The sequence below is a fragment of the Vagococcus sp. CY52-2 genome (assembly GCF_022655055.1).
GTDB lineage: Bacteria > Bacillota > Bacilli > Lactobacillales > Vagococcaceae > Vagococcus.
In genome coordinates, this window is record NZ_CP093384.1 from 576,714 (window position 1) to 634,384 (window position 57,671).

At 32.4% G+C, this 57,671-nt stretch carries 63 protein-coding genes, 1 other RNA gene and 1 pseudogene (2 of these 65 cut by a window edge); 47 read left to right on the forward strand and 18 right to left on the reverse strand.

Going from position 1 to position 57,671, the window contains the following annotated elements:
* From MN187_RS02915 to MN187_RS02925, 3 genes are all read left to right on the forward strand, one after another.
* Positions 1-582, forward strand: partial view of an NAD(P)-dependent oxidoreductase gene (locus tag MN187_RS02915; RefSeq protein WP_158559385.1) — the 3' portion only. The gene continues 264 nt to the left of window position 1, outside the view; only the last 582 of its 846 coding nucleotides appear in the window; its start codon lies off the left edge, out of view; its stop codon occupies positions 580-582.
* 146 nt (positions 583-728) lie between these two features.
* A complete protein-coding gene (locus tag MN187_RS02920) occupies positions 729-929 on the forward strand; it encodes a helix-turn-helix transcriptional regulator (RefSeq protein WP_117972677.1) in 201 nt (66 codons plus the stop codon).
* A 2-nt stretch (positions 930-931) separates the two neighbouring features.
* Positions 932-1,366 (forward strand): DUF3278 domain-containing protein, encoded by a 435-nt coding sequence (locus tag MN187_RS02925; RefSeq protein WP_117972678.1) that lies wholly within the window; start codon positions 932-934, stop codon positions 1,364-1,366.
* Between the two features lie 127 nt (positions 1,367-1,493).
* Here the strand turns inward: MN187_RS02925 and MN187_RS02930 are convergent, their stop codons facing one another.
* Entirely contained in the window at positions 1,494-2,519 is a 1,026-nt protein-coding gene (locus tag MN187_RS02930) for a lactonase family protein (protein ID WP_490685453.1), read from the reverse strand.
* A 259-nt stretch (positions 2,520-2,778) separates the two neighbouring features.
* On the opposite strand from MN187_RS02930, the gene MN187_RS02935 reads away from it, so the two are divergent.
* A complete protein-coding gene (locus MN187_RS02935) occupies positions 2,779-3,699 on the forward strand; it encodes an RluA family pseudouridine synthase (RefSeq protein ID WP_117972680.1) in 921 nt (306 codons plus the stop codon).
* 186 nt (positions 3,700-3,885) lie between these two features.
* On the opposite strand, the gene MN187_RS02940 is transcribed toward MN187_RS02935, so the two are convergent.
* Positions 3,886-4,203: a YxeA family protein gene (locus tag MN187_RS02940; protein WP_117972681.1), complete on the reverse strand. Its 318-nt coding sequence runs from the start codon at positions 4,201-4,203 to the stop codon at positions 3,886-3,888.
* A gap of 44 nt (positions 4,204-4,247) precedes the next feature.
* Between MN187_RS02940 and MN187_RS02945 the strand changes: the two are divergent.
* The 13 genes and pseudogenes from MN187_RS02945 to upp all read left to right on the forward strand — a co-directional run.
* Positions 4,248-4,442, forward strand: a pseudogene (locus MN187_RS02945) (ABC transporter ATP-binding protein); the annotation flags it as partial.
* Between the two features lie 235 nt (positions 4,443-4,677).
* Positions 4,678-5,487 (forward strand): TrmB family transcriptional regulator, encoded by an 810-nt coding sequence (locus MN187_RS02950; protein WP_117972682.1) that lies wholly within the window; start codon positions 4,678-4,680, stop codon positions 5,485-5,487.
* A gap of 2 nt (positions 5,488-5,489) precedes the next feature.
* Complete coding sequence (locus MN187_RS02955; RefSeq protein ID WP_117972683.1) at positions 5,490-6,368, forward strand: sulfite exporter TauE/SafE family protein; 879 nt, start codon at positions 5,490-5,492, stop codon at positions 6,366-6,368.
* Between the two features lie 13 nt (positions 6,369-6,381).
* Positions 6,382-7,365, forward strand: a complete 984-nt coding sequence (locus MN187_RS02960) for an ornithine cyclodeaminase family protein (RefSeq protein ID WP_117972684.1) — start codon at positions 6,382-6,384, stop codon at positions 7,363-7,365.
* Between the two features lie 224 nt (positions 7,366-7,589).
* Positions 7,590-8,066 (forward strand): TVP38/TMEM64 family protein, encoded by a 477-nt coding sequence (locus MN187_RS02965; RefSeq protein WP_158559387.1) that lies wholly within the window; start codon positions 7,590-7,592, stop codon positions 8,064-8,066.
* Positions 8,067-8,155: 89 nt separating this feature from the next.
* Positions 8,156-9,637: a DEAD/DEAH box helicase gene (locus tag MN187_RS02970; protein ID WP_117972686.1), complete on the forward strand. Its 1,482-nt coding sequence runs from the start codon at positions 8,156-8,158 to the stop codon at positions 9,635-9,637.
* A gap of 69 nt (positions 9,638-9,706) precedes the next feature.
* Complete coding sequence (locus tag MN187_RS02975) at positions 9,707-10,060, forward strand: prepilin peptidase (protein WP_117972687.1); 354 nt, start codon at positions 9,707-9,709, stop codon at positions 10,058-10,060.
* Between the two features lie 113 nt (positions 10,061-10,173).
* Positions 10,174-10,770 carry a thymidine kinase gene (locus MN187_RS02980; protein ID WP_117972688.1) on the forward strand — a complete coding sequence of 199 codons (597 nt, stop codon included), beginning with the start codon at positions 10,174-10,176 and terminating at the stop codon, positions 10,768-10,770.
* Positions 10,763-11,833: a peptide chain release factor 1 gene (prfA, locus tag MN187_RS02985; RefSeq protein WP_117972689.1), complete on the forward strand. Its 1,071-nt coding sequence runs from the start codon at positions 10,763-10,765 to the stop codon at positions 11,831-11,833. The genes MN187_RS02980 and prfA overlap by 8 nt, the downstream gene beginning before the upstream one ends.
* Complete coding sequence (gene prmC, locus MN187_RS02990) at positions 11,826-12,665, forward strand: peptide chain release factor N(5)-glutamine methyltransferase (protein WP_241699357.1); 840 nt, start codon at positions 11,826-11,828, stop codon at positions 12,663-12,665. Before prfA ends, prmC begins: the two co-directional genes overlap by 8 nt.
* A gap of 14 nt (positions 12,666-12,679) precedes the next feature.
* Positions 12,680-13,717 (forward strand): L-threonylcarbamoyladenylate synthase, encoded by a 1,038-nt coding sequence (locus tag MN187_RS02995; protein ID WP_117972691.1) that lies wholly within the window; start codon positions 12,680-12,682, stop codon positions 13,715-13,717.
* 57 nt (positions 13,718-13,774) lie between these two features.
* Complete coding sequence (gene glyA / locus MN187_RS03000; RefSeq protein ID WP_117972692.1) at positions 13,775-15,013, forward strand: serine hydroxymethyltransferase; 1,239 nt, start codon at positions 13,775-13,777, stop codon at positions 15,011-15,013.
* An 81-nt stretch (positions 15,014-15,094) separates the two neighbouring features.
* Positions 15,095-15,724, forward strand: a complete 630-nt coding sequence (gene upp, locus MN187_RS03005) for a uracil phosphoribosyltransferase (RefSeq protein WP_117972693.1) — start codon at positions 15,095-15,097, stop codon at positions 15,722-15,724.
* 553 nt (positions 15,725-16,277) lie between these two features.
* Here the strand turns inward: upp and MN187_RS03010 are convergent.
* Positions 16,278-16,889, reverse strand: a complete 612-nt coding sequence (locus MN187_RS03010; protein ID WP_117972694.1) for an FMN-dependent NADH-azoreductase — start codon at positions 16,887-16,889, stop codon at positions 16,278-16,280.
* Positions 16,890-17,117: 228 nt separating this feature from the next.
* Here MN187_RS03010 and MN187_RS03015 point away from each other — a divergent pair, with 228 nt between their 5' ends.
* The 3 genes from MN187_RS03015 to nth all read left to right on the forward strand — a co-directional run bounded on the left by MN187_RS03015 (position 17,118) and on the right by nth (position 19,798).
* Positions 17,118-18,041: a nitronate monooxygenase gene (locus MN187_RS03015; RefSeq protein WP_117972695.1), complete on the forward strand. Its 924-nt coding sequence runs from the start codon at positions 17,118-17,120 to the stop codon at positions 18,039-18,041.
* Positions 18,042-18,440: 399 nt separating this feature from the next.
* Complete coding sequence (locus tag MN187_RS03020) at positions 18,441-19,145, forward strand: DnaD domain-containing protein (RefSeq protein ID WP_117972696.1); 705 nt, start codon at positions 18,441-18,443, stop codon at positions 19,143-19,145.
* Between the two features lie 8 nt (positions 19,146-19,153).
* Complete coding sequence (gene nth / locus MN187_RS03025) at positions 19,154-19,798, forward strand: endonuclease III (protein ID WP_117972697.1); 645 nt, start codon at positions 19,154-19,156, stop codon at positions 19,796-19,798.
* Positions 19,799-19,845: 47 nt separating this feature from the next.
* Here the strand turns inward: nth and MN187_RS03030 are convergent, their stop codons facing one another.
* Both MN187_RS03030 and recU read right to left on the reverse strand, forming a co-directional pair.
* Positions 19,846-22,092, reverse strand: coding sequence for a PBP1A family penicillin-binding protein (locus MN187_RS03030; RefSeq protein ID WP_117972698.1), 2,247 nt, complete (start codon positions 22,090-22,092; stop codon positions 19,846-19,848).
* Complete coding sequence (gene recU, locus MN187_RS03035; RefSeq protein ID WP_117972699.1) at positions 22,082-22,702, reverse strand: Holliday junction resolvase RecU; 621 nt, start codon at positions 22,700-22,702, stop codon at positions 22,082-22,084. Before recU ends, MN187_RS03030 begins: the two co-directional genes overlap by 11 nt.
* Positions 22,703-22,957: 255 nt before the next feature.
* Here recU and gpsB point away from each other — a divergent pair, with 255 nt between their 5' ends.
* From gpsB to MN187_RS03085, 10 genes are all read left to right on the forward strand, one after another.
* Complete coding sequence (gene gpsB, locus MN187_RS03040) at positions 22,958-23,386, forward strand: cell division regulator GpsB (protein WP_117972700.1); 429 nt, start codon at positions 22,958-22,960, stop codon at positions 23,384-23,386.
* Positions 23,387-23,402: 16 nt separating this feature from the next.
* Positions 23,403-23,776, forward strand: an RNA gene (gene rnpB / locus MN187_RS03045) — RNase P RNA component class B.
* Between the two features lie 75 nt (positions 23,777-23,851).
* Complete coding sequence (locus MN187_RS03050) at positions 23,852-25,009, forward strand: THUMP domain-containing class I SAM-dependent RNA methyltransferase (RefSeq protein WP_117972782.1); 1,158 nt, start codon at positions 23,852-23,854, stop codon at positions 25,007-25,009.
* A gap of 1 nt (position 25,010) precedes the next feature.
* On the forward strand, positions 25,011-26,513 hold the full coding sequence (locus tag MN187_RS03055) for a carboxypeptidase M32 (RefSeq protein ID WP_117972701.1): 1,503 nt from the start codon (positions 25,011-25,013) through the stop codon (positions 26,511-26,513).
* A gap of 103 nt (positions 26,514-26,616) precedes the next feature.
* On the forward strand, positions 26,617-27,960 hold the full coding sequence (locus MN187_RS03060; protein ID WP_117972702.1) for a TrkH family potassium uptake protein: 1,344 nt from the start codon (positions 26,617-26,619) through the stop codon (positions 27,958-27,960).
* 108 nt (positions 27,961-28,068) lie between these two features.
* Positions 28,069-28,959, forward strand: coding sequence for a beta/alpha barrel domain-containing protein (locus tag MN187_RS03065; RefSeq protein WP_117972703.1), 891 nt, complete (start codon positions 28,069-28,071; stop codon positions 28,957-28,959).
* Positions 28,960-29,028: 69 nt separating this feature from the next.
* Positions 29,029-29,709 carry an NAD(P)H-dependent oxidoreductase gene (locus MN187_RS03070; protein ID WP_242094233.1) on the forward strand — a complete coding sequence of 227 codons (681 nt, stop codon included), beginning with the start codon at positions 29,029-29,031 and terminating at the stop codon, positions 29,707-29,709.
* Positions 29,709-29,885 (forward strand): hypothetical protein, encoded by a 177-nt coding sequence (locus tag MN187_RS03075; RefSeq protein ID WP_158559389.1) that lies wholly within the window; start codon positions 29,709-29,711, stop codon positions 29,883-29,885. Before MN187_RS03070 ends, MN187_RS03075 begins: the two co-directional genes overlap by 1 nt.
* Before the next feature lie 60 nt (positions 29,886-29,945).
* Positions 29,946-30,530, forward strand: a complete 585-nt coding sequence (locus MN187_RS03080; RefSeq protein WP_242094235.1) for a hypothetical protein — start codon at positions 29,946-29,948, stop codon at positions 30,528-30,530.
* A gap of 118 nt (positions 30,531-30,648) precedes the next feature.
* On the forward strand, positions 30,649-31,398 hold the full coding sequence (locus MN187_RS03085) for a tyrosine-protein phosphatase (protein ID WP_242094237.1): 750 nt from the start codon (positions 30,649-30,651) through the stop codon (positions 31,396-31,398).
* Positions 31,399-31,408: 10 nt separating this feature from the next.
* Here the strand turns inward: MN187_RS03085 and MN187_RS03090 are convergent, their stop codons facing one another.
* Complete coding sequence (locus tag MN187_RS03090; RefSeq protein WP_117972707.1) at positions 31,409-31,882, reverse strand: methylated-DNA--[protein]-cysteine S-methyltransferase; 474 nt, start codon at positions 31,880-31,882, stop codon at positions 31,409-31,411.
* A gap of 81 nt (positions 31,883-31,963) precedes the next feature.
* On the opposite strand from MN187_RS03090, the gene MN187_RS03095 reads away from it, so the two are divergent.
* Genes MN187_RS03095 through MN187_RS03110 form a run of 4 tightly spaced genes read left to right on the forward strand, consistent with a single transcriptional unit; the run spans position 31,964 to position 35,363 of the window.
* Positions 31,964-33,331: a bifunctional metallophosphatase/5'-nucleotidase gene (locus tag MN187_RS03095; protein ID WP_242094239.1), complete on the forward strand. Its 1,368-nt coding sequence runs from the start codon at positions 31,964-31,966 to the stop codon at positions 33,329-33,331.
* A gap of 18 nt (positions 33,332-33,349) precedes the next feature.
* Positions 33,350-33,952, forward strand: a complete 603-nt coding sequence (locus MN187_RS03100) for a YutD family protein (RefSeq protein WP_241699364.1) — start codon at positions 33,350-33,352, stop codon at positions 33,950-33,952.
* A gap of 10 nt (positions 33,953-33,962) precedes the next feature.
* Positions 33,963-34,727 carry a TIGR01457 family HAD-type hydrolase gene (locus tag MN187_RS03105; protein ID WP_241699365.1) on the forward strand — a complete coding sequence of 255 codons (765 nt, stop codon included), beginning with the start codon at positions 33,963-33,965 and terminating at the stop codon, positions 34,725-34,727.
* Between the two features lie 3 nt (positions 34,728-34,730).
* Positions 34,731-35,363: a TIGR01906 family membrane protein gene (locus tag MN187_RS03110; protein ID WP_242094241.1), complete on the forward strand. Its 633-nt coding sequence runs from the start codon at positions 34,731-34,733 to the stop codon at positions 35,361-35,363.
* Positions 35,364-35,374: 11 nt separating this feature from the next.
* On the opposite strand, the gene MN187_RS03115 is transcribed toward MN187_RS03110, so the two are convergent.
* Both MN187_RS03115 and MN187_RS03120 read right to left on the reverse strand, forming a co-directional pair.
* The gene (locus tag MN187_RS03115) at positions 35,375-35,881 is read right to left on the reverse strand and encodes a phosphatidylglycerophosphatase A family protein (protein WP_242094243.1); all 507 of its coding nucleotides are present in this window, start codon (positions 35,879-35,881) and stop codon (positions 35,375-35,377) included.
* 67 nt (positions 35,882-35,948) lie between these two features.
* Positions 35,949-36,938, reverse strand: a complete 990-nt coding sequence (locus MN187_RS03120; RefSeq protein ID WP_117972712.1) for an NAD(P)/FAD-dependent oxidoreductase — start codon at positions 36,936-36,938, stop codon at positions 35,949-35,951.
* A gap of 150 nt (positions 36,939-37,088) precedes the next feature.
* On the opposite strand from MN187_RS03120, the gene MN187_RS03125 reads away from it, so the two are divergent.
* From MN187_RS03125 to manA, 6 genes are all read left to right on the forward strand, one after another.
* Positions 37,089-37,757, forward strand: a complete 669-nt coding sequence (locus tag MN187_RS03125; protein ID WP_117972713.1) for a TetR/AcrR family transcriptional regulator — start codon at positions 37,089-37,091, stop codon at positions 37,755-37,757.
* A gap of 12 nt (positions 37,758-37,769) precedes the next feature.
* Entirely contained in the window at positions 37,770-39,488 is a 1,719-nt protein-coding gene (locus tag MN187_RS03130; RefSeq protein ID WP_242094245.1) for an ABC transporter ATP-binding protein, read from the forward strand.
* Positions 39,485-41,329 (forward strand): ABC transporter ATP-binding protein, encoded by a 1,845-nt coding sequence (locus MN187_RS03135; protein ID WP_241699369.1) that lies wholly within the window; start codon positions 39,485-39,487, stop codon positions 41,327-41,329. Before MN187_RS03130 ends, MN187_RS03135 begins: the two co-directional genes overlap by 4 nt.
* 128 nt (positions 41,330-41,457) lie before the next feature.
* Entirely contained in the window at positions 41,458-42,342 is an 885-nt protein-coding gene (locus MN187_RS03140; protein ID WP_158559391.1) for a VOC family protein, read from the forward strand.
* 74 nt (positions 42,343-42,416) lie between these two features.
* Positions 42,417-43,439 (forward strand): serine hydrolase domain-containing protein, encoded by a 1,023-nt coding sequence (locus MN187_RS03145; RefSeq protein ID WP_117972717.1) that lies wholly within the window; start codon positions 42,417-42,419, stop codon positions 43,437-43,439.
* A 52-nt stretch (positions 43,440-43,491) separates the two neighbouring features.
* A complete protein-coding gene (gene manA, locus MN187_RS03150; protein ID WP_242094247.1) occupies positions 43,492-44,454 on the forward strand; it encodes a mannose-6-phosphate isomerase, class I in 963 nt (320 codons plus the stop codon).
* Between the two features lie 47 nt (positions 44,455-44,501).
* On the opposite strand, the gene ald is transcribed toward manA, so the two are convergent.
* The 6 genes from ald to MN187_RS03180 all read right to left on the reverse strand — a co-directional run bounded on the left by ald (position 44,502) and on the right by MN187_RS03180 (position 51,410).
* A complete protein-coding gene (ald, locus tag MN187_RS03155) occupies positions 44,502-45,620 on the reverse strand; it encodes an alanine dehydrogenase (RefSeq protein ID WP_117972719.1) in 1,119 nt (372 codons plus the stop codon).
* A 126-nt stretch (positions 45,621-45,746) separates the two neighbouring features.
* A complete protein-coding gene (locus tag MN187_RS03160; protein ID WP_241699371.1) occupies positions 45,747-46,433 on the reverse strand; it encodes a type 1 glutamine amidotransferase in 687 nt (228 codons plus the stop codon).
* 1 nt (position 46,434) lies between these two features.
* Positions 46,435-47,778, reverse strand: coding sequence for a Mur ligase family protein (locus MN187_RS03165; protein ID WP_242094249.1), 1,344 nt, complete (start codon positions 47,776-47,778; stop codon positions 46,435-46,437).
* Between the two features lie 140 nt (positions 47,779-47,918).
* Entirely contained in the window at positions 47,919-49,322 is a 1,404-nt protein-coding gene (locus MN187_RS03170; RefSeq protein WP_371821043.1) for a TrkH family potassium uptake protein, read from the reverse strand.
* Between the two features lie 168 nt (positions 49,323-49,490).
* Positions 49,491-50,930, reverse strand: a complete 1,440-nt coding sequence (cls, locus tag MN187_RS03175; RefSeq protein WP_242094251.1) for a cardiolipin synthase — start codon at positions 50,928-50,930, stop codon at positions 49,491-49,493.
* A 60-nt stretch (positions 50,931-50,990) separates the two neighbouring features.
* Positions 50,991-51,410: a ribonuclease HI family protein gene (locus MN187_RS03180; protein ID WP_158559393.1), complete on the reverse strand. Its 420-nt coding sequence runs from the start codon at positions 51,408-51,410 to the stop codon at positions 50,991-50,993.
* A gap of 84 nt (positions 51,411-51,494) precedes the next feature.
* Between MN187_RS03180 and MN187_RS03185 the strand changes: the two genes are divergently transcribed.
* On the forward strand, positions 51,495-51,920 hold the full coding sequence (locus tag MN187_RS03185; RefSeq protein WP_117972724.1) for an EbsA family protein: 426 nt from the start codon (positions 51,495-51,497) through the stop codon (positions 51,918-51,920).
* 17 nt (positions 51,921-51,937) lie between these two features.
* Here MN187_RS03185 and MN187_RS03190 read toward each other — a convergent pair whose 3' ends face one another.
* Complete coding sequence (locus tag MN187_RS03190; protein WP_242094252.1) at positions 51,938-52,150, reverse strand: cold-shock protein; 213 nt, start codon at positions 52,148-52,150, stop codon at positions 51,938-51,940.
* A 191-nt stretch (positions 52,151-52,341) separates the two neighbouring features.
* Between MN187_RS03190 and lspA the strand changes: the two genes are divergently transcribed.
* Together lspA and perR are read left to right on the forward strand one after the other, a co-directional pair.
* On the forward strand, positions 52,342-52,797 hold the full coding sequence (gene lspA, locus MN187_RS03195; RefSeq protein ID WP_117972726.1) for a signal peptidase II: 456 nt from the start codon (positions 52,342-52,344) through the stop codon (positions 52,795-52,797).
* Positions 52,798-52,863: 66 nt separating this feature from the next.
* A complete protein-coding gene (gene perR / locus MN187_RS03200) occupies positions 52,864-53,310 on the forward strand; it encodes a peroxide-responsive transcriptional repressor PerR (protein WP_117972727.1) in 447 nt (148 codons plus the stop codon).
* A 42-nt stretch (positions 53,311-53,352) separates the two neighbouring features.
* On the opposite strand, the gene MN187_RS03205 is transcribed toward perR, so the two are convergent.
* Positions 53,353-54,546 (reverse strand): toxic anion resistance protein, encoded by a 1,194-nt coding sequence (locus tag MN187_RS03205; RefSeq protein WP_117972728.1) that lies wholly within the window; start codon positions 54,544-54,546, stop codon positions 53,353-53,355.
* Complete coding sequence (locus MN187_RS03210; RefSeq protein WP_117972729.1) at positions 54,546-55,217, reverse strand: 5-bromo-4-chloroindolyl phosphate hydrolysis family protein; 672 nt, start codon at positions 55,215-55,217, stop codon at positions 54,546-54,548. The genes MN187_RS03205 and MN187_RS03210 overlap by 1 nt, the downstream gene beginning before the upstream one ends.
* A 184-nt stretch (positions 55,218-55,401) precedes the next feature.
* Between MN187_RS03210 and MN187_RS03215 the strand changes: the two genes are divergently transcribed.
* The 4 genes from MN187_RS03215 to MN187_RS03230 are packed head-to-tail and all read left to right on the forward strand — an operon-like array spanning position 55,402 to position 57,393.
* Entirely contained in the window at positions 55,402-55,950 is a 549-nt protein-coding gene (locus tag MN187_RS03215) for an NUDIX hydrolase (RefSeq protein ID WP_242094254.1), read from the forward strand.
* Positions 55,951-55,960: 10 nt separating this feature from the next.
* Positions 55,961-56,131 (forward strand): hypothetical protein, encoded by a 171-nt coding sequence (locus tag MN187_RS03220; RefSeq protein ID WP_158559395.1) that lies wholly within the window; start codon positions 55,961-55,963, stop codon positions 56,129-56,131.
* Between the two features lie 12 nt (positions 56,132-56,143).
* Positions 56,144-56,836, forward strand: coding sequence for a 5'-methylthioadenosine/adenosylhomocysteine nucleosidase (locus tag MN187_RS03225; RefSeq protein WP_117972731.1), 693 nt, complete (start codon positions 56,144-56,146; stop codon positions 56,834-56,836).
* Positions 56,837-56,847: 11 nt separating this feature from the next.
* Entirely contained in the window at positions 56,848-57,393 is a 546-nt protein-coding gene (locus MN187_RS03230) for a cysteine hydrolase family protein (protein ID WP_117972732.1), read from the forward strand.
* A 45-nt stretch (positions 57,394-57,438) separates the two neighbouring features.
* On the opposite strand, the gene MN187_RS03235 is transcribed toward MN187_RS03230, so the two are convergent.
* Positions 57,439-57,671, reverse strand: partial view of a YeiH family protein gene (locus MN187_RS03235; RefSeq protein ID WP_242094256.1) — the 3' portion only. Its footprint extends 772 nt past the window's final position; only the last 233 of its 1,005 coding nucleotides appear in the window; its start codon lies off the right edge, out of view — the gene reads right to left on this strand; it ends in the stop codon at positions 57,439-57,441.

Consider the following 57,671-nt stretch of genomic DNA (forward strand, 5'->3'; position numbering starts at 1 on the left):
AAACATGAATGGGGGATAGTAAATACCGGAACTGATTTAGTTGATAAACGGGTGTTAATTTTTGGGACAGGAAGTATCGCACAACAATTAGCAAAAACGTTACAAGTATTTGGTTGTGATGTCTTTGGAATTAATCGAAGTGGAAGACAGGTGGATCATTTTACACAAACGTTTAATTATCAAGAGGGGAAAAGTAAGTTAAATACAATGGATATTGTAATTAACTTACTGCCTGGGACAAAGGAGACGTATCATTATTTTAATGACGATCTATTTTCTAATATGAAAGATGGTGTGGTCTTTATCAATATGGGACGTGGTACTTCAGTTAGTACAAGTGATTTAATTTCTCATATTAAGACAGAAAAAATAGGATTTGTAGCACTGGATGTTTTTGAAGAAGAACCTTTACCTAAAGACAGTGAGTTGTGGAATTTACAAAATGTTTTAATTCCCCCCCACATATCCGGTGCAACGGATAAATATAATGACCGTGCATTTACTATTTTAACGGATAATTTAATTAAATTTATGAATCATGAAGAGTTAAAAAATGTTGTGGATTTAAATTTAGGGTATTAACTTAATTATAAGCAGGTAGCCTCTTATTTTTATAAGGGGCTTTTGATAATGCTTTGTAGGATATGTCATATATTTTTGATAAAAAGTGTTTAGAGAATTATAGTTAATTTAGTCATATATATATGTCATTTTTTAGAGAGGAAATTATGAATCGCATAAAAGAATATCGTAAGCAACAAGGATTATCACAAGCTGAACTGGCAAAACGTGTCGGAGTGGCACGTCAGACGATTAACTTAATTGAAAATACAACGTATAATCCATCATTAGAATTATGTATAAATATAGCCAAAGAACTTCAAACAGACTTGAATACACTATTTTGGAACGTAGAAGGTGAGGAATAAAAATGAAGAATATAGAACAAACATTACTTAAACATTTTGTTGGTTACATTGATGATAGAGATGAATACCAACAAAAAATGATTATTAAAATATTGGCAGATGCTAATATGATGACCTTTATTTTACTAACGGTTTGTATGATGATTAGTTTTATCTGGGATGCTTGGCATCATACAGTGTCATTAGGAACAATCTTTTTATTTTTAATTCAGCAATTGAATTCTTATTATATTTTAGTAAAAACAAAGAAATTTGATGTTCTTAAAACAGAAGTATTTGATGAAGATAGCTATAAAAAAGAATTGGGTAAAATTAAAAAAAGTGCCATTTTATCAGGCATTAACTGGGGGATTTCCATGTTCGCTTGGATGGAATTTTTATTTCCACTTATACTAAATGAGCCCATTGAATTAAAATGGTTTAATGTATGTGTGTGATTTATTGCAAGTATACTATTTGGTGGATCAGTGTATGTAATTGGTAAAGGAAAATTGAAATTAATCAAAGAATAAAAAAGATTAGGTTATCCAATAAACTGAATAACCTAATCTTTTATTTATTTATTTATTTATTTTTTACACACACCACTTCAGGAGCAAAGACATCTTTTTGTAAAAGAGTCAATAAGCCAGTTTCTTTGTTTCTTTCAAACAGAGTTAAGTTATCTGAATTTTGATTTGCTACAACAATAAAGTCTTCATTTTTTGATAGGTTAAAGTCACGAGGGAAATCTCCCTCCACTGAAATCCACTGTAATGTGTTTAGTGTTTTACCATCTTCTGATACTTCATAAACCACAAGTGAATTATGTCCCCTATTAGATGCATATAAGAATTTACCATTTTTTGAAATACGAATAGCAGCCCCACCGTTAAATTCAGTATGAGTTTCAGGTAAAGTTGAAATGGTTTGAAGTGCTTTAAAGCTACCAGTTGCAACATCGTAATCTAAAGCAATCACGTTGCTTGATAATTCACCGAATAAATAAGCGATTGGTTTTGTTGGATGAAATACAAGATGACGAGGTCCAGTGCCAGGAGTAGCTATAAATTTAGCTACTTCGGTTAATTTACCATTATTGTCGACATCATAGGTATAGACTGTGTCATTTCCTAAATCGCAGACTACTAATCGGTTATCAGGTGTTAAATCGGCATAATGGACATGAGGGCCGTCTTGATTTTCATGGGGACCGTTACCAGTATCTTGGATTTTATCAGCAAGTGAGACAGCCCCGTTTTCATCAATAGTATAAGAATATAAAATTCCTTGATGATAGTTTGCTCCGTAGACCACTTGTCGCTTATTATCAACAGCGACATAGCAAGGAGGAGCTCCTTCTACCATGACACGATTGATTAAAGTATACTCTCCATTTTCTTCTGTTTTGTAGCTAGCGACTCCACCTAGATTGCCTTCTTTTGCTACTGAATATAAAATCCCTTTGTTTGATACATCTAGATAAGTTGGGTTGTCTTCGTTTATTAAGTGATTTAAGTGAACAAGCTCTTTCTTTTTTGTATCTAATGAGATTTCATAAATCCCTTGACTGATTCTTCTTGTATATGAGCCTAATAAAAATTTTTCCACGTCACTCATTCCTTTCGCGTTGATGCGTTTATTATAGCATTAGAATAAATTATACGCACTTTTGAGATAAAATATGAAATGAAATATTCTTTTGTTTATTAGATAATACTAGGAATCTATTGTTATGATGATAAAATTAGTGAAATTCCCATACAGAAGAGAGGATGAAAAAAGACGGTCAACCTTGTTTATTGGTTACTGATTGTAGTAAGATGATGAATGAAGGATATTATGTAATAAGGAAAGAGTAAGGTAGATAATGAAAAAAAAGACAAAATCACAACACATAAAACCTAAAAGTTTTCAAAGCACTCGTTTTACTGTCGAACAAGAGGATGAGTTATTACCATTTCTATTGACACACATTAATAAAAGTCGTAATGCGGTAAAATCTATTTTAACTAGAGGGCAAGTTGAGGTAAATAATACTCCGACAACAAAACACAATTATAAATTAACAAGTGGTGATGTTGTTAGTATTCAAAGTAATGAATCTTTAATGAAAGAAAAAGCGTTAATAGGCTTATCAGTTGTTTATGAAGATGATGATATTATTGTGATTGATAAGGAAGCAGGGTTATTATCAGTTGCCACTGATAAAGGAAATGAACCCACAGCACATAATCAACTAATGGGTTATGTGAAAAGAGACCATCCTAAAAATCGAGTGTTCATTGTACATAGATTAGATAAGGATACATCTGGTGTCATGTTATTTGCTAAAAAAGAATCTGTGAAACATGCCTTACAAGATAGTTGGAAAGAGTCTGTTCAAGAAAGATTGTACACGGCATTAGTTGAAGGCAAAGTAAAAAAAGAAAATGACACGATTACTTCTTGGTTAACTGAAAGTAAAACCTTTAAAGTTTATTCAAGTCCGAATGACAATGGCGGGAAAAAAGCGATTACCCATTATAAAGTAACGCGACAAAATAATGATTATAGTTTGTTGGAAGTGTCACTTGAAACTGGACGGAAAAATCAAATTCGAGTTCATATGGAAAGTATTGGTCATCCTATTGTTGGCGATAAAAAATATGGCGCAACGAGTAATCCATTGAAACGGTTAGGATTGCATGCTACGACATTAGTATTTAGTCATCCCACTACTGGAAAAAAAATGGTGTTTAAATCTAAAATACCACGTTCATTTATAAAGAAAACACAAGTAAGTAAATAAATTTTTTGTTTTTCTACTAAGTAAATATTGAGTGGTATCTTAATTGATTAACAGTACATTATGTTAAGAAGAAAATAAATATAATAAAAAAAGAGTAACCATTAAACTTCAATTATAAGGTGTATGGTTATTCTTTTTTTTATTTAATTTTTCTTTTGCTTTAGTTGAAATATTATCTTTTTGAGTTTATTCCCAAGTAAGAACGCCTTTAATATCATTTACTTTTATTTTTAAATAAGCATGTTCTTTTAATGGTTTATCTTTGTAAGCATCAAATTCAAGTTCTTTTTCCGTTCCTTTATCGTCAAAACTAGCAAGATTATAAGCATAGATTGAACCCTGTTTAATCTCTCTATCATCTAGTGCCTCTTTAGTCTTAGAAGGTTCTTTCGTAACTTTTGTATAATAGTATGTACCACCTTGGTACTTGTGGTAAAGAGACATTGGTGTTGCAATACAGGCGATTAAAATAAGTGCTAATATTATTTTTTTGTAGTAGGTCATGATAAATCCCCCTCTCTTCAAACATTAGTATAGATAAAAATGTTATAACATTAATGATTACACATAACATGGAAGATGCTATAAAATATGGAAATCGCTTAGTCATGTTACATGAAGGGAAAATTGTCGTGGATATCAATCAAAAAGAAAGAGAAGGGTTGAAGGTCCAAGACTTAATGGATTTATTTCAAAAAAATAGTGGAAAATCATTGACAGATGATGCACTGATATTATCTTAATGTCTTATTTAAAAAACTCAAATCAAATTGATTTGAGTTTTTTTGTTCGTGAAATTTTTATTTTAATATTTGTGATTAAAGTTCTTTTATAAGCATTTTAATCAAATTTAATCTTGTGAAAACATTATAAAAAGGGTTTATTTAATGTTAAAAACATCACAAATAGATTGTGTAAACGTTATTTTATGATATAGTAGTTACTAAGGTAGCTACTAAAAAAGAGGTTGAAAAAATTATGGAAACAATAATACAAATAATGAAAAAATATCATTTTTCTGAGATGGAGACATTAGTGTACACCACACTGTTGGAACAAGATAAGCTAACAGGTTATGAAATAAGTAAACAATCTGGTGTACCACGCTCAAAAGTGTATAACATTTTAGAAAAGTTATTGAAAAAAAATTTAGTTATTGTGAATAAATCAGAACCAAAGTTGTATCGAGCGATATCTTCAGATGAATTTATTGAACGCTTAGAAAAGGATGTCAAACAGGATTTAGCTGTTTTGGATAAGCAATTAGGCGAGATAAAAGAAGCTGAAGAAGAAGAGTTATTATGGAAAATTGAAGGGTATTCTCATGTTTTGGAAAAAGTTGAGCATTTAATCAAGCACTCTAAAAAAAGTTTGTTGGTTCAAATATGGAAACAAGATATCAGTAACGAGCTATTATTTTTATTACAAGAAGCTGAGAAACGATTAGACGAGTGTGTGGTGATTCTATTTGATACAGAACATCATTATAATCTGCCATTAAATCATTATTATCAACATGGGTTTGAAGAAGAAAAATTAAAAGACTTTGGATCTAGGTGGATTAACATTGTTCGAGATGAAAAAGAAGTGGTGTTTGGTACATTATCAGAAGAAACAAGTCAAACAGACGTCACGTGGACAAAAAATAATGCGATGGTTAGTTTATCAAAAGAATACATTAAACATGATGCTTATACATTGAAAATTATTGAAGAATTGCCTCAAGAATTGCGTAGTAAATATGGTCACGAGTTTGAAAAAGTGCGTTCAATATTTAAGGGGGAATAGTTATGGTCAGAACAGTTTTATTAACATTAATTATATTAGTCAATGGATTTTTCGCTTTTACTTTTGTGAAAGATTTAATGAGTCATAAAGAAGAATTTAAAGAAGAAAAAGCGAATGTAAAATGGTTGCCTTTTACATCATTTATCATGTTTTTCCTATCAACATTTGGTATTTCAGATTTTGCAATAGGAACCGTTCTTTATCCAAAATTAGGTTGGGTAAATATGAAAAAATTACCAGGAACATTAAACACACAATGTGTTATACCTGTAGCAGCAATGGCATTATCATATATTTCAGGGGTAAATGTTGGGATTAAAACATTAGCCATTTGTATTGTGGCACAAGTTATTGGTGCTTATATTGGACCAAAATTTGTTGTAAAATTACCTGAAGATACCATAAAAAAATTCGTTGGTGTTGGGTTAATTATTGCCGCATTCTTAATTTTTGCGGGACAAGTTAATTGGATTCAATCAAATGGGACAGCAACAGAGTTATATGGTGGTAAACTAGTCCTAGCAGCGTTTTTATTATTTGTATATGGGGCATTAAATAATATTGGGATTGGGTCATATGCTTTGACAATGGTTACAGTTTACTTATTAGGAATGGATCCAATTGCCGCTTTCCCAATTATGATGGGAGCGTGTACCTTCTCAGTGCCAATCGGAAGTGTTCAATTCATTAAATTTGGTGAATATAGCCGTAAAATCACATTATTTACGTCAATATTTGGTGTTCTAGGGGTATTGGTAGCAGTCTTTTTAGTGAAATCACTAAATACTTATATGTTGAAATGGGTTGTTATCTTTGTTCTTTTATATAGCTCATATTCAATGTTAGCAGCACAACTTAAAAAAGGATCACAAACAGCTTAAGGGGGAAAAGAGTATGTTATTTTTGAAAAAAGAAGATATTGAAAAATGTTTTGATATGAGAGCGGCAATGGATGCATCACTAGAGGCATTAAAAATTTATTCAGAAGGTCGGGCAAGTATTCCGTTACGAACAAATATTCCAGTACCAAAAGCAGAGGGACAAAGTCTTTATATGCCTGGTTATGTTGAATGTGACAGTGGAAAAGATGCATTAGGTGTTAAAATTGTGTCGGTTTACCCAAAAAATATTGAAAAAAATATCCCAAGTGTTCCAGCGACAATGGTCGTTCTTGATGCGGAAACAGGGATTGTGAATGCGATGCTTGATGGCACTTATTTAACACAATTAAGAACAGGGGCTGTGCAAGGAGCTGCAACAGAACTTTTGGCGAGAAAAGATGCAAAAATAGGGGCACTGATTGGAACAGGTGGACAAGCTGAAAGTCAATTATGGGCGATGTTGACAGCAAGAGACTTAACAGAAGTACGTATCTTTGATATTGATTTTGAAAGAGCCTCTGTATTTGCAAAAGAAATGGCAGAAAAATTTAAGGTTACAATGATTCCAACTCAAACAGCACAAGAATGCGTTGAGGGTGCTGACATCATTACAAGCGTAACAACATCTAAACGTCCGACATTCTCTAGTGAGTGGGTGAAAAAAGGAGCTCATATAAATGGAGTGGGAGCATACACACATGATATGTGCGAAATTCCACGAGAAATCATTAAAGAATCTGACTTAATTATCTTTGATACAATGGACGGTGTGTTACAAGAAGCAGGCGACTTTATGCAACCACTAGAAGATGGCTATCTATCAAAAGATAAATATGCTGGTGAATTAGGAGAGCTTGGTTTAGGTAAATTAACTGGTAGAGAACATGATGAAGACATTACTATTTTCAAAACAGTTGGTTCAGCTGTACTAGATGTATACGTGGCGCAAAAGATGGTTGAACAAGCGAAAGAAAAAAATATTGGTTTAACTGTATAAGAATAAAAAATCAATCACTTATGTGGTTGATTTTTTTATTAGACAAAAATAGTTATAAAACAATCATATTTATTTATTATTTAAATGTTTAAATGAAAAGAATAAATAAGTAGAGGTGATTAAATGAAAAAACTAAGCAAAGCCATATTTATTGTAGGATTAGTAATAGTGATTGTTGCCATTTTTTTGCTTTTAAATATAATTTATTTCAAAATCCGGTCATCTTGAAAAAATTTGTTCATCGATTTGGCTTTTTTGGTCCAGTTATCTTTATTTTAATTCAAATCATTCAACCAATTGTGCCGATTATTCCTGGTGGGGTAAGTGATGTTGCTGGGATTTTATCTTTTGGTCCTGTTCTTGGTGTATTGTATGCTTCAGCTGGATTAGTAATAGGAGAAATCATATTATTCTTACTTGTGCGTAAATATGGTAGAAAATTTGTTTTATCAATCACATCAGATAAAAATATGCCCCGTTTAGAAAGGCTAGTTGATGTCGGAAATAAACACACTATTTGGATGTTAATTATTGTGTTTCTGATGCCATTTGGTCCAGATGATTTAGCGTGTCTAGCTTCTGGGTTTACAAAGATATCTTTAAAAGATTATATTAAAACGATTATATTATTAAAACCAATTTCTGTAGCTATTCATTGTTATTTATTGCTAGATGTTTTTAAAATGGTGAAAATAAACTAATAGTGCTAGTAATTTAGATAAAACATGTTACACTGATAAAGCTAAAATAAAGAAAATAGGCGAGTGGCTTATTTATGAAGGATGTTAACATGGTAAAAAATAAATTTAATCTATTTGGTATTGATGAGTCGATAATTGAGGCATTAGATGTTTTAGGTTATACAACCCCCACAGAAGTTCAGAAAGAAGTGGTACCATTACTTCTTGAAAAAAAAGATATGGTGGTACAATCTCAAACAGGTAGTGGGAAGACAGCCGCTTTTGGTATTCCTGTTTGTGATACAGTAGAGTGGGAAGAACGATACCCTCAAGTGTTAATTCTAACGCCAACTAGAGAATTGGCGACACAAATTCAAGAGGAATTATTTAATATAGGTCGTTATAAGCGATTAAAAGTCGTGAGTTTATTTGGAAAAAGTTCTTTTCAAATGCAGGTTAAACAATTGAAACAACGAACACATATTGTAGTTGCAACACCTGGTCGGTTGTATGACCATATCATGCAAAAAACAATCAACCTAAGTAAAATCAATCAAGTGATTATAGATGAAGCAGATGAAATGTTTGCGATGGGATTTATCGAGCAATTAGATCAAATCATGCCGAGATTACCTAAAAAAAGAAATACGGCGCTATTCTCTGCTACAATGCCAGATGCGGTGAAACGATTATCTAAAAAGTACCTACATAATCCAGTATATGTTGAAATAAAAAAAACGGATGACCAGAAGAAACGTATTTCACAATACTATCAATGGACAGCTGATGATGAAAAAAATGCGCAGTTTAAAGATACATTGATTGTTGAGAATCCTGAGACAAGTATTATTTTTTGTAATACAAAGGTTATGGTTGAAGAGTTAACGAAGCAACTAAAAAATCTAGGTGTTAATTGTGAGATGTTACATGGTGGGATGGAGCAACGAGATCGAACACGTGTGATAAAAGATTATAAACGTGGATACATTCATTGTTTAGTCGCAACAGATGTCGCAGCTAGAGGGATTGACGTATCAGACATTAAGCTAGTTGTGAATTATGATATTCCTGATAAAGTTGAAACCTATACGCATCGAATCGGCCGTACAGCTCGTTTTGAAAAAAGTGGGAAAGCTATATCATTTGTCAATTCGAAAGATAAATCCTCTTTTAAAGCGATTTTGGCTAAACAAGGCGATAGTCTTGAAGAAATGCGTTGTCCCAATCAAGAGTTAGTAAAAGAGATGAAACGTCCATTTTTAGATAGACAATTAGAATCTCCAAAATTACGTAAAGAAAAAGGGTTGTCTTTTAATGAAGACATTATGAAAATTCATATTAATGCAGGGAAAAAGCAAAAAATGCGTGCCGGTGATATTGTTGGAGCCTTATGTCAAATTGATGGTATGACTGCAGATGATATTGGTGTGATCGATTTATTAGATATTTCAACTTTTGTCGACATTTTAAATGGTAAAGGTGATTTGGTATTAAAAACACTTCAAACAAAACCAATTAAAGGACGTTTGAGAAAAGTAAACAAATCAAACGTTACAAAGTATGAGCAAGATTTACAAAAATATCAACGCTAAAAAAGAGTTCTTTTAAGAGAGCTCTTTTCTTTTTTCGAATGTTTATAGAAAGAAGGGTGTGATGATTGAATGGTTTTATCAAGCTTATTGTTTTTCTTAGGGGCATCTTTGGCTTCTTTTTTTGTATTAGTGGGTGAGAGAGTATCTAAACAGGAATCCATTGTCCTACCTAGGTCTCATTGTTCTTATTGCCAACATGAGTTAAGGTGGTCTGAATTAGTTCCAGTGTTTTCTTATTGTTTCTTGAAAGGTCGCTGTTTATATTGCTTTAATCATATTGGTCATGCTAGTACATTGTGGGAATTATTTTCAGGTCTTTTATTTATGTTATTATATAGTTTAGAGGTAAACACATTACAAGGTGTTTTATTCTGTCTAGTTTGGTTTATCTTACTATCAAGGTTGAATCAGACAGATTATTAAAAAAACTCTCTATGAAAAAATCTATTATAAATAGTAAAAAAGTATTTGATTGGATGATTTTTTTCTAAATTTACAGTATACTATCATAGGATAAACTAAGGAGAGTAAAATAAATGGCTCAATTATTTTTTAAATATGGTGCGATGAATAGTGGGAAAACGATTGAAATTTTAAAGGTTGCTCACAACTATGAAGAACAAAATAAACCAGTCGTTTTGATGACCAGTGGATTGGATACAAGAGATGAGATTGGTGTTATATCCAGTCGCATTGGATTACGACGAGAGGCTATTCCGATTTTCCATGAAACCAATGTTTATGATATAGTAAAAAAGATGACTGATAAACCATACTGTATCCTAGTAGATGAGTCTCAATTTTTAGAACAAGCTCATGTGGTTCAATTTGCTAAAATTGTGGATGAATTAGATATTCCAGTAATGGCATTTGGACTTAAAAATGATTTTAAAAATGAGTTGTTTGAGGGCTCTAAGTATTTATTATTATACGCAGATAAAATAGAAGAATTAAAAACAATTTGTTGGTTTTGTCATAAAAAAGCCACAATGAATCTAAGAATGGATAACAATAAACCTGTTTATACAGGTGAACAAATTCAAATAGGTGGCAATGAAGCTTATTACCCAGTTTGTCGTAAGCATTATGTGAATCCGCCGTTGTCAAATCGAAAGGATGAAGAAAATGTTTGATCAATTACAATCAATCGAAGACCGTTATGAAGAATTAGCGGAGTTATTAAGTGACCCAGATGTCGTCAGTGACACGAAACGCTTCATGGAGCTATCTAAAGAAGAAGCAGGAACACGTGAAACAGTAGAAGTTTACCGTCGTTATAAAGAAGTGATAGAAGGAATTTCGGATACAGAAGAATTATTAGGTGAGAAACTTGATGATGAGATGCAAGAAATGGCAAAAGAAGAGTTGTCAGAGTTAAAAACAGAAAAAGAAGAATTAGAAGAACGGATTAAGATTCTTTTATTACCAAAAGACCCTAATGATGATAAAAATATCATTTTAGAAATTCGTGGCGCTGCTGGTGGAGATGAAGCGGCATTATTTGCAGGTGATTTGTTTGAAATGTATCAAAGTTACTCTCAAAATCAAGGTTGGACATTTGAGGTGATGGACGCTAATATCACTGATATTGGTGGTTACAAAGAAGTGACTGTGATGATTACTGGTAATAGTGTTTTTTCTAAGTTAAAATACGAAAGTGGTGCACATCGTGTACAACGTGTCCCATCAACTGAATCACAAGGTCGAGTGCATACATCAACGGCAACAGTTGTTGTGTTACCAGAAGCAGAAGAAGTTGAATTAGATTTAGAAGATAAAGACATTCGTGTGGATATTTATCATGCAAGTGGAGCTGGTGGACAGCACGTTAATAAGACTGCCTCTGCTGTGCGTTTGACACATATCCCAACAGGCATTGTTGTTGCGATGCAGGATGAGCGTTCTCAGTTAAAAAACAGAGAAAAAGCAATGAAGGTATTACGTGCTAGAGTGTATGACCAATTACAACAAGAAAGTCGTAGTGAGTATGATGCAAATCGTAAATCGGCTGTTGGTACAGGGGATCGCTCTGAACGTATTCGCACTTATAATTTTCCACAAAATCGTGTCACTGATCACCGAATTGGCTTAACGATTCAAAAATTAGATCAAATCTTAGCAGGAAAATTAGACGAAATTGTAGATGCTTTAATTATTTATGATCAAACAGCTCAATTGGAGAAATTAAATGGATAAGCCTATTACATATTTTGAAGTCCTGAAATGGGCTTCTTCTTTTTTAGAAGCACATGATAAAGACGCTTCAATTGCTGAATATTTATTACTTGAGTATAATCAATGGACAAAAACAGACTTGTTGTTACATTTTAAAAAAGATGTTCCCCAAGATTTATTGGACAGATTATCAAATGATTTAGAAAAGGTCAGTCAAGATTACCCACCCCAATATTTGATTGGCTCATGTGAATTTTATGGTGAACGCTTTTTAGTGTCAGAAGACACCTTAATTCCAAGACCAGAAACAGAAGAACTGGTAGAATGTTGTTTAACAGAAAATGATTTTCAAAACAAAGTTGTGGTGGATGTTGGAACAGGAACAGGTATTATTGCCATTAGTTTGAAAAAGAACAGACCTAATTGGACGGTTAGGGCGATTGATTTATCACCCGAAGCATTGGAAATAGCACAAAAAAATGCCAAATATTTAGAAACTGACATTGAGTTTTATGAAGGAAATACCCTTGAACCAGTAGCAAATCAGATGTTTGATATTATATTATCTAATCCACCTTATATTAGTGTTGATGAATGGGAAGAAATGGATGAATCAGTAAGAAATTATGAACCAAAATTAGCGTTATTTGCTAACGATAACGGGTTGGCTATTTATGAAAAACTAGCAAAAGAAGCAACGCAATTATTAACAAGTGATGGAAAGATTTATTTAGAGATAGGATATAAACAAGGAAGTAGCGTAGCACAGATATTTCAAGAGTATTTCCCTAATAAAATAGTAGAAATTGTAAAAGATATGTCAGGACATGACCGAATCGTTAAAGTTTACTAAAAGGAAGTGTAAAGATGGGTACAACAGTATATCATCATGATGAAATAAAAGAAGCAGCAAAAATTATTAAGCAAGGGGGACTCATCTCATTTCCAACTGAAACCGTTTATGGATTGGGAGCAGACGCAACCAATACAGAAGCGGTGAAAAAAGTCTATCTAGCTAAGGGACGTCCCAGTGATAACCCTTTGATTGTTCATGTGAATTCAAAAGAGATGGTAGAAGAATATGTTGATACTATTCCTGATAAAGCTTTACAGTTGATGAAGATATTCTGGCCAGGACCATTAACGCTTATTTTTAATTTAGCACAGAACAATAATTTATCAACCAGTGTAACAGCTAATTTAAATACAGCTGCTTTTAGAATGCCTAATAACTTTGTCACACTGGAATTGATTCGTCAGTCAGCTACACCACTAGTTGGTCCAAGTGCTAATACATCAGGTAAACCAAGTCCAACTACTGCCATTCACGTATTGAATGATTTAAGCGGAAAGATTGAAGGGATACTAGATGACGGTGAATGTGAGGTTGGGATAGAATCGACTGTGTTAGATATGAGCAATCCTAACATGCCGACTATTTTAAGACCAGGAGCGATTACAAAAGAAGAGATTGAAGAAGTTATTGGTGAAATAGCGATAGATACACACTTAATTGATGAACACAACGCCCCAAAATCGCCAGGTATGAAATACAAACATTATTCTCCTGACACACCAGTGGTAATGATAGATAGTGAATTAGATAATTGGGAAGAAGCGGTTGAATATTACCAACAATTAAATAAAACAGTTGCTATTTTATCTAATAAAGAAATAGTGAGTCGTTTAGTGGATTATTCGGTATTTGCTCATTATATACTATCAGACAAAAAAGATGTTAAATCTGCTATGCATCATTTGTTTGGTGGATTAAGGGCCCTCGATGCTGAATTATTAGGATATAATGGTGTAATTTTAGCAGAAGGGTATCCTGAAGTAAGCCAAAATATGGGTTATATGAATCGACTAAAAAAAGCAGCAAATCAAACATTTTTTAGAAAATAATAGTAATCATAAAGAAATATGGTACAATAGTATAAAAAATCGGGAGTGTGTTTGCATATGGATTATAAAAAAGAAGATGCTGTTTTGTGGGATGCTATAGCGAATGAAAAACAAAGACAACAAGAAACAATAGAGCTAATTGCTTCAGAAAATTTTGTATCTGAGGCTGTTATGGCAGCCCAAGGAAGTGTATTAACAAATAAATATGCAGAAGGATATCCTGGACGCAGATATTATGGTGGATGCGAATTTATTGATGTGGTAGAAAATTTAGCGATTGATCGTGCGAAAGATTTATTTCAAGCTGATTTTGCTAATGTTCAGGCTCATTCAGGTTCACAAGCTAACACTGCAGCCTACTTGTCTTTAGTTGAAGATGGGGATACTATTATGGGAATGGACCTAACAGCAGGAGGGCATTTAACGCATGGCTCTCCAGTAAACTTTAGTGGTAAAACATATAACTTTGTGTCATATGGTGTAGATCCAGTGACAGAAGTTATCGACTATGAAGTGGTGAGAATTTTAGCAAGAAAACATCAACCAAAACTGATTGTAGCTGGAGCAAGTGCATACTCTAGAGACATTGATTTCAAGAAATTTAGAGAAATAGCAGATAGTGTTGGAGCTAAATTAATGGTTGATATGGCTCATATTGCTGGACTTGTTGCAACAGGTCTCCATCAAAATCCAGTTCCGTATGCAGATATTGTGACATCAACGACTCATAAAACATTAAGAGGTCCTAGAGGTGGCCTTATTTTAACTAACTCTCCAGAATTAGCTAAAAAGATAAATAGTGCTATTTTCCCAGGTATTCAAGGGGGTCCATTAGAGCATGTTATAGCAGGAAAAGCTGCGGCATTTAGAGAAGCGCTATTACCAGAATTTAAAGATTATAGTAAACAAGTATTAGCAAATGCTAAGGCTATGGCTCGTGTAATCAATCAAACACCAGGAGCTCGTTTAATTAGTGGAGATACAGATAATCATTTATTATTAATAGATGTGACAGGGTTTGAGTTAACTGGTAAAGAAGCAGAAGCTATTTTAGATAGTGTACATATTACAGTTAATAAAAATACCATTCCATTTGAGAGCCAAAGTCCATTTGTAACAAGTGGTATCCGTATTGGGACACCCGCAATTACAACACGTGGATTTAAAGAAGAAGATGCTAAAAAAGTAGCTGAATTAATTGTTGAAGCACTAACTTATCATGGAGAAGAAAGTGTGTTAGAGAAAGTAAGAAAAGAAGTAGCAGAATTATTAAAGAGCCACCCACTTTATAAATAAAATTTTTAGGGAATTGACTAGTCAATTCCCTTTTTTTCGGCTACAATAGATAAGAATAAAATTTAAAAGGAGAATCGCATTATGGGAAAATTTCAAGTGATAGATCATCCGTTAATCCAACACAAGTTAACAATTATCAGAGAAAAAAATTGTGGAACAAAGGTTTTCAGAGAAGTTGTTGATGAGATTGCTATGTTAATGGCTTATGAGGTATCTCGTGATATGCCATTAGAAGACATTGAAATTGAAACACCAATGGGAACGTCAGTACAAAAAACGTTAACTGGTAAGAAAGTAGCGATTATCCCAATCTTAAGAGCAGGTATTGGAATGGTTGATGGTATGTTAGAATTAATACCAGCAGCTAAAGTTGGACATGTGGGTTTGTATCGTGACCATGATACTTTAGAACCAGTTGAATATTTTGTTAAATTACCAGCAGATATTGCTGAAAGACAATTATTTGTTGTAGACCCAATGTTAGCAACAGGTGGCTCAGCTATTATGGCAATTGATTTATTAAAACGTCGTGGCGCAACAAATATTAAATTTGTTTGTTTAGTAGCTGCTCCTGAAGGTGTCAAAGCTCTTCAAGAAGCTCATCCAGATGTTGATATCTATACTGCCGGTTTAGATGAAAAATTAAATGAAGAAGGTTACATTGTTCCTGGTTTAGGGGATGCTGGTGACCGTTTATTTGGTACAAAATAATAAGATTTAAAAGAGATCAGACTACATATTCTGGTCTTTTTTTTGTGAAAAAATCTCTTTTTCCAATTGTCAATAGGACAAACCTATTAAAATAACTATTAGATTCCATAATATTCCATAATATTCTGTAATTTATAATCGGTTACCAATCATTATAAATTAAACTTATATTTTGCGAGAATATAATAAAATAAATATAAGAGAGAAGGTTATGGAAAATATTTGTATTAACTTAACTATTATCAACGTATTGTTATTCAATTAATCATTGTGATAACTATTGGCTCAGTATTAGGAATACTTTAGCTTAAAACACTTCATTTATGGCCTTTTGGAGGAAATCATTTAGGATTAGAGCATCCTATGCTAGGTATTCTAGGTGGTCAATTCGTTTATATGATGCCAATGCTATTTATGAATACTTTCTTTGATAAATGGCCAATGTCGTATTATAAAGAGAAATAATAGTTTAAAACCGTCAGACAGAAGGTTTTTTTCTTTGAGTAAAATTTAAAAAATGGTTACATCAATTAGTTATGATGTAACCATTTTTTTAGAAGGCTTTAGCTAATTCTTTTGTGTTTTCAATAATAGATGCCAAGATGTCATCAGATTTGTCTGGTTGATAGTCTAATCCCTCAATGATAATAGAATCTGTTTCTTCTACGCCAACAAAGTTAAAGATTTCTTTGACATATTTAGAGGAAGTATCTTCACCAGAGTGAATGCCCCCACTTGCTTGAATATGCAACATCTTTTTCCCTGGAACCAAGGGGATTTTACCAGTTTCAGTGTATTTAAACGTCTTGCCTGCAACAACGATGGTATCAATCCATGCTTTTAATTTAGTTGGAATATTTAAATTCCATAAAGGATTAGCTACGATAATTTTATCTGAATTCAGAAATTGTTCTGTCAATTCAGAAAAACGTTCAATTTTTTTGGCTTGTTCTTCCGTAATTTCTTTTCCTTCTCTTAAATTAGTCCAACCAGTTAAGATATCTTTATCAATTTCTGGTATGAAATCATCATAAACATCAACAAATTCAACCATATCTGTTGGGTGACTTTCTTTGTAAGATGTCAAAAAGGCATCTAATACTTTAAGGGTACGAGAATCATCTGTTGTTAAGGGGTGTGCTTTAATAACTAATACATGTGACATATAATTTCCTCAATTTATTTATATTTTACTTATTATTTATCAGTAAATATAAATATATAGTATTTTTTGAGAAATAGCAAAGTTTTTTTATTTGTGCTATAAACAAACAATTTATCATGTATTATTTTTAATAATAGAGTCCTTAAGAAAAAGTGATTTGAAATCGTTAACAATAACAGGTACTATTAACTTTATTAAAAGTAATATGAAGGAAAGAGGAATATTGCGATGTTAATTAATGAGTTATTAGGAATAAAATACCCAATTATTCAAGGAGCAATGGCCAAAATATCGACATCAGAATTAGTTAGTGCCGTATCAGAAGCAGGAGGACTTGGTGTTATTGCTTCTGGTGGTATGACAACGGAACAAGTAAGAGAAGAAGTCCGAAAAACGCAAAAACTAACAGATAAGCCATTTGCGGTTAATGTGATGTTGATGATGGAAAACCGAGATGACATTATTGATGTAGTGATTGAAGAAGGGGTTAAAATTATTACCTCAGGTGCAGGAACACCAAAACCATATATGAAACGTTTAAAAGAAGCAGGCGTTATTGTCATACCTGTTGTTCCAAATGTTGACATTGCCTTAAAGATGGAAAAATTAGGAGCGGATGCTGTGATTGTCGAAGGGATGGAAGCAGGAGGACATATTGGAGAAGTTTGTACATTTCCACTAGTGTCTGCGGCAACACAAGCGTTGAGTATTCCAGTTGTGGCTGCAGGAGGATTATCGAATGGCCAGTCATTAGCTGCAGCGTTAGCATTAGGTGCAAAGGGAGTCCAAATGGGAACAGTTTATCTAGCAACAAAAGAGTGCCCAGTCTCAGATGCGTATAAAGAACAAATCCTTTTATCTAATGAAGCATCAACCGTTGTGACAGGTCGAAAAAATGGGGCCCCTGTAAGAAACATCCGCAACGAGATGACAAGTCACTATTTAGAATTAGAGGATAAGGAAGTATCAAGAGATGAATTAGAAGCTTTAACCATAGGCTCCTTGTATAAAGCTGTTAAAGAAGGGGATATGGTGAATGGTTCGGTGATGGCTGGACAAATTATTGGGACAATTTCGACAATAAAAACAGTTCAAGAATTACATGATGACATTCTAGAGCAGTATAGAAAAGTATCACTGCCTAAAATATAGATAGAAAGGACGACTTACGTGAGTCGTCTTTTTTGTTTTGTGTATAATAAATGGTCAAAAGGTATTTTAAATAATAATTGAAAGTACAGATATTAGAAAGTAGATTAGCACCTATTGAGTGACTAATAATAAAGGTTTTAAAATGGTGGTATTATTTTGATGTAAATTATGAATCGAATTTAAACAAATGATGTATCTTTCTTTATGTTAATGTAGGGAGAAACCAAAATAATTGTTACGTCATAAAATCGTTCCAATAATCATAAATATTCAGAAAAGTAAAAAAACACATGATGCGTATTGTTTTAATAGTTAACTGATAGGTTGAACTTCTTTTTTAAGGCAGTGTTCTGTTTTTTTATTTTTTATTTGTTATACTTTAAAAGAAGGGGTGGGCAAATGTTATCACTAGATTATTACTTAAATTCAGGGACAACAACTGTTTCAAATTTATTGTTTAAATATTATAAAAAAATTGGTATGACGGACTCTGAATTGGTGTTTTATTTACAATTATTACAATGTAGTCAAAAAGGAAATGATTTTCCAACAATGGATATCATGTCACAATATATGGGCATAACAAATGAAATAGGCTATCAAATGGTTCAACAATTAATGACAAAAGGCGTTTTATCTATTGAAACGAGTCGTAATGAATTTGGCAAAACAGAAGATCGCTATGATTTAACGTTAGTCTATGAAAAGATAGAAAATGTTATGAATCAAGAAGCAGTTCAGACAACAGAAAAAATTCAAGAAGATAAAAAAGTAAATTTATTTAATAAGTTTGAACAAGAATTTGGTAGATCTTTATCACCAATTGAAATGGAGACTATCCAACAGTGGCTAAATGAGGATAAATATTCCGTTGAGTTAATTGAATTAGCTCTTCGTGAAGCCATACTAAATCAAGCTTATAGTTTAAAGTATATGGACCGAATTTTATTAAATTGGGAAAGAAAAAATTTGCATTCTAAACAAGCAATACAAAAGGATCAAAAACAGCGTTTAAAAGAAATAGATGAAAAAAAACTGACAACGACTGATGAGAAACTGCCAGAAATACCGATGTATAATTGGCTAAATCCACATGATAAATAGGAGAAGATATGTTATCTAAAAAAAGAACGATAGAAGCCATTGATTTGATGAAAGAACTCTATCCAAATGCTAAAGGGGAATTAAATCATGATACCCCATTTCAGTACTTGATTGCAGTGATATTAAGTGCTCAAGCAACAGATGTGTCAGTAAATAAAGCGACACCTTTTTTATTTGAGGCATACCCAACAGCAAAAGATTTAGCTAAAGCACCACTAGAAGATGTGATGAGGCGTATTAGAACAATTGGACTTTATAAGACAAAAGCTAAAAATATTATTAAAACATCTCAGATGTTAGTTGATAAATTTGATGGAGAAGTTCCTCGTACAAAGAAGGAATTAATGAGTTTACCCGGAGTAGGGAGAAAGACAGCCAATGTGGTGGCTGGAGATATATTTAATGTTCCTTCTATAGCAGTTGACACGCATGTCGAACGAGTTAGTAAACGGTTAAGAATTTGTAAGCAGTCTGCCACAGTTGATGAAGTGGAAGAAACATTGATGAAAAAAGTACCCGAAGAACGTTGGATAGATACTCATCATACGATGATTCTATTTGGTCGTTACCACTGTACAGCTAGAAAACCAAAATGTGAAGGATGTTTGTTATTAGATTTATGTGCTGAAGGACAAAAAAATATGAAAAAATAAAAATACCTTATAATGATTTTACTTGTAAAATCATTATAAGGTATTTATTAATTATTATTATGAGATTGAGAGGTTGTAGGGGAGGATGCATTGTTTTCTTCGCTATTATTCGTCTCATTATTTTGACCATCATTGTTATTCTGATTACCGTTATTTTGGTTGTTGTCATTAGTTGTTGGTTTTTCTTTAGTTGCTTCAGGCGTTTCCTCTTTTTTTTCAGATTTAGTCTCTTCTTTGCTAGCTGAAGGTTTTGTTGCTTTAGATTCTTCTTGTTGATAGTAGTTATAATTAGTTACTCCTTCTGATTGTTTATAGTAATTGTAACTTGGTTGAGTTTGTTGTGTGTAACCTTTAACATAAACCTCATTTCCAATTCTTACTACGTTAGAAGGTTGCTTCCAGTCTGTTGGTTCAATATTTTGGTAAAGATAAGACATAAATTCCCTGTAAATATCCATAGCTAATTGTTGATTATATAAAGTGATGGGTTGGAAATAATCGTCATATCCTGTCCAAACAGCTAGGGAATATTTTGGTGTATATCCGACAAATGTAATATCCGGACTTCCCTCACCCTTTACTTTGTAAAGCACATCGTCATCATAATTACTCGTTCCAGTCTTCCCAGCTTGAACCACACCATTTATTTGTGCCTGAGTACCAGTACCACGGTTAATGACATCTTTTAACATATCAGTAATGATAAAAGCAGTTGATTCCTTCATTGCACGTTTTCCTTTGGAATCAAAAGATTCTTCAGTTCCATCAGAATATACAACTTTGTTAACATAGCTTGGTTCATAATAGATTCCACCATTAGCAAACGCAGCGTATGCTGCTGCAAGTTTTTCAGAAGAAGATTCGAATCCAATAGCAGTTCCTTCATAAACTTTATTTGTTAAACCTAAACTTGAAATAAAGTCTTTTGACTTATCATCGCCTACTTCTTTCAACGCTTTTAAAGCAGGAATATTTCTAGAATCAACGAGAGATTCTCTCATAGTTAAGTTTCCACGATATGAACGATCATAATCGTATACCTCAGTTCCGTCAGAATATTGATAGGGCATATCGGCATAAATTTGACCAGATCCATAATTTAAATCTTCGATGGTTGGAGCATAAGCTACCAGGGGTTTAGCTGTTGACCCAATATTTCGTTTAGCTGTGACTGCTTTATTATCATTTAGAGCACCATCACCTAATTTTCGTCCACCAATTTGTGCGCGGACATCACCATTTTTTACATCAATTAAAGTAGCAGTTGCTTGAAATTCATCATCAGGAAAATTAATAGCAGATTCATCACTATTTACGAGATTATATAAATAAGTTTGTGCATCTAAATCCATATTTGTATAGATATCTAATCCATCAGTATACACATTTTTATTTGTTTTTGATTGTACTTCATCAATGACTTGTTTAACGTAGTTATCTGTCACAACTTGCGTGGTAGAATCTTTCTTTAATGGCATTAGACCATCTTCTACTTTTGTTCCTTTAGCTTCTTCATATTCTTTTTGAGAAATAATTTTATCTTTTAACATCTCACTTAAAACTAAATCACGTCTTTTTTTTGCCATATCTGGATGAGTGTATGGGTCATAATCAATTGGAGCTTGTGGCATACCAGCTAAAAGAGCATACTGGGCTAATGATAGTTCATCTAGATTTTTATTGAAATAGTTTTTTGCGGCTGTCTGCATTCCGTATATACCATTTGCCATATAAACTCTGTTAATATAGTAAGTTAGTATTTCATCTTTTGATTTTTTTTGTTCTAATTTAACTGATAGCCATGCTTCTTGGGCTTTTCGCTTAATTGTTTGATCTTCCTTTTTAGTTGAGAAGAAAGACAGTTTAATTAACTGTTGTGTTAAAGTACTACCACCTTGTCGGCTAGTTCCTTTTATGTTTGAAATAGCAGCTCCAGCAATCCGAATAGGGTCAACTCCTTTATGTTTTTCGAAACGTTTATCTTCGATAGAAATAATGGCTTCTTTTAACATTGGAGGAATTTGATTTGGTTCAATAATTTCACGTTTTTTCTCCCCAATTTCTAAAATCATATCTCCGTTCATCGCATAAATTTTTGAAGAACGTGTATCCTCTAATTTTTTATAGTCGAGGGTAGGTGCATCCTTCGCGTAATAAAAGAATAATCCAGCTCCGCCGATGACGGGTATAACGATTAGAGCAAGTAAGACAGCTAGGAAAATAAGTATCCCTTTTTTAACATTCCTTTTTTGTCTTTTTTGTGGCTCTTTTTTTCCGTTAAAACTATTTTTCATAAATAGAATCTCCTTTTAATATATAGTGATCAATAATTGAAAGATAAGGAACAATTGGCGCAACACCTAATTGTATTTCATACCCATAATTTTCTATCATTTTTAATGGTAAAGACTTTCGTTGCGTGTCACTATTTTCCCAATAATCAATGACGTGGTTGGCAGAAAGAAAAAAACATCGTTGCAACGAAGAAAACCAAATAAGGACAAAAACGATACCATGATGGTTAATACATTGTTTCATATGCTTAATCTGATGTGCATGAAAATTATGAAGTGGAAAAGATGTTTTATTTTTTGTTTCTTTTGCCTCAAAATCAAGATACCTACCTTTGTAAACACCATTATAATCTGTTGTAGAAGCTTCTCTAAAATAAGCTTCAGTAATAACAGCAGCACTTCTGTTGGGATAATTAACATGAACAATTTGGATAGGGGTCGGTTTTTTGTGAACAACTGCCATTTCTTTGGATAAATAGTATAAATTGCTTTGATTGATGAATTCTTCAAAAGACATGCCACGATTAGAAAAAGATGGTTTTTGCTTTTTTTTTATTTTTTCTTCTTTTTGGTAACGCTTTGGGATACCGTTAGGGTAATTAATAGTCAAAATACCACACTCCTTTGTTTATTATATCAAACCTTGAAATACAATGAAAAGAAAAACGAAGAATCTTATTAGAATGTTCAACAAATTAGTTAAAATTTTAATATTTTTATTAAAACAGTTGTGTTACAATATAAAACTGATTATAGTATAATATGGAGGGAAATATTTATCTAATCTTTTTCATCAGATAAATTTTTTATAACACTCAGTGATTTAGAAAGTATTTAAAAATGATATGTAGATGAGGTGTAATAAGTGACTAAATTAAATTTATCAGCAAAAGATATTTTGCAAAAAGAATTTAAATCAAAAGTTCGTGGTTACGATCCAGTTGAAGTTGACGAATTTTTGGATACCATTATTAAAGATTATGAAACATACAATCAAGAATTATTAGCATTAAAAGAAGAAAATCATCGTTTGGTTAACAAAGTAGACCAATTAACACAAAGTCAGGCAACGTTATCTCGTATGAAACAAGAAGTGCCAAATCCATCTTCTGTGACAAATTTTGATATATTAAAACGATTATCTAATTTGGAAAAAGAAGTTTTTGGTAAAAAATTAGAACAACCTTCTAGTTCATCTTCTGTTAGTATGAATGAGCAAGCTCGTGAGTCTTTATCTTCAGTTGCTCAAAAATTTTTAGACAATGAAGACTTAGGAGCAACACGTCGGTATTAAAATATAATAAATTGTAATTTTCGGATAATCGCAGTTTACTTTAAGTAAGGTGAGGAAAGTCCATGCTCGCACAGACTGAGATGTCTGTAGTGTTCGTGCTTAATGAAACCATAAATTAAGGTACTTCTTTTTAAAGAGGTAACGGCAGGAAAAATAGCTAAGGTTTATGCTATGCTAGAGTATCCTTGAAAGTGCCACAGTGACGAAGTGATTTTAGAAATAAAATCAGTGGAACGGGTAAACCCCTCGAGCGAGCAACCCAAACAATGGTAGGGGCACCTATCCCAAGGAAATGAACTTAGGGATGGGACAGAAAAATTTCTGTAGACAGATGATTATCGTTGATTAGTGTTACCTGGCAGTAATCAATACAGAACATGGCTTATAGAAAATTACAACATCAGGGTGCCTTCCAGTTTGATGGAAGGCTTTTTTTCTAAAATAAAGTTAATTGGAGTTACAAATATGACAGAATATAAATTAATAGCAACAGCAGCTAGTGGTATTGAGGCACTTGTTGGACGAGAACTAAGAGATATGGGAATTGAATGTGAGGTAGAAAATGGTAGAGCCATTTTTTATGGAGATATTGAAACCATTGGTCGAGCAAATTTATGGTTAAGAACAGCAGATAGAATTAAAATTGTTATCGGTGAGTTTGAAGCTAAAACATTTGAATCATTATTCGATCAAGTTAAAGCCTTGCCTTGGGAAGATTTTTTACCAATGGATGCTAATTTTCCAGTATCAGGAAAATCAATCAAATCAACGTTATTTAGTGTGTCAGATTGCCAAGCTTTGACTAAAAAAGCAATTGTTAATCGTTTGAGTGACTATTACTCAAGATATGGTCGCTTACCAGAAACAGGGGCACAATTTCCAATTGAGGTGGCACTTTTAAAAGATAAAGTGACGTTAACAATTGATACAACGGGGCCAAGTTTGTTTAAGCGTGGTTATCGTCTAGAAAAAGGTGGCGCACCATTAAAAGAAAATATGGCAGCGGCCATTATTTCTTTAACAACTTGGCGAAAAGATAGACCATTTTATGATCCAGTTTGTGGGTCTGGAACGTTTTGTATTGAGGCAGCTCTAATCGGTCGAAATATGGCGCCTGGATTTAACCGTGAATTTTTATTTGAAACATGGCCATGGGTAGATGAATCTGTCATGGAAACATTACGAGCTGAAGCGGATGCACAAGTTGATTATGAAACAGAATTAGATATTTTAGGGACAGATATTGATCCAAAAATGATTGACATTGCTAAGAAAAATGCGGAAGAAATTGGTTTGGGTGAAGATATTACCTTTAAACAAATGCAATTGCGTGATTTTACCACAGATAAAGAGTATGGTGTAATCGTTGCTAATCCTCCGTATGGTGAACGTCTAGGAGAAGAAGATGCGGTAAGAGAATTATATAAACAAATGGGAGACGTTTATCGTCCACTTAAAACGTGGAGTAAATATATCTTAACAAGTGATTTACAGTTTGAAAGTTTTTACGGGGCAAAAGCCACGAAAAAACGTAAACTATACAATGGCGCGTTACGAACAGATTTATTCCAATACTGGGGAACTCGCCCACCAAGAAAGCCAAAAAATGAAGGAGCAAACTAATATGAGTCAAGAACAAGAATTTTTAGCTTATTTGAAAGAAATTGCTTTATTAAATGAAGCGGTTGGTCTAGCTGAATGGGATAGTCAAACAGGTATGCCAGAAAAAGGTGCGTCTTATCGTGCTGAAATGTCTAGTTATTTAGCAGGTATGGCTTTTGATAAATCAACAAATGAGACAATGAGAAAATACATGGAGTATTTTTCAGATCATCCAGAAGAATTATCGGATTTTGGGAAACAAGTATTTGAAAAAACAAAAGAGAACTATGATTTAAACAATAATATTCCAGCTGATCGTTTTCAAGAGTTTTCTCGTTTACTATCAAATGCTCATAGTGTATGGGTAACAGCTCGTGAGAAACAAGATTTTTCAATTTTCGAGCCAATTTTAACCGACATTGTAGCAATGACGAAAGAATTCATTCCATTGTGGCGTAAAAATGAAGCCACAGACTACGATGTCTTACTAAATCAATACGAACCTGGTATTACAGTTGAAGTATTAGATAATGTATTTGACCAAGTAAAAGAAGGAATTATGTCGATTCGCAAAGAATTAGAAGAAAAAGGGACAGCACCTAACACGGATTTTATTAACCGCACAGTGCCAAAAGAAATCCAAAAAAACTTTGTGACACAAGTTGTGGAACAATTAGGCTATGATTTTTCTAGAGGTCGTTTAGATGATACGGTTCATCCATTTATGTTAAATCTGAATCGTAATGATGCGCGTATTACAACACGTTGGGATGATAATGACTTTATTATGGCAACTTTAGGTGTGATACATGAAGCAGGTCATGGGATGTATGAACAAAATGTTGATGCCAAATTTGACTACACACCACTTGCAGGTGGAACGTCGATGGGAATTCATGAGTCACAATCATTGTTTAATGAAATCATCATTGGGGGAAGCCAAGCCTTTTGGTACAAACAATTTGATTTATTAAAACAATTAACTGGTGATACCTTTGCAGATGTTTCGACTGAAGATTTCTACAAAGGATTGAAATTAACGCAACCAAGTTTAGTGAGAATTGAGTCAGATTCACTCACTTACCCACTTCATATTATTATTCGTTATGAAATTGAAAAAATGCTTTTCAATGGCGACTTAGAAGTGAAAGATTTGCCAAAAGTTTGGAATGATAAATATGAAGAATACTTAGGTATTCGTCCTGGAAATGATACAGAAGGTGTCTTACAAGATGTTCATTGGGCAGGTGGAAGTTTTGGTTACTTCCCATCTTATGCTCTAGGTTATATGTATGCGGCGCAACTTTATCATGCGATGAACAAAGATATTGATGTAGAAAACGTTTTATCAAGTGATGATTATTCATCCATTAGAGAGTGGTTAACTGAACATATCCATCAATATGGAAGCTCAAAAAAACCAACTGAACTAATAGTTGAAGCCACTGGAGAAAATTTAAATCCACAATACTTGATTGATTATATGCGTGATTTATATTTCAACGTTTATGAAATTGAAGCATAAATTTTTAAAAGTTACAGATGATTCTGTAACTTTTTTTGTTGAGAAAGTGTAGGGCAAAGGGTACAATAAGTCAATATGATTAGTTTAGAGGAGAACATATTACATGGAAAGTCATAAAAAAGGATTAAGAAGAATCAATACGGTCCAATTTATCACCCTGATGTTTTTAATTATTATTTTTATTGGATCTTTTCTATTATTTTTACCGATAAGTCATCAAACAGGGAAGCAGTTGACTTATATTGATGCACTATTTGTTGCGACATCATCTGTGTGCGTCACCGGATTAACTCCTATTAATATTTCACAAGTACTTAGTCCTTTTGGGCATATTGTTATGATGATTTTGATTGAAATTGGTGGTTTAGGATTTATGTCGATTGCATTAATCGTGGCCATGATGTTTCGAAAAAGAGTGTCATTGCAGTCGCGTTTAGTTATTAAAGAGATGCTTAATTTAAATAACCATGGTGGCGTAGTAAAATTACTTAAATTTGTGGTGAAATTTTCTGTTAGTGTTCAGTTATTAGGTGTCATTTTATTAGGATTTCAGTTTATACCTGAATATGGAGTGAAACGTGGGATATTTTATAGTATATTTCATGCTGTTTCTGCCTTTTGTAATGCAGGATTTGATTTATTTGGTGATAGTTTATTGGGTTATCAACAGAATCCTTATGTGTTATTAGTTATTTCTGGACTTATTATTTCGGGTGGATTTGGATTTATTGTATGGTACGACTTAATTCATTGGCAAGATCATCGTCGCTTTTCTCTACATACCAAAATTGCTTTGATGGTTACGTTAAGTTTGTTGATTGGTGGAACAGTTCTATTTTCTATTACGGATAGATTTTATGAGATGTCGTTTGTAAAACAGCTTACTAATTCATTTTTCTTAAGTGTGACACCTCGTACAGCAGGATTTGCTTCAATTGACTATGGTTCAATGAGTTATGCAGGTCTCATTTTAACAATAGTTTTAATGTTTATTGGCGGAACATCCGGTTCAACAGCTGGAGGAATCAAAACAACAACATTAGGGGTTCTTTTGATTCAATTAGTCAGTACATTAAAAGGCCGAGATGAAGCAGAATGGCAAGAGCGTTCTATTCCACGAAATATTGTGATGAAATCTTTTGTCTTATTTTTCTTTGCGAGTTTATTATGTTTACTAAGTGCGTTGGTATTATCTATGACAGAATATAGTCCACAACATTCTGGGATAGAGTATGTCTTGTTTGAAGTAGTTTCAGCATTTGCAACAGTTGGTTTAACAATGGGATTAACACCTCATTTGACTCTATTTGGTAAACTACTTATTATGTGTTTGATGTTTATTGGTCGAGTAGGACTCTATACAGTCATGTATGCTTTATTAAGAAAAGAATTAAATGAACTAGGTAATAAGTTTAATTATCCAAAAGAAACTGTTTTGATAGGTTAAGATACCTCTTTTTTAAGAAAAGTATTTTTGAAAATTTTCAAATTTTAATTTAAATTTTTGTGTGTTATGTATTATAATGAGCATATTAAAATTAAAGGAGAATGTGACATGCTAGATGAAAAAACATTAACTATTGTAAAGACACATCCAGGATTTATTGCAGCGATGGATCAGGGTGATTTGAGTACTCCAGGTGCTTTAAGACAGTATGGTGTGCCAGATGAAACGTATCAAACATCTGAAGAGATGCATAACATTATTCATGATATGCGCACACGTATGATTATTAGTGATGAGTTTTCGTCAAAATATGTATTAGGTGTTATTTTATACAAAGATGCATTAGAAAGAACTATTTTTTCAGAACCTGTACCAAACTATTTGTGGCATAAGAAAGGTATGTTGCCGTTTTTGAAAATTGATCAAGGTTTAGCTCCTCTTAGAGAGGGCGTCCAATTGATGGATGAGTTAACAGAATTTGATGTGCTTGTGGAAAAAGCAAAAAACTTCCCTTTTATTGGATTTAAATACCGTTCATTAATTTGTTCAGCTAATGAAGAGGGCATAAAGCAACTGGTCAAACAACAATTTGATTTAGCAAAAAAAGTGTATGCACTAGGTTATTTACCAATGTTAGAGCCTGATATTGAGTTACATATTCCAGACAAAAAGCAAGCAGAAATTTATTTGAAAAATGCATTAAACGAGGAATTAAGTCAATTAGATAATGACGTGAAAATCATGTTGAAATTGACGTTACCGACAGAAGCAGATTTTTATCATGATTTATTAGATTATCCAAATATTGTAAGAATGTTGGCTTCTTCCAGTGGTTTAAGACAAACAGAAGCGGACAAAAAATTAAGTGAAAATCATGATATGATTGCTAGTTTTTCAAGAGCACTAACAGAAGGATTGAGTTATCAAGAAAGTGACATGGAGTTTGATTTTCATTTAAGACAAACGCTACATGCAATTTTTGATGCATCAAATACATAGTCAATTGACAGACCATCTGAAATAAACAGATGGTCTTTTTACGAGAATGTTTTAGATTAGGAGAAATATATGAAAACTTTAGTAGTTATTGCCCACCCAAATTCACATGAATCGGGGTTGCAATCATTTTTAAAAGAGAGCTGTTCTTCTTTAGAAAAAGTAAAAATATACGATATACAGGAAGATTTAAAAACATTTAATTTAGTTGAGGTACAAAAACTATTAAAAAAACAAGATAGAATTATTTTTCAATTTCCAATGTATTGGTATGCCGCTCCCGATATTTTGTATAAATGGTTGGAAAAAGTATTAACAAAATCATTGTATAAAGATTCTTTAAAGGGAAAAGAGCTAGGAATTGTTATTAATATGGGACAGAAATTATCGTCTTTTCAAGCAGGAGCATCTGAACATTTCACTATTTCTGAACTATTAAGACCTTTTCAGGCAATAGCTTATAAGTGTCAAATGACATATCTGCCACCTTTTTCGATTCCGTTATTTTCTTACTTAAACGAAAAAGATAAAAAAAAATTGTTAATTAACTACCAACATTATGTGACCAAAGAAAATGATAGTCGATTTTTAATTAGAGAGAATTGGGCTATTGAACGTCTAATTGAATTAGAAAAGAAGCGAGTTATTAAAGATGAAGAAAATAGATTAACGTCAATACGGGATGCATTAGAAGATAACCGTCTAGAATTGGATAGTCTATTAATGTCTCTTGAAGAAATGAGGGATGAGTAGTGAATGAGAAAGAATGGTTGCTAAATGAATTATCTCTATTAAAAGGGGAAACTCAAACATATGAAGTGAGCGCCTTTTTAGATGAATTAGAAGCGATTTTGAGTGAGCAATATAAGAGAATTGAACAAGCAAAAGCTGAGATAGATGGCTTATTATGGAGTCCAAAGGAGTGGTAGTATTTATTTTTTAGACTAAATTTGTTATAGTAAAGAAAAACATATTTAATAGGAGAACCAATGAAAAATATAAAATACTTAATACTACTTCTATTTTTAGTTGGTCTAAGTGGTTGTGGAAATAAAAAAAGCAATACAAAAGAAACAACTGAGAGTACGGTTGGTATGGTAATTAAAGATAAAAAAAGTAAGCGCAGTACAGTTGTTAATAATATGCTTGTAGGTCACTCTAAAATTAGTTTTAATAATGAAAAATATGACGTATTATCTGAAGGAAAATTTAGTCAACAAACATTATGGGGAACTTTTCAACAGGAAAATAATCGAAATACTTATATTCAAATAGATGCGTTTGACAATACTCAAAAAATGTATGGTGATATCTCAGGTTATGTATTAGATGGTGTTAAGTGGGGAGAAGAAGAACCTGTTCAATATTTAGGAGTGATGGAAGAAGTTCTTCAGCCATCTAAAGATAAAAAAGCTCTGATGTATAAGGGGAGAACAGGAGATGTTATTTTTTCAGTAACGATGTTTGGAAAAGATAAATTAACTAATAAGGAAATACTAGATTTAAAAGAAATAGCTAAAAGTATTAAAGTTGAGTATGTAGCAGATCAAATGACAACTGTAAGTGGTGAATAACTTCATCACTTTTTTATATTTTTTTGAAAAAAATTCGAAATTAACCTTACTAAAAAAAACGTAAATTTGGTAGACTGTAAGATGCAGCATATTAAATGATTTTTTTAGGAGGAATAGAATGGATACATTAGTTAATTTTAGAGATTTAGGCGGTATTGTAACCTTAGATAATAAAAAAGTAGTCAATCATCAATTTTTAAGAAGTGGTGAAATAGTCCATATTTCAGCAGAAGATAAAAAAGAATTAGTTAAGATATACAGTTTAAAAAAAATTGTTGATTTTAGAGGGGATACTGAGGTTAGTCAAAGTCCTGATGATACTATAAGCGGTGTATCTTATGAGCATATTGATATTTTAGGTCAAACAGCTAATCAAGGAGCTGGTCTGGAAGAATTATTAAATCCTAAATATAATCCTCAACAAGCGATGATGACGATTTATGAAGAGCTTGTTTTATCAAAAGATGCACAAAAAGGTTACTCTAAATTTTTAAGTGATTTTTTGACTAAGCCAAATGAAGCAACATTATTTCATTGTTTTGCTGGAAAAGACCGAACAGGATTTGCAGCTGCTTTGATATTATCTAGTCTAAATGTATCCAAAGAGGCAATAGATGAAGATTATTTAAAAACAAATGATTCTAGAAAAGCGGCAAATGATGCCATTTTAAATGAATTGAAAGAAAAAGGAGCCTCAACTAAACAATTGGCTAATATGTTAGTGATGTTAACCGTTAATAAAGATTACCTTGATTATGCCTTTGAATTAATTAACCAACATTTTGGTAGCGTAGAAAATTATTTTACAGATATTTTAAAACTTCCAACAACATTTTCTAAAGATATGCAAACATTATATACAATCTAGAAAAAGGAAATCATTCGTGATTTCCTTTTTCTAATGTAATAAGTGATTGTTTAATCGTTAAGCCAAATTCAGATGTTCCAAAGTAGCCTGTTAATTGTCCTGATTGACTGATGACTCGATGACAGGGAATAATTATTGGAATAGGATTTTTTTTACAAGCTTGGCCGACAGCTTGATAGGATCTTGGTTGATTTATTTTTATGGCGATATCTTTGTAGGTACATGTTTGACCATAAGGAATATCTAACAGTGTCGACCAAACTTTTTGTTGAAAAGCTGTTCCTGTATTTAAGTCTAGTGGTACAGTAAATTGTTTTCTATTGTATGATAAAAATTCATGTAGTTCAATTAAACATTGAATTATTATGGAATCAGTAGGTTTATTAATATTTGATACGTCTGTAGGATGGATAAAATGGATACGTGATATTTTTTGATTTTTTTGTTCAATATCTAAAAAACAGTTATTAATTTTATAAGCCATATAATCGACTCCTTTAGTTATCATAATACCCAATTTTAGTGAGATATGATAGTATAAAAGATATGAGAAGGGATGCTAGTCATGAAAGAGATTATTCATTTATTACATACAAATGATATACATTCACATTTAGAAAGATGGCCTAAAATTCGTCGTTGGCTAAATGAGGAAACTAAAAATTATGAAAATCAAGGAAGCAATGTTTTTAGATTTGATGTGGGAGATTTTCTGGATAGAGTACACCCTTTAACTGAAGCAACAGATGGCATAGCAAATGTAAATTTGATGAATCAAGTTTACTATGATGCTGTCACAATTGGAAATAATGAAGGTATTACAAATAGTAAGAGAGTATTAAATCATCTATATAAACAAGCAAATTTTCCTATTGTTTTAAGTAATTTAAAAGATAAATTAACTCATGATTATCCAACTTGGGCAAAACCTTACACTATTGTGGAAACTACTCAAAAGGTAAAAATAGGAGTGTTTGGTTTAACGGCACCAATGGTACTGAGTTATAGTCCATTTGGTTGGGATGTGGTTGATCCATTTGTAGCCGCAAAACAGATGATTGATGAGCTTTCCGAAAAAGTAGACATTATCATTTTATTATCCCATTTAGGTATTATGGATGATAAGAAAATGGCAAATGAATATCCACAAATTGATATTATTTTAGGAGCACATACGCATCATCTATTACCAAAGGGATTAATCGAAAATGGTGTATTATTATGTGCCGCAGGTAAGTTTGGAGAATATGTAGGAGATGTATCGATTGAATGTCATAATGGAAAAATTATGAAAAAAACAGCTAAAACGATTGATATAAATCTATTATCACAAGAGATTTCGGATATAAATGAAATTACTAGTTACAAGAATCAGGGGGATCAGTTATTAGAAAGTAGGCATGTGGGCAACGTGACGGGTAAGCTAAATAAACGAGATTCTTTAATAAAAATAGCCTTAAAGGCCATGGAAAAAAGCAGTGGATGTGACGTGGCGATGGTTAATTCTGGATTATTTCTGACAGATTTAGGACCAGGAGAGATAGATGAAAAAGACCTACATGATTGTTTACCTCACCCAATGAATTTAATAAAGGTAACACTACAAGGAAAAGACTTAATTAGATTGGCTAAAGAGGTTGTGAAAAATCGTGACTTTTTACTTAAATTTCCTATTATCGGCATGAAATTTAGAGGCAAATATTTTGGTGAAATATGGTATGATGGCTTTAATTATAATGAAAAAACACATGAAGGATTTTGGTTAGGAAAGCCAATTGAAATGGATAGATTTTATAGTTTTGTGACAGTTGACCATTTAGCATTTATACCATTTTTTCCTACCATCGAAATAGCAGGCGAAATTGAAATATTAGGACCTAGTTTTTTAAGAAATAGTGTGGCAATGTACTTAAATAAACAAAATGATGATTAAAAGATAGAGGTAAGAATGATGGCGAAAAAAAATAAAAAAATAGAAGAAGCAGAAGATATCGACGTTCAACCAGAGGAAGTAGATGAAGTTCTTTTGGAGATGTTAGAAAATTATCATCCAGATTCTTTCCCATTAGCTGATGGGACATATCGATTGGTAAAAGAATATCGAGATGGATTTGATTATGAAACAGTTATTAAACGATATAATGAAGTTTTATCAAAATATGATTATATTGTTGGTGATTGGGGTTATGATCAATTAAGATTGCGTGGTTTTTTTAAAGATGATTTTAAGAGCGCACCGCTTGATGCTAAAATTAATACATTAAATGATTACTTATATGAATTTTGTAATTTTGGATGTGCCTATTTTGTTATTGAGCAAATTGGAGATTTTAAACGAAAGGGGCGTTCTTCCACCTTTAAATCGTCTAAAAATAAAAATCAAGCACATACTAGTGAAAAAAAGTATGACACTAAAAATAATAAAAAATCAAAACCTAAAGGAAGCAATCAATCAAGAAACAGTCAATCGACTAATAAAAAAAATAATAAACCACCTAAAAGTAAAGAAGGCACTAAAGAACGTCACTTTAAAATAAAGAAAAAAGAAGATTAGGAGAGAAAAAATGACTTATAAAGGCTATTTAATCGATTTAGATGGTACCATTTATTTAGGAGACAAGCCAATTAAGGCTGGTAAGCGATTTGTTGATCGGCTAAAAGAAAAGAATATTCCTTTTTTATTTGTAACCAACAATACAACTAAGACACCTCATGTAGTAAAAAAAAGATTACAAGACTCTTTTGACATTGATGTTTCTACTGATACCATATATACAGCAAGTCTAGCTACAGTTGATTATATGAAAGATAAGGGCTTAGGAAAAAAAGTGTATGTGATTGGTGAAGAGGGATTAAAAGAGGCCATCTTTTCTTCAGGTTTTGTGTTAGATGAGGAACATCCTGATTATGTGGTTGTGGCTCTTGATACAGATTTAACCTATGAAAAATTAGCAGTTGCGACACTAGCTATTCAAAAAGGGGCACACTTTATTGGCACAAACCCTGACAAGAATATTCCAACTCATCGTGGTCTGATGCCAGGAGCTGGAAGTTTGATTGCAGGAATTGAGACAGCAACGCAAAAAAGTGCAACTTATATCGGGAAACCAGAAGCCATTATGATGGAAAAAGCTTTAGAGCGGTTAAAATTAGCTGCGAATGAAGTCATGATGGTGGGCGATAATTATGAAACGGATATCCGAGCAGGAATTGATAATGATATAGATACATTATTAGTTTTAACAGGATTTACAAAAAAAGAAGATGTGGTAACACTTCCTATTGCTCCTACAAAGGTCATTGATTCTTTAGATGAATGGCAGGTATAGTTAGTGGTAAAATCAAAGGAGATAGTAAACAGGGTTGTCTTAATTCTATTTTTATTAAGTCTAGCGATTATGTTGACGATTAATGCTAGATGGTTATACGTATTTGATATTCATTATTTAGGCATTACAGAGTACACAGAATATAGTAAACAAACTATTTTATCTAACTATGATGATTTGATGCGATATTTAAACTTCTTTTGGGTAAAAACACTATCGATGAAAGATTTTCCAACTTCATCTGAAGGGGCATTTCATTTTTTTGAGGTTAAACGGTTATTTCAAATGAACTATGCTATATTGTTGATTACGTTAGTGCCAAGCCTAAAATATTTATACCATTTATTTAAAGATAAGATGGTTTGGACTCTTACTACAATGATACAGGGTATTTTACTAAGTTTAGGAGCATTGGCTTTTTTTATGGTTGTTGCTTTCAATCAATTTTTTGTCTTATTTCATGAAGTTTTCTTTAATAACGATGCCTGGATTTTTTACCCTGAGATAGATCCTATTATTTTAGTTTTGCCTCAGGACTATTTTTTCCATTGTTTTATTTTGTTTTTTGTTTTATTTATTTTCTTTTTAATGATATTACTTATTAAAGGAAAAAAAGAATTAAAAAAAAACCAGTGATGCGTAAAGTATCACTGGTTTTCGTTTAGTCGATCGGGTTCAGAGTGAGCTAGACGACTTGCTGCAGCAGCTGCGATAGCTCCGACAATATCATCTAAAAAGGTATGAACTTGATTTCCTTCATGTGAATTCAATTTTTCTAAAATACCTGGTTTGACTTTATCTATGTAACCATAGTTAGTAAAACCAATGGAACCATATATATTAACAATAGATAATGCTAATATTTCATCAATTCCATATAAACCTTCATCAGTTTCAAGAATTTCTTGTAAAGGTTCTAGCACTTGATGATTTTCTGTGGCGATATCAAGTTGAATCCCTGTTAAAATAGCATTTTGAACTTCTCGTTTATTTAAAACAGCCTCAACGTTTTCTAAACACATATCAAGAGTTAAATCTTGTACGTATTTTTCTTGTAGAAAGTAAACTAGCTCTGCGATGTCTTTAATTGTTACACCACGATCTAATAATAATTGTCGAGACATTTTTTTTAGCGTTTCTTTTTTTATTGTCATTATGTCACCTTCTTAATTTGTATTGTTAACTAGTATAACCTAGTGTCAGAGTTGTAACAAGCATGAACTATTGGTCAAATAAACTAGTACTATGCATTGGTTGAATACGTTCTTTAGGATTTATGTGGTTTACTGCGTGGTTAACGGCAATCGGTGCTTCACCAAATCCAGTTGCGATAAGTTCAACTTTCCCATCATACGTCGAAATATCCCCAATCGCAAAAATACCATCAACAGACGTTCTAGTAGCAGAATCCGTTACAATTGATTGACGTGTTAATTCAATTGGCCAATTCTTTATTGGCCCTAGTGAAGAAGAAAAACCGTAATTAACGAGTAAATCAGATACGTCAATCGTTTTTGATTCATCTTCTTTTGGATTAAATAGGGTAACACCTGTTAAGTGTTCTCCATCTCCATGTAATTCTTGAATAACAAAAGGCGTTTCGATTTCGACACTGGATTGTTCTAATAAGCTGATACTATGTTCATGTGCTCTAAACGTTGGACGACGATGTACCAGTTTGACAGATTTAGCAACATTTTCAAGCATCAATGCCCAATCAACCGCAGAATCACCACCACCACAAATCATGATATCTTTTCCTCTAAATTGTTCCATATCAGTCACAAAATAGTGTAGTCCTTTTCCTTCATAATACTCATGACCCTCAGTTGTTAATCGTTTTGGTTGAAACGCACCATTACCGGCAGCGATGATTACCGTTTTGGAATAATGTGTGCTTTTTTTTGTAATAAGTTTAAACATGTCATCTTCTTTTTCAATTTGTAACACTTCTTCATCTAAACAAATCGTTTGATTAAACGGTTTAATTTGTTCAACTAATTGATCGACTAATTGTTGTGCTTTTATATTTGGAAACCCTGCTACATCGTAAATGAGCTTTTCCGGATAAAGTAAACTAAGTTGTCCTCCAAGTTGTGGTAGAGATTCAATAATTTTAGTTTTAGCTTGTCTCATTCCAGCGTAAAAAGCAGCGAAAATCCCAGCAGGTCCACCACCAATAATTGTAATATCGTATATTTCTTTTGTCATGTGAAACTCCTTTACTAAATCAATACACAAAGTATAAATGACATTTTTAGATAAAGAAACTATTTTGAATTTTGAAGTGTTTTTAATTGTTTTATGACACAGTGTCATATACAATGACACTGTGTCATAAAACAGTTAGGAGGTAGATTTATGCCAAGTCCCACATTTTTTCGTTTAGAAGAAGAAAAGCAGCAAAAAATTATTGCAGCATGTGAAAAAGAATTTTCTGATGTTCCAATCCATCAAGCATCAATCGCTAATATTGTAAAGTATGCTGGTATACCAAGAGGAAGTTTTTATCAATATTTTGAAGATAAAGATGATGTCTTTTACTACATTTGTGATAATTTAGTAAAAGAACCTGAAACAACATTCATGGCATTATTTAAAGAAAACAAAGGAAACTTATTTTTAACCATGCAAGAATTTTTTGATTATTTTATTTATTTGATTTTGAGAAGTGATCATGCAAAGTTATTAAAAAATATCTTTATGTATATGGATTACAAACGTTCAAGTGAAATTTTTGATGAATTAAATATTGATCGAAAAACAGAAAAACATTTGAGAGGTCGAAAAAAGCAACGTTATCACCAATATGAAGAATTAATTGGAAATATTGATTATTCATACTTAAAAATATCTAATGCAAAAGAATTAAAAGTATTATTAAGATTATTGTTTTATACGATGCACGCATCAATTAATGAAATTTATCGTTCAGAACAAATGGGAAAAAAAGTAAATATTGAAAAAGCGAAAGCGGAGTTTAATATGAAGTTAGATTGGATAGCTTACGGGGTAATTGAAGATAAATAGGAGGATAGAAGCATGTTAAGAATCATAAAACGAATGTCTCTACCAGCAGTTTTAGGGGCTATTTTATTCATCGTAATTCAAATTACGAGCGATTTGTATTTACCAACGCTCACGTCAAATATTATTGATAATGGTGTTACTAAGGGAGATATCTCATACATCTGGCGCGTTGGTTTTGTGATGATAGGTATCTCATTTATCGGCATATTAGCATCTATTGCTAATACCTTTATTGCCACAAGACAAGCGCAAAAACTAGGAAAAAAATTGCGTTCTGAGATTTATGAAAAAGTAGAATATTCATCTCAACGTGAATTTGACAAGATTGGAACAGCGTCTTTAATTACCAGAACAACCAATGATGTTAATCAAATTCAAATGGTTAGTCAAATGTTCTTAAGAATCATGATTAATGCACCGATCACATTAATAGGTGCAAGTGTTTTGGCTTTTTATCGTGACAGAGAACTGACAAAAATATTTTTATATGTCATTCCAATGATTATATTAGTTGTGGGCGTCACAATGTATTTTGCGATTCCATTATTTAAAAGTTTACAACAAAAAACAGATAGACTGAACTTAGTATTTCGTGAAGGACTAACAGGTGTACGGGTTATCCGTGCATTTAATCAAACAAAATTTGAAGAGCATCGTTTTGATGATGCTAATAAAGACTACACGAATACTGCCATAAAGGTAAATACACTGATGTCATTCTTATTACCTGTGATTACGTTCATTATTAGTGTGACAAATGTATCTATTATTTGGTTTGGTGGTCATAATATCGCGGAAGGAACGCTTGAAGTAGGGAACATGATGGCGTTTATGACGTATGCTATGCAAATTTTAATGAGTTTTGTGATGATGGCGATGATTTTTGTATTTGTACCCCGTGCTCAAGCATCAGCTGTTCGTATTAATGAAGTACTTGATATGAAAGACGATATTAAAAATCCAGATTCACCAAAAGCATTTAATTCAGATAGTTCATTAACATTTAAAGAAGTTAGTTATAGCTACAGTGGTGCCGAAAAACCTGCTTTATCTGATGTTGATTTTACCGCAAAAAAAGGTGATACGGTTGCGATTATCGGAGGGACTGGTTCAGGTAAATCGACGTTGGTCAATTTAATTCCACGTTTCTTTGATACAACAGAAGGTGAGATATTAGTGGATGAATGCAATGTAAAAGATGTCTTGCAACATGAACTAAGAGAAAAAGTCAGTTTTGTACCACAAAAAGCAGTGCTATTTACCGGAACAATCCGATCAAATATGCAATATGGGAAAGAAAATGCAACAGACGACGAGATTTGGAAAGCTTTAGAAACAGCACAAGCAAAATCATTTGTTTCTGAATTACCAGATGGTTTGGATAGTAAAGTTGAGCAAGGTGGAACAAACTTCTCAGGTGGACAGCGTCAACGTCTATGTATAGCTAGAGCACTTATAAAAGACGCGTCAGTTTATGTATTTGATGATTCCTTCTCAGCACTTGATTTTAAAACAGATGCTGCTCTTAGAAAAGCATTGAAAGAGTCGATTACTGAAGCAGTAGTCGTCATAGTAGCGCAAAGAATTAGTACCGTGGTGGATGCTGATACGATTCTCGTATTAGATGATGGTGTCATGGTAGGTCGTGGCGATCACCAAACGCTAAAAGCAACAAATGATACCTATCAAGAAATTATTTCATCACAGTTGAGTAAGGAGGAAATAGCATGAGACAGCACGGACCTGGTGGAGTAAAAGGAAAAAAAGCCAAACCAAAGAATTTTTGGAAAACAACCAAACGATTGATGTCATATATGTTAAAACGATGGTATTTAATAGCATTAGTGTTTGTGTTAGCTACCGCCTCAACAATATTTCAAATCCGTACCCCTAAAATATTAGGGGAAGCAACAACTGAAATTTTTTCTGGGTTAATGAAAGCCAAACAAACGATGATGAGTGGTGGAAAAGTAGGGAAAATCGATATCGATTTTGATAAAATTGCTAGTATTTTAATGATTGTTCTAGCGATGTATATTGCTTCTGCTGTTTTTAGTTTTCTACAACAGTTTATTATGACACGAATTTCTCAACGAACAGTGTATCAATTAAGAAAAGAATTTAAAGAAAAAATGGGACGTGTCCCTGTTTCTTACTATGACACGCATTCAAATGGTGATATTATGTCTCGTGCGATTAACGACATGGATAATATTGCTACAACCCTCCAACAAACGTTAACTCAGTTTGTAACAAGTATTTTAATGTTTTTCGGGGTACTGTGGATGATGTTAACAATCAGCTGGAAGTTAACAATTGTTGCAGCGTTGACAGTGCCACTAAGTTTAATCATCACAATGATTATTGCACCAAAATCTCAACGTTATTTTGGCAAACAACAAGCGAGTTTAGGTTTATTAAACAATCAGATTGAAGAAAGCTATAGTGGACATGCAGTTGTTAAAAGTTTTAATCATGAAAAAGATAATATAGATGTATTTGAAATTCAAAATCAACAGTTATATGAATCTGGTTGGAAATCGCAATTTATTTCAGCGATTATTATGCCATTGATGAACTTTGTAAAAAATATTAGTTATGTCTTTATTGCTGTATTAGGTGGGATTCAAGTAGCAAATGGATACATGCCTTTAGGGGACGTACAAGCTTTTATGCAATACACTAACCAATTTGCTCAACCTCTAAGTCAAATGGCGAATCTGTTAAATACAATCCAATCAACAATTGCTTCGGCTGAACGTATTTTTGATGTATTAGATGAAATGGAAATGAGTGATGCAATAGTTGATGATTCACTTGCTAAACCAACAGATGCAGTTGTGTCATTCCAACATATGGCATTTGGGTATGATGATAGTGAATTATTGATGAAAGACTTTAACTTAGATGTATTTAAGGGACAAAAAGTTGCCATTGTAGGACCAACAGGTGCTGGTAAAACAACGATCATCAATTTACTTGAGCGTTTTTATGACGTTTCAGGTGGATCGATTTTGTATCAAGGAAAAGACACTCGTAATATTAAACGTGAAAAACTACGTTCTCATTTTTCAATGGTTTTACAAGATACTTGGTTATTCACTGGTTCAATTGTTGATAACATTCGCTATGGAAAAATGGATGCTAGTGAAGAAGATGTTATTCGTGCAGCAAAAGCAGCACGTGTAGATGAATTTGTTCGTCGTTTACCAGAAGGATATGATACCGTGTTAAACGAAGACGCATCAAATATTTCTCAAGGACAAAGACAGTTAATCACCATCGCTCGGGCTTTTTTAGTTAATCCAGATGTCTTAATTTTAGATGAAGCCACTTCAAGTGTTGATACAAGAACTGAAATATTGATACAAGAAGCAATGGATAGATTATTAGAAGGTCGTACAAGTTTTGTTGTGGCTCACAGATTATCAACGATTCGCGATGCAGATAATATTATTGTGATGGATCAAGGGGACATCGTTGAAACAGGAAATCATGATCAATTACTTGAAAAAGCCGGTTTCTATGCTGAATTGTATAATAGTCAATTTTCAACAGGGGTAAGTATTTAATAAAGAAAATGATATTCATCTAATTTTCTGAATATAATAATGGAATTTCTTGGATAAAAGGTGTTACAATGTAAAGTGATATTGAGGGAAAAGACATTGATTCGAAAATTTAGGGGGAAATGAATATTATGGTTAACTTTTCATTAAATCCAAACACCAAATTAACTTCTGTTGCCATTAAGGTAAAAGATTTTGACAGAATGTTAAGTTTCTACCAACAAGTTGTTGGGTTTGATTTGATTAATGAAGAAAATGATATGGCGATTTTAGGTATTGGTAGCCAGAAAAGAAAATTGCTGGGATTGATTTCGACACCAGATGGCGTGGAAGGGTCAAATATTCAGACAGGATTAAACCATACATCGTTTGTTTTTCCAACTCGAGACGATCTTGCTCGTTTTATTAAGCATCTCATGTTATTAAATTATCCAATTGAAGGCGAAAGTGATCATGGTTTTTGTGAGTCAGTTTATATCAGTGATCCTGAAAATAATCGTTTAGAATTTAGTTGGGATAAGCCAAAAGATGAGTGGCCAATGGTAGATGGTAAAATAGATGGTGTAACAAAAGAATTAAACATTCAACAATGTTTAAACAATGTGAAAGGTGAATACACATCAGTTCCAGATGAAACAAAAGTGGGACATGTTCATTTATCAGTATCGGATTTAGAAATGGTTTATAATTTTTATGCTGAGACATTAGGATTCAAAATAAAAGATGATGATTTTAGTTCAACTCATTTATTGTCAGTTAACGATTATCATCACCAGCTAGCCATTAATGAATCACAATCAAATGACATGTCACCTGTTATTCGTGATACTGACTTAGGAGTAGACCATGTAACGTTTGATGTCCCAACAATGGAGGATTTACTTTCATTAAAGGAGAATCTTGAGACACTTGGTAGTGACTTCTACTATAATAAAGGCAAGAGAATTATTGGATTATATGATCCAAGTGGTATTCATTTGTGGTTTATTGTATTTAAAAAAGAGAACAAAAAATAGCAATAAGGCTGATAATCTCTACTGGTAAGACTAGTTAGAATTATCAGCTTTTTTGTGGATAAGAAGGAGATAGAATGTATTCTAAAACCATTCAATTTATTGAGTCATTGTGTAAAGAAAGCATCATTCCAGGTGCTAATTATTTGTTTTTTAGTCAAGATAATGTTGTAAGGGGAAGTACGGGGTATAAACAATTTTTACCTGTTAAAGAAAAAGCAACCTCTAATGTCTTATATGATATGGCATCACTTACGAAAGTTATGATGACTAATACTGTCGTATTAAAATTAATTGAACAAAATCAACTAAATATTGATGTGCCTTTTAACACGTATTTACCCATATGGCATGAAGACAAGGTGACATTAAGACATCTGTTAACACATACCTCAGCTATTTCAGGGTACATTGACAATAGAGATGAGCTATCAGCTGAAGAATTAAAAGAGGCGTTGTTGACGTTACCAGTAGATTATAAAAAAATGGGCAGAGAAAAAAAATATACAGATACGGGAACGTTATTAATAGGATTTATGCTTGAAGAGATTTATAGACAGAATGTTCATAATATATTTGAAAAGGAAGTTTTAATCCCCTTAAATATGGTGCATAGTGGTTTTAGTAAAATAAACACTTCTTTATGTGCACCAACAGAGTTAACGAAAAATAGAGATTTAATTAAAGGAGAAGTACATGATCCAAAAGCATATCAATTAAAGGAACACTGTGGCAGTGCGGGGTTATTTAGTAATATTGACGATAGTTTTAAATTTGTTCAAATGATGTTAAATAAAGGAAGGCTACCAAATGGAGAAGTATTTTTAGAAGAAGAAACAGTGATGTTATTATTAAATGATTTTACACCGAATAACGATTTATCTCGTTCACTAGGTTGGGATTTAAAGTATCATTTAGAAAAAAAACATCCGATATTATATCATACTGGTTATACTGGTACTTTTATGTTGATAGATATTATTGAACAAGAGGCTTTTATTTTTTTATCAAATCGAGTCCATCCTTATGATAATAGACAAGATTATTTAAGAAAACGTGATGAATTAATTGAAGTTTATCAAAAAGAACAGACGAATTAAACAAGAAATGATATACTATTTTTATCAATATAGATGAGGTGAGGGGAAAAAGATGGCAGAACCATTATTTTTAAAACCAGTATTCCAAGAAAAAATTTGGGGTGGAGAAAAATTATCGACTGAGTTTGGTTATGAATTAACTAGTAAAATGATAGGGGAATGTTGGGCAATTAGTGCGCATCCTCATGGTGTTTGTACGGTTAAAAATGGGGATTTCAAGGGAGAAAAGTTAGATGATTTATGGAAAAAACATCCGGAACTTTTTGGTAATCCAAAAGAAGACGTATTTCCATTACTGACTAAAATTTTAGATGCTGAAGATGACTTATCTGTTCAAGTCCATCCTGATGATTTTTATGGGTTAAGTCATGAGGGAGAATTAGGAAAAACGGAATGTTGGTATATCATTAGTGCAGAACCTGGAGCGGAAATTATTTATGGTCATCATGCTAAATCAAAAGAAGAATTAAAAAAAATGATAGACTCAGGTGAGTGGAATCAATTATTGAGACGTATACCTGTTAAAAAAGGTGATTTTTTCTATGTTCCTAGTGGGACCATTCATGCCATTGGTAGTGGGATTATGATTTTAGAAACGCAACAAAGCAGTGACACAACTTATCGCGTATATGATTATGATAGAGCAGATGACAATGGAAACACGCGTGAATTACATATTCAACAATCACTAGATGTGACGACTATTCCTCATATTGACCCTAAATTAGAAATAACGCAATTAAATGAGAATCAATCAAGTGTAACAACCTTTATTGAATCAGATTATTTTGATGTATTTGAGTGGAATGTCGATGGCATATTAGATATCAAATCTCATGCACCATACACATTAGCGAGTGTTATTGAAGGGTTTGGTTATTTAAAAATCGGTGCTAATCAAACGTATGAACTCTCAAAAGGAATGCATTTCATTATTCCCAATGGTATTGACACATGGGTATTAGAAGGTGATATGGATATCATCGCATCAGAGCCTGGAAAAAAGAATAGATAATAAAAAAGACATCATGTTGCAAAATCAACATGATGTCTTTAGTTTCATTATAATAATTCTGTGATTGGTTTATAGTCATCTAAACGATTTTGATCTTCAGCAATTACGTTTGAATTTAAACTACCATTGTATGTATTAAATCCATTTCTTAGAGCTTCGTCAGTTGCAACAATTTCTTTTAAAGATTGATTAGCCAACTTAACAATATATGGTAACGTATTATTTGTTAAAGCAAGAGTTGATGTGCGAGCTACTGCACCAGGCATGTTTGCAACTGCATAATGAACAACGTCATGTCTAATATAAGTTGGATTATCATGGCTTGTTACGTGGTCAGTCGTTTCAAAAATACCACCTTGGTCAATTGCAATATCAATGACAACAGAACCAGGTTTCATTTGTTTAATCATATTTTCAGTAACAAGTTTTGGTGCTTTACGTCCAGGTATTAAAACGGCACCAATAACTAAATCAGCTATTTTAACTGATTTTTCAATGTTATGAGAATTAGAAATAACAGTTTCAATGTCATTTCCAAAAATATCTTCTAGTTGTGCTAATCGTTGTGGATTAATGTCTAAAATTCTTACTTTGGCACCTAAACCAATGGCAATTCTAGCAGCATTCATACCAGCAACACCACCACCAATAATAACGACTTGTCCTTTTTCAACACCAGGAACAGAAGACAATAAAACACCTGAACCTTGGTTAATAGATTGTAAGAAGTATGCACCAGTTTGTGGCGCCATACGACCAGCAATCTCCGACATTGGTGTTAATAAAGGCAATGATCCATCGGGTAAACGAACGGATTCATAAGCAATTGCTGTAATCTTATTTTCTAGTAAAGCATCAGTTAATTCTTTATTAGGGGCTAAATGAAGATATGTAAATAAAATTTGATTAGGTTTGAATAAATGATATTCAGATGCTAATGGTTCTTTAACTTTTAGGACCATATCAACATCCCACGCGTCTTCTTGATTTTGAACGATGGTTGCACCCATTTCTTCATATGCACTGTCTTCAAAGCCAGCACCTACTCCTGCTTGAGTTTGTACGAATACTTCATGCGACTTTTCCACTAAAATTTTGACAAATGGTGGAGTCAAAGCAACACGGTTTTCATTGTTCTTAATTTCTTTTGGTACGCCTATTTTCAATTTTTTTCACTCCTATTCTGTCATAACCTGTTAAGATTACGATGGTATCATTATACATAAAATGTAAGAATAATGCTAATAATATACTATTTTTAAGAAAAAAGAACACAAGTTTTATCTTGTGTTCTAATTCAAATCATCCAAAGAAAACGTGACATGATATTTTTTTTTCATAGCCATATTGATTAATCTCAGTGCTAATTGCTTATTTTTTGCTAACAAGGGACCATGAAAATAGGACCCCATGACATTTTTATAAACAACCCCTTCAGTTTTGTCTTTCCCATTATTTCCATATCCTTTTACAACTTCTCCAAGAGGTTTTTCACCTTCTCCTAAAAAAGTCATACCATTATGGTTTTCAAAGCCGTAATATGTTTCATCAAATTCTTTATTATAAATCTCAATATCACCGATAAAACGGTTATTATCCTGGCTAAGAGTATAGTGGGGAAGAGCGGAGATTCCTTCAATTTTTTCACCTTGAGCGCCGATGTAATACTCACCTAATAATTGGAAACCTCCACAAATAGCAAGCATGACACCATCATTTTCAATGTAACGAGTGATAGCGTCTTTTTTTGTTTGAATGTCTTCAGAAACGATTTTTTGTTCATAATCTTGCCCTCCACCGAAAAAGACAAAATCATATTTCGTCTCATCGAAGTCTTCAAACACACTGATGATTTCAGTATCAATTGTAATACCTAATTTTTTTGCGTAGTAATTTAGTAAAAGTAGGTTACCATTGTCACCATATGTATTCAATAAATTTCCATACAGGTGACAAAATGTTAAATGATAGTTTGTCATACTAGGCTTCCTCCTTGATAAACCCTTGTTGGATTAATTCTTTTCTTAAGCCTAATACTGCAGTGTATGTGGCTAAAATATAAACATGTTCAGTTGGTGCTGATTTTATTTCTTCGATGACTTGTGTAAGTGACGATGTTTCAACTAATTTTTCTTCGTTAATACCGGCTACTTTTAATCGAAGTGACATATCACTCTGACGTTCTCCACCTGAGATGACTTTAGGAATATTTAATTCACCTAACGCTTCTAATTGACTATCCCAAATCCAACTGACATCAATTCCATCAGCATAGTTTGCATTAAGTAGTGCAGTCAGTGAAAACGGATAAGGAGATAATTTCATCGTATCAATCACTTGATTTAGCCCAACTGGATTTTTAACTAAAACAAGGGTGCATTTTTTATCCCCAATCTCAATGACTTCTTGACGGCCAAATACTTTTTCGTCGTACGCTAAACCTTTTCTGATTTTTTCTGATGAAATATTATAATGTTTCGCTACAGCTGTTGCTGCTAGTGCATTGTAAATATTGTACATACCACCTACTTCAATTTGGTAGTCATGTTCATCAATCGTAAAGGTAGAAGAGACATTAGTCATATGTTTAATGTCAGTTAAAGCAACATTAAGTTCAGGACGTTTGAAATCACAATTAGGGCAATAATAATCACCCAAGTTACTGTAAGTAATCATTTTATAGTGAAGAATGTGATGGCAATGAGGACACAGAACACCATCAGTATTATAATGAGCCATCTGTTCTTCATCATCAGCATGACTAAATCCATAATATTCTCTTGGGTTGATAGTGTCGATAGAGTTAAATATCGGTAAATCACCATTCATTAAAATAGGTGCATTTGGTGCTTTTTTCGCCCCATCAACGATTAATTGATAAGTCGTGTAAATTTCCCCATAGCGATCCATCTGATCGCGAAAAATATTGGTAAATAAGAATAACTCAGGTGTTAAAAATTCTGTCACTTTATTTAAACTGGCTTCGTCGATTTCTAAAACAGCGACGTTTTTGCCATGCTTATTTTTCTTTCCTTGAAGGAAGGTTGATACAATACCTTGTAACATATTTGCTCCTGTTGTGTTCGTAACAACAGAATCGAATTCCTCTTTTAATATATTAACGGTTAAAGCAGTAGTTAATGTTTTACCGTTTGTTCCTGTCACAACAATCACATCATAGTCTTTTGCTAAACTTGAAAGAATTGTTGGATCTATTTTTAAAGCCAATTTTCCAGGTAAGCTACTGCCACCTTTGAAAAACGTTTTTAATAGCCATTGTGAAGATTTACCAACAGTTGTCGCTAATCCACTTTTAAAACTCATATACATTCCTCCTGTGTATACATTAACTAAATCATGATACCATAAAATAAGAATTGAAAGATTAAAAAAATACATAAGATTCTATGATAAGATAACAAAAACTACTTAGAACATGAAAAAATATGTTCTAAGTAGTGACATTAGCCAATAATAATTTTTTCAGTTGGATAAATATAGCCACGGTCATGTTTTTCTTTTGGAATAAAAATCATTAAGGTGTAAAGCATGCCAATACGTCCAACAAACATTAAAATGGCAATAACAATTTTACCAATTGGGGAAAGAGAAGAGGTAATGCCTAGTGATAATCCTGTTGTTCCAAAGGCAGAAGCGACTTCTACAATTAACGCAATCATTGTTTCATTTTCTGTAATCGTTAGTATCATAATAGACAAAAAACACATAAAGACAGATAAATTAAACACAACGATGGCTTTTTTTATGTCTGTTCGATCAATTCTTCTATTAAATATAGTGACATTTTCTTGTCCTTTTATAAAGCTATACATATATAATCCTAATATCGCAACGGTTGTTGTTCGAACACCACCACCAACAGAACTGGGGCTACAACCAATGAACATTAGCATTGAAAAAAGTAATAGGGTAGGTGTTTGAAAATCATTTAGATTATTTAATTGTAAACCAGCATTTCGTGTGGTAGTAGAATAGAACATAGACGTCAGCCATTTTTGTTGTTCGCTCATATCAATAAATAAATGGTTTTTTTCTAATAAATAGATTAAAATTGTTCCAACGATAAATAATACAATATAGATACTAATCGCTAATCGACTGAATAGGGAAAAACGAAAAGGTAACTTATGATTGTCTCTTCTATAAAATAACCACTCTTTTACTTCCATTAAGACTGGAAACCCAATCCCGCCAATCATAATAAGTAGCATCAAAATAGGTAAAAAGAAAAAGTCGTTTTTATAAGGGGTGACCGACTCACCTGTTACATCAAACCCAGAGTTTGTTACTGCTGAGATGGATTGATAAAATCCATGGAACAACGAATCAACTAAATCAAGATGATGTTCGGCAAAATAAAAATGGGTAGAAAAAACAAGACCAAATAGCAATTGTATGACTAATACAGTCAGCATAGTATTTTTGATTAATCGAATACTTCCGCTAAGCTTTGGAGAGTTCATATCAGTCATGATTAATTGTCGACGCTTTAGAGAAATTTTCTTCTTTGATAAAATGAAGAAAAAAGTTGACACCATCATAATACCAAAGCCACCTATTTGAAAGAGAATTTCAAGTAAAATAATCCCACGTTGGTTAAATACTTCATTAATATTGAAAGTACTTAAGCCTGTCACACTAACCGTACTAATAGCCATAAAAATCATATCAAAGGTTGAATAATTAGCATTATCTTGATGGAAAAATGTTAAATTAAGTAAAAAGTAAGCGACAGTTGTAATTAACACATAATATAGAAAAATAATTTGGATACTCGAAAGGTGTTGGTTAATGTACCGAGTGCTTAGGTGCTTTAATTTCATATACGAAAACTCTAAACGAGGCATAGTATTTCCTCCTTGTCTGGTAATATCTCAACTAGTATAACAACTTATGTCTGATTAAACTAGTCTTAACAAAAAAGACTCTAAATTTGGGTGCTTCTATTTATGACTCTTAGTAATAAAAAATAAGTGATAACAATTAAAAAAATAATTGTTATCACTTATTTTTTATTACATAATTGGTGAAAATAATCGTGCTGTTTTTTGTTTGAATTTCAACCAAATAGACATGTCATCAATCATTTGCTGTGTTAATTCTTTGGATTGCTTTAAGTCTTCTGTAAAATAATGAGATAAAGCACTATTGATAGATTTATCATACATAACAGCACTCGCTTCAAAATTCAGTTTATAACTGCGAATATCTTGATTAGCTGAACCCACGATGCTTACTTCATCATCCATAATAAGAACTTTAGAATGAAGAAATCCACCTTCATAAATAAAGACATCAACATCATGTTTCATAATCACTTGAGCAAAATATTGTGTTGCCCTATAGATAAAAGGATGATCTGGTTTATTTGGAATCATAATTCGTACATCTACACCGGACTGTTTAGCAATTTTTAAAGCATCAAGAATTGTATCATCTGGTATAAAGTATGGTGTTTGAATCCAAATCCGTTTTTTAGCACTGGTGATAAGTTTTGTAAAAGCTAATTTAATTTGTTGCTTCTCATCATGTGGTCCACTAGCAATAATTTGAATATCAGTTATGGCTTTCTCATTTGGTTTTTCATGATATAAATAATCAAGCTTTCCAATAAGTTTTTTATCATCAGGGACGGAAACATTCCAATCGGATAAAAAGCGTAATTCTAAGATAGAGGTAGCAGGGCCGTCAATTCTAAGATGGGTGTCACGCCAGTAGCCAAATTTTTTAGTTGTTTCAACGTACTGATCTGCGATATTAAATCCACCAACATAACTAATTTTTCCATCGATCACAGCGATTTTTCGATGGTCATGATAGTTGACACGAAATTTTAAAATAGCCTTCTCACTGGTAACAAAAGTTTGGATTCGTCCACCAGCTTCAATTAATTTAGAAAACTTTGTTTTCTTAACTCCTTTAGAGCCTAATTCATCATATAATAGGCAAACTTCTACCCCTTCTTTTACCTTTTCAGTTAATAGATCAACTACTCTCATACCCGTTTTGTCTGTCACAAAAGCATAATATTCAATATGGATAAACGTTTTAGCATGTTTAATATCATTTAATAATGCTTCTAATTTTTTCTCTCCATCGGTAAATATGGTGACGTTGTTATGATGCGTTAAAGGTGTATGATTTAAATTAGACATGAAGTAGGCAAGCTGAGCATATTTATTATCTGAAGGTGTATCATCATATAATTGCAATGTTGGATCGTAAATATCATCTAGCGAGCTAAAATCCATTGTAATTTGATTTTTAATTTCATATCGTTCCTTTTTACTTAGCCCAAGACCAAAAAATAAATATAAAATAAATCCTAAAAATGGGATAAACATAAAGACTAATAACCACGCCCAAGTAACACTAGTATCACGCTCTCTATAAAATATTAAAAACAGAGCAAATAGTAAGTTGATTAAATATAAAATGATTAACAGGACACTCATGAATATACCCCTTTCTTTGATACCTTATTTTAGCAAAAAAATAGCGATATACCTAGCTAATTATTTAGGACTCTTTTTTTGACGTTTTAATTCTTTTTTTAGTGCTTGTTTAGCATGATGGTCAGCCATTTTATTTGATTCTTGTGGAATCCATTCAATCATTAAATCGCTAAATTCCTGACTTAAAACAAGTAATTTTGATAATAAAGGTAGAAAGCGATCATTTTTTACATAACGTTTATGAAATGATTCAACCACAATCCTACTGTCAGAATAAATAAAAATTAAGTCTTTTTGCCAATTATTTTGTAGACAGTATTCTAAAGATAGAATCATGGTCTGAAATTCTGCTATATGGTTATCTGTCGCATCTAAAGGAAATGTTTCTACGATTGTCTGATTTTCTTTTTTTATAATAAAACAACCAGCACTTACTTGGTATTTAGGATGTGTTGAAGCATCAGTATTAATTTTTATCATAAAATTCCTCATTTCATTTTTTTATTCGTATATATTGTGTTAAGATTATATCCTAGAGTAAAGTGATTGTAACGGAGGTTAGTGATGAGTGAGAATAAAATTCACATATATAGATACCAACCAATACTAGCTGATACAGTGATTTATTGGTCGTTGACCTTTGTATTATTTTTTGCCAGTATGATCGGTTTATTAGAAGAACAAGGGCGGATCAATCTATTTAGTATTGTGACATTTTTTATTTTTTTATTTTTTTTCTATTTAGGAACAAGGAGAAAATTAATCTTAACTCAAGAGCAGATTAAAGTGAATGCGGTATTAAAAAAAAATGAATACACGATAGATATTAGTAAAATAAAAAAAGTGTTAGTGGGGAAATATGGCTTTACACTAGTCACAAATCAACATGAACGTTCTTATTTAATGCTACCATCATCTAAAACGAATTTTATTCATCATTTAGAAGAGTCAGCCCAGTTATCTTGCATGGTAAATGGGTATAAAAAATGAGTTGACGATTAATCAACTCATTTTTTTTCATCTATAACAGAAACGTTCGATGCTTGTAAGCCGCGAGCTCCTTCTTTAATATCAAAATTAACTTGTTGTCCTTCAAAAAGTGTTTTAAACCCATCCTGTTCTATTGCAGTAAAATGAACAAAGATTTCCTCATCTTGATCGTAAATAATGAATCCATATCCCTTTTTTACATCAAACCATTTCACTAAACCTTGTTTCATTTCACATTCCTCCAGGTTTTTTCTTGTCTCATACTGATTATTATACGTTTAGAACGAATATTCGTCAAATAACAAAAATTTATACAAAAGCATCTAGAAATAAAGTTTGTTCTTTCAAAAAAATGTTATATACTGTACTTATTGTTTAACTAGATTACAAGATATTATTTATCGATGAGGGAGATGAACCAATGTTTCTTTATATTTTTATTATTATAGGGAGTATTATTTTAGATCAATTAACTAAATTGATGGTGGTACAACATTTAGATTTGTATGATACAACGATGACTAATCCTATTTTATCCATTACCCATATCAGAAATGAAGGAGGAGCCTGGAGTATATTTGAAGGCCATATGTGGTTTTTTTTATTAGTTGGAGTGATTGCTTTAGGTATTTTTTCTTACCTACTATATAAACATAGATATAAAAATAAATGGTTAACAGTGGGGCTAAGTTTTGTCATTGGTGGAACTATTGGTAATTTCATTGACCGATTTAGACAAGGGTATGTGGTGGATATGTTTCAAACAGAGTTTATTAGATTTCCAATTTTTAATGTAGCAGATATTTTTTTAGTTATTGGTGTTTTGTGCATCTTTATTTATATTCTACTTTATGATGAAGAAAAGTCTCATAGATGAGTATCTTGCGAAAATCAATAAAGAGTAGTAGAATGGAATTAATATAATTTGTGAGGATGATGCTATATGTCAAAGGATCACTTAGTTGACGAAGCGATTGAAAAGTTAAAAGCAGCTGATATAAGAATAACGCCACAGAGATACGCTATTTTGGAATATCTAATCGAAAGTCACACACACCCTACGGCAGATGATATCTATAAAGAGTTGGAACATCGTTTTCCAAACATGAGTGTGGCGACTGTTTATAACAATTTAAGATTGTTTACTGAGATTGGTTTTGTTATCGAAATGACATATGGTGATTCTTCAAGTCGGTTTGATTTTACAACGGAGAAACATTATCATGCCATTTGTGAAAAGTGTAAAAAAGTAGTAGATGTTAATTATCCTGGCTTGGGTGATGTTGAAGCGGCTACTGAAAAATTAACTGGTTTTAAGATAAATGATCATCGTTTAGAAATGTATGGTATTTGTCCAGATTGTCAAAAATTAGAAGAAGAGGTTATATAAAAAAGTCCATATTTCTCTTTATGAGAAGTATGGACTTTTTTATTAGTTATTACCTGACATATCAAGTAATTTATTTTTTAAATCTTCTTCCATCATCGCTAATTCTAATTCAGCATTACGGCGTTTTTCTTTGCCTTCTTGTTGAATTTTAAGTGTTTCTTGGATGGTTTCAATTAAATCATTTTGTGTCTTTTGTAGTGTCTCAATATCAACAATGCCACGTTCGTTTTCTTTTGCTGTTTCAATAGCTGAAATTTTTAGCATTTCAGAATTTTTAGCTAACAAATCATTTGTTGTTTCAGATACTTGACGCTGAGCTGTAACCGCATCTTTTTGCCTTAAAAGAGTTAAAGCAATCGCCACTTGATTTTTCCATAAAGGAATGGCTGTATTAATAGAAGCTTGTATTTTCTCAGCTAGTGCTTGATTTGTATTTTGAATCAAACGAATTTGTGGTGCTTGTTGAATCGTAATCTGTCTCGCTAGTTTTAAGTCGTATGTTCTTTTTTCAAGACGATCAACAAATTGGTTTAAGTCATTCACAATTTGTGTATCCATTTGGTCACCAGTTTTTTCAGCTAAAGCCATTGCTTCTGGAATCGTTTTTGTTTGAAGTTCTTCAATTTTTAATTCCCCAGCTGCAATATAGATATTCAAGGCATCAAAGTAGTCCTTATTTTTATGATAAAGTTGTTCTAACATGCTATTATCTTCAAGTAATCCATTTTTTTCATGATCTAGTTTAACAGCTATTTTATCAATCTGAGCACCAATTTTTTGATATTTTGCTGTTGTTTCATAAATGGATTGCTTTACCTTTCCAAACATGCGTTTAAATAGATTTCCATCTTTTGCTTCAAGTTCACTAGGACTTGCTTCATTTAAACGATACATTAATTCAGTTAGAGAATCTCCCATTGGACCAATATCTTGTGTTTGAACATGATTCAACATGGTATGTGAAAATTCACTTAATTTTTGTTGTGCCGCAACACCATAGCTTAAAATGGATTGGCTATCATTTGTATCGATTTGATTGGCTAATTCTTGTGCTTGTTGTTTTCGTTCATCTGATAGTCTATCAATGACTTTTGTTGACGTTTGGGCTTTTGTTACTTGTTGTTTTTTTTCAGCCTGATTTAATAAGTCAGATTGTTCCAATTCTGAAAATGGATTACTTAGTAAATCATCTAAAGTATTATCAATGGGTTCAGCTTTTTTTAATTCATCCGACATTACAATTCCTCCTGATCATCAGATATATTGTGTTTAAAGGCTTCTTTATTAGCATTTTGTTTGGCAATTGAAATTTCTACTTCTAAATCTTCGATGTCATCTGAAACAAAATTTTCATAATCTTCTATGATAAGACGAGAGACATTTTCGATTGCACCAATACTATTATTTAGTGTATCATATGTCTCTTTACTTTTGATTTCATGATTAGAAATGTCTGCATATTTATTCGTCATTTCAACTAGATTAGGCAAATGAGTATACAAAAATTTATCTGCCAAATGAAGTTTTTTAGGTTCTTTAACAATTTCTTTGAACATCGCTTTTGCTACTTTCAATGTGTCATATCTCAAGTTAATGGCATTTAGCTTCGGAATATTATAGAAGTTTTTTTCTAATTGATCAATTTGTCCTTTTGTTTCTGATAGCGTTGTTCTAAAAAAAACAATCTCTTTGTCAGACATGCCAGCTTCATAATAATGTTCTTGTTTTTCTCTAGTCAGTTCAGGAACGACTTCTTTGTTTTTTCGTTTAGAAATCTTTCGATAAATTATCCAACTGATAGCAATTAAGATAAATACGGTACCAAGATTTTCATTAATATCCGTTAAAACGCACATTCCTATTAAAAAACCAATAACACCGACGATTGTGTATTTCATTCTCTTCATTTTGTCACTCCTCTTTTCAAGTATTTTTTGTATAGTATTAGTTTAGCATAAGGAAGTAAAAACATTATCAGTCCTAAGTTTGATTTATAAATAAGTATTAAGGATACAGCGAGTTTTGTTGAAATAACGACTCTTTAAAGGTATCATAAACATAAATAAGTGAATTGACAAGGAGCAGGCATGAATGAAAGATAAATTTAATGAAGAAACGCTCGAAAGAAAAGAGGTATTCAAAGGATCAGTGATTGATGTGTGTGTTGATACGGTTGAATTACCTAATGGGAAAACATCAAAACGTGAATTGGTTTTTCATAAAGGAGCAGTTGGTATTTTAGCCATTACACCGATGAATCGCATTGTGTTAGTCAAACAATTTCGTAAAGCAATAGAAAAAAGTATTTTAGAAATACCAGCAGGAAAAATTGAAGCATATGAAGATAACCCGTTAGAAACAGCTAAGCGTGAACTAGAGGAAGAAACCTTTTATCAATGTGATTCAATGGTTGAAGTGGCCGATTTTGTTACATCTCCAGGTTTTTGTAATGAAAGAATGGTCTTATTTCAAGCTAATGGTATCAAAAAAGCCGATAATCCTTTACCAAGAGATGAGGATGAATTTTTAGATATCGTGGAGTTATCTTTAGAGGAAGTGAAAGAGTACATTCGTCTTGGTACAATTTGTGATGCTAAGACATTATATGCTATTCTATTATGGGAAATGCAAATGAAATAAGGAGTTTATCATGTCGAAAGAAAAACAAAAGAAAGTAGAAACAACGTCAAAACAAATTTTAACAAGAAGTCGTGTAAGAGAACATAATAAAAACGAACAACGTAATGCATGGTTAAACCGAGCGATTGTGATTATCGTCATCTTATTAGTCATTATGTTGTATGCTATTTTTAAACTGTAAGGGAGTTTATGTATGAAAATTGGAATCATTGGGGCAATGGAACAAGAAGTTGTGTTATTAAAAAATCAACTAGAAAATAAAAAAGAATGGCATGAAGCAGGTGTGTCATTTTATTCAGGAAGTATTGGAACACATGAAATTGTAGTAACACAATCAGGTATAGGCAAAGTTTTAGCTGGGTTAACAGCGACGTTACTAATTAGTCATTATCATGTTGATTGTTTAATTAATTCAGGATCTGCTGGTGGTATTGGTAAAGGTTTATCGATTGGAGATATTGTCATTTCTGATAAATTAGCTTATTTTGATTCGGACGTTACAGCATTTGGTTATGAATATGGGCAAATGCCACAGATGCCATTATTTTATGAAGCAAGTAATCAACTCATGAGTGTAGCGATAAAAGCAGCTGAGGATAAGCAATTAGCAACACACATTGGGTTGATTGTTTCAGGAGATACCTTTGTCCATAGTCAAGAACAAATAGCCCACATAAAAAAACATTTTCCTGACGTTTTAGCTAATGAGATGGAAGGCGCGGCGATTGCTCAAGTGGCGCATCAATATAAGTGTCCATTTGTTGTGATCCGTGCCATTAGTGATGTAGGCGATGAAAATGCTAGTGTAAATTTTGATGAGTTTATTATTGAAGCAGGAAAAAAATCTGCTGAAATGGTCGTTGAATTAGTGAAACAATTAAACTAAGGAGAGAAGACATGAAAGCTTTGATATCAATAGATTATACAAATGATTTTGTTGCAAGTGATGGAAAATTAACGACTGGTGAATTCGGTCAAGCCATTGAAACAGAGATGGTCCGTTTAACTAACCAATTTATTGACGATGGAAATTACGTTGTTTTTGCTATTGATTGTCATGATGACACAGATAAGTATCATCCAGAGAACACTTTATTTCCTCCTCATAATATTATTGGAACAAAAGGAAGAGAATTGTATCAAGGATTAAATGATGTGTATCAAAAAAATAAGGAAAAAGATACGATGTATTGGATAGATAAGCGTCACTATTCAGCTTTTAGTGGCACAGATTTAGATATTCGATTAAGAGAAAGAAAAATCGATACAGTTCATTTAGTAGGAGTGTGTACAGATATTTGTGTGTTACATACCGCTATCGATGCTTATAATTTAGGATACAATATTGTAATTCACGAAAAAGCTGTCCAAAGCTTTGATCAAGTTGGCCATAAATGGGCTTTAGGCCATTTTAAAAATACGCTTGGTGCGACAATTGTTTAAATCAAAAAGCAAGCTCCTATGATTTTAGGGCTTGCTTTTTATTTATTAAATGGATAATAATTTTATTAAAGTAATGGCAACAATCGTTTGAACAATTCCTACACTTCCAGCATACGCTAAAAATCGAGGGCCTTCTTTAAAAAATTCTTTTGCGTTAATACGTAATCCAATAGCTGCTAAAGCAGTAATTTCAAACCAGCCACTAATTGAGTGCGTTGTTTGGCTTAATATAGTTGGAAAATGAATGACACTATTTAAGACACAACAAATGATAAAGC

Excerpts from the sequence above, each read along its gene's own strand:
- MN187_RS02920 (WP_117972677.1), top strand. The coding sequence starts at position 729 with ATGAATCGCATAAAAGAATATCGTAAGCAACAAGGATTATCACAAGCT.
- MN187_RS02925 (WP_117972678.1), top strand. The coding sequence starts at position 932 with ATGAAGAATATAGAACAAACATTACTTAAACATTTTGTTGGTTACATT.
- MN187_RS02935 (WP_117972680.1), top strand. The coding sequence starts at position 2,779 with ATGAAAAAAAAGACAAAATCACAACACATAAAACCTAAAAGTTTTCAA.
- MN187_RS02940 (WP_117972681.1), bottom strand. The coding sequence starts at position 4,203 with ATGACCTACTACAAAAAAATAATATTAGCACTTATTTTAATCGCCTGT.
- MN187_RS02950 (WP_117972682.1), top strand. The coding sequence starts at position 4,678 with ATGGAAACAATAATACAAATAATGAAAAAATATCATTTTTCTGAGATG.
- MN187_RS02955 (WP_117972683.1), top strand. The coding sequence starts at position 5,490 with ATGGTCAGAACAGTTTTATTAACATTAATTATATTAGTCAATGGATTT.
- MN187_RS02960 (WP_117972684.1), top strand. The coding sequence starts at position 6,382 with ATGTTATTTTTGAAAAAAGAAGATATTGAAAAATGTTTTGATATGAGA.
- MN187_RS02970 (WP_117972686.1), top strand. The coding sequence starts at position 8,156 with ATGGTAAAAAATAAATTTAATCTATTTGGTATTGATGAGTCGATAATT.
- MN187_RS02975 (WP_117972687.1), top strand. The coding sequence starts at position 9,707 with ATGGTTTTATCAAGCTTATTGTTTTTCTTAGGGGCATCTTTGGCTTCT.
- MN187_RS02980 (WP_117972688.1), top strand. The coding sequence starts at position 10,174 with ATGGCTCAATTATTTTTTAAATATGGTGCGATGAATAGTGGGAAAACG.
- prfA (WP_117972689.1), top strand. The coding sequence starts at position 10,763 with ATGTTTGATCAATTACAATCAATCGAAGACCGTTATGAAGAATTAGCG.
- prmC (WP_241699357.1), top strand. The coding sequence starts at position 11,826 with ATGGATAAGCCTATTACATATTTTGAAGTCCTGAAATGGGCTTCTTCT.
- MN187_RS02995 (WP_117972691.1), top strand. The coding sequence starts at position 12,680 with ATGGGTACAACAGTATATCATCATGATGAAATAAAAGAAGCAGCAAAA.
- glyA (WP_117972692.1), top strand. The coding sequence starts at position 13,775 with ATGGATTATAAAAAAGAAGATGCTGTTTTGTGGGATGCTATAGCGAAT.
- upp (WP_117972693.1), top strand. The coding sequence starts at position 15,095 with ATGGGAAAATTTCAAGTGATAGATCATCCGTTAATCCAACACAAGTTA.
- MN187_RS03010 (WP_117972694.1), bottom strand. The coding sequence starts at position 16,889 with ATGTCACATGTATTAGTTATTAAAGCACACCCCTTAACAACAGATGAT.
- MN187_RS03015 (WP_117972695.1), top strand. The coding sequence starts at position 17,118 with ATGTTAATTAATGAGTTATTAGGAATAAAATACCCAATTATTCAAGGA.
- MN187_RS03020 (WP_117972696.1), top strand. The coding sequence starts at position 18,441 with ATGTTATCACTAGATTATTACTTAAATTCAGGGACAACAACTGTTTCA.
- nth (WP_117972697.1), top strand. The coding sequence starts at position 19,154 with ATGTTATCTAAAAAAAGAACGATAGAAGCCATTGATTTGATGAAAGAA.
- MN187_RS03030 (WP_117972698.1), bottom strand. The coding sequence starts at position 22,092 with ATGAAAAATAGTTTTAACGGAAAAAAAGAGCCACAAAAAAGACAAAAA.
- MN187_RS03050 (WP_117972782.1), top strand. The coding sequence starts at position 23,852 with ATGACAGAATATAAATTAATAGCAACAGCAGCTAGTGGTATTGAGGCA.
- MN187_RS03055 (WP_117972701.1), top strand. The coding sequence starts at position 25,011 with ATGAGTCAAGAACAAGAATTTTTAGCTTATTTGAAAGAAATTGCTTTA.
- MN187_RS03060 (WP_117972702.1), top strand. The coding sequence starts at position 26,617 with ATGGAAAGTCATAAAAAAGGATTAAGAAGAATCAATACGGTCCAATTT.
- MN187_RS03065 (WP_117972703.1), top strand. The coding sequence starts at position 28,069 with ATGCTAGATGAAAAAACATTAACTATTGTAAAGACACATCCAGGATTT.
- MN187_RS03070 (WP_242094233.1), top strand. The coding sequence starts at position 29,029 with ATGAAAACTTTAGTAGTTATTGCCCACCCAAATTCACATGAATCGGGG.
- MN187_RS03080 (WP_242094235.1), top strand. The coding sequence starts at position 29,946 with ATGAAAAATATAAAATACTTAATACTACTTCTATTTTTAGTTGGTCTA.
- MN187_RS03085 (WP_242094237.1), top strand. The coding sequence starts at position 30,649 with ATGGATACATTAGTTAATTTTAGAGATTTAGGCGGTATTGTAACCTTA.
- MN187_RS03090 (WP_117972707.1), bottom strand. The coding sequence starts at position 31,882 with ATGGCTTATAAAATTAATAACTGTTTTTTAGATATTGAACAAAAAAAT.
- MN187_RS03095 (WP_242094239.1), top strand. The coding sequence starts at position 31,964 with ATGAAAGAGATTATTCATTTATTACATACAAATGATATACATTCACAT.
- MN187_RS03100 (WP_241699364.1), top strand. The coding sequence starts at position 33,350 with ATGGCGAAAAAAAATAAAAAAATAGAAGAAGCAGAAGATATCGACGTT.
- MN187_RS03105 (WP_241699365.1), top strand. The coding sequence starts at position 33,963 with ATGACTTATAAAGGCTATTTAATCGATTTAGATGGTACCATTTATTTA.
- MN187_RS03115 (WP_242094243.1), bottom strand. The coding sequence starts at position 35,881 with ATGACAATAAAAAAAGAAACGCTAAAAAAAATGTCTCGACAATTATTA.
- MN187_RS03120 (WP_117972712.1), bottom strand. The coding sequence starts at position 36,938 with ATGACAAAAGAAATATACGATATTACAATTATTGGTGGTGGACCTGCT.
- MN187_RS03125 (WP_117972713.1), top strand. The coding sequence starts at position 37,089 with ATGCCAAGTCCCACATTTTTTCGTTTAGAAGAAGAAAAGCAGCAAAAA.
- MN187_RS03130 (WP_242094245.1), top strand. The coding sequence starts at position 37,770 with ATGTTAAGAATCATAAAACGAATGTCTCTACCAGCAGTTTTAGGGGCT.
- MN187_RS03135 (WP_241699369.1), top strand. The coding sequence starts at position 39,485 with ATGAGACAGCACGGACCTGGTGGAGTAAAAGGAAAAAAAGCCAAACCA.
- MN187_RS03140 (WP_158559391.1), top strand. The coding sequence starts at position 41,458 with ATGGTTAACTTTTCATTAAATCCAAACACCAAATTAACTTCTGTTGCC.
- MN187_RS03145 (WP_117972717.1), top strand. The coding sequence starts at position 42,417 with ATGTATTCTAAAACCATTCAATTTATTGAGTCATTGTGTAAAGAAAGC.
- manA (WP_242094247.1), top strand. The coding sequence starts at position 43,492 with ATGGCAGAACCATTATTTTTAAAACCAGTATTCCAAGAAAAAATTTGG.
- MN187_RS03160 (WP_241699371.1), bottom strand. The coding sequence starts at position 46,433 with ATGACAAACTATCATTTAACATTTTGTCACCTGTATGGAAATTTATTG.
- MN187_RS03165 (WP_242094249.1), bottom strand. The coding sequence starts at position 47,778 with ATGAGTTTTAAAAGTGGATTAGCGACAACTGTTGGTAAATCTTCACAA.
- MN187_RS03170 (WP_371821043.1), bottom strand. The coding sequence starts at position 49,322 with ATGCCTCGTTTAGAGTTTTCGTATATGAAATTAAAGCACCTAAGCACT.
- cls (WP_242094251.1), bottom strand. The coding sequence starts at position 50,930 with ATGAGTGTCCTGTTAATCATTTTATATTTAATCAACTTACTATTTGCT.
- MN187_RS03180 (WP_158559393.1), bottom strand. The coding sequence starts at position 51,410 with ATGATAAAAATTAATACTGATGCTTCAACACATCCTAAATACCAAGTA.
- MN187_RS03185 (WP_117972724.1), top strand. The coding sequence starts at position 51,495 with ATGAGTGAGAATAAAATTCACATATATAGATACCAACCAATACTAGCT.
- MN187_RS03190 (WP_242094252.1), bottom strand. The coding sequence starts at position 52,150 with ATGAAACAAGGTTTAGTGAAATGGTTTGATGTAAAAAAGGGATATGGA.
- lspA (WP_117972726.1), top strand. The coding sequence starts at position 52,342 with ATGTTTCTTTATATTTTTATTATTATAGGGAGTATTATTTTAGATCAA.
- perR (WP_117972727.1), top strand. The coding sequence starts at position 52,864 with ATGTCAAAGGATCACTTAGTTGACGAAGCGATTGAAAAGTTAAAAGCA.
- MN187_RS03205 (WP_117972728.1), bottom strand. The coding sequence starts at position 54,546 with ATGTCGGATGAATTAAAAAAAGCTGAACCCATTGATAATACTTTAGAT.
- MN187_RS03210 (WP_117972729.1), bottom strand. The coding sequence starts at position 55,217 with ATGAAGAGAATGAAATACACAATCGTCGGTGTTATTGGTTTTTTAATA.
- MN187_RS03215 (WP_242094254.1), top strand. The coding sequence starts at position 55,402 with ATGAAAGATAAATTTAATGAAGAAACGCTCGAAAGAAAAGAGGTATTC.
- MN187_RS03220 (WP_158559395.1), top strand. The coding sequence starts at position 55,961 with ATGTCGAAAGAAAAACAAAAGAAAGTAGAAACAACGTCAAAACAAATT.
- MN187_RS03225 (WP_117972731.1), top strand. The coding sequence starts at position 56,144 with ATGAAAATTGGAATCATTGGGGCAATGGAACAAGAAGTTGTGTTATTA.
- MN187_RS03230 (WP_117972732.1), top strand. The coding sequence starts at position 56,848 with ATGAAAGCTTTGATATCAATAGATTATACAAATGATTTTGTTGCAAGT.